At 42.3% G+C, this 57,671-nt stretch carries 50 protein-coding genes, 6 tRNA genes, 1 other RNA gene and 1 pseudogene (1 of these 58 running past the window's edge); 30 read left to right on the plus strand and 28 right to left on the minus strand.

The features are described from left to right. A pseudogene (locus tag FTV25_RS04050) lies at window positions 1–111 on the plus strand (IS982 family transposase); the annotation flags it as partial. Window positions 112–123: 12 nt separating this feature from the next. On the opposite strand, the gene FTV25_RS04055 reads toward FTV25_RS04050, so the two are convergent. From FTV25_RS04055 to FTV25_RS04080, 6 genes are all read right to left on the minus strand, one after another. Then, complete coding sequence (locus FTV25_RS04055; protein ID WP_004782813.1) at window positions 124–351, minus strand: hypothetical protein; 228 nt, start codon at window positions 349–351, stop codon at window positions 124–126. Window positions 352–453: 102 nt separating this feature from the next. Next, window positions 454–669, minus strand: a complete 216-nt coding sequence (locus tag FTV25_RS04060) for a cold-shock protein (RefSeq protein ID WP_004782814.1) — start codon at window positions 667–669, stop codon at window positions 454–456. Between the two features lie 427 nt (window positions 670–1,096). Beyond that, on the minus strand, window positions 1,097–2,797 hold the full coding sequence (locus tag FTV25_RS04065) for an NAD-dependent malic enzyme (protein ID WP_180002330.1): 1,701 nt from the start codon (window positions 2,795–2,797) through the stop codon (window positions 1,097–1,099). 421 nt (window positions 2,798–3,218) lie between these two features. Then, window positions 3,219–3,309: transfer RNA gene (locus FTV25_RS04070), tRNA-Ser, on the minus strand. Window positions 3,310–3,396: 87 nt separating this feature from the next. Then, window positions 3,397–5,433 carry an NADPH-dependent 2,4-dienoyl-CoA reductase gene (locus FTV25_RS04075; protein ID WP_180002329.1) on the minus strand — a complete coding sequence of 679 codons (2,037 nt, stop codon included), beginning with the start codon at window positions 5,431–5,433 and terminating at the stop codon, window positions 3,397–3,399. A gap of 147 nt (window positions 5,434–5,580) precedes the next feature. Next, window positions 5,581–5,934 (minus strand): hypothetical protein, encoded by a 354-nt coding sequence (locus FTV25_RS04080; protein WP_004782834.1) that lies wholly within the window; start codon window positions 5,932–5,934, stop codon window positions 5,581–5,583. A gap of 245 nt (window positions 5,935–6,179) precedes the next feature. Here FTV25_RS04080 and argG point away from each other — a divergent pair, with 245 nt between their 5' ends. Then, window positions 6,180–7,523, plus strand: coding sequence for an argininosuccinate synthase (gene argG, locus FTV25_RS04085; protein WP_005234795.1), 1,344 nt, complete (start codon window positions 6,180–6,182; stop codon window positions 7,521–7,523). Window positions 7,524–7,580: 57 nt separating this feature from the next. Here the strand turns inward: argG and FTV25_RS04090 are convergent, their stop codons facing one another. Further along, window positions 7,581–8,852, minus strand: a complete 1,272-nt coding sequence (locus FTV25_RS04090; RefSeq protein ID WP_180002328.1) for a GGDEF domain-containing protein — start codon at window positions 8,850–8,852, stop codon at window positions 7,581–7,583. Between the two features lie 152 nt (window positions 8,853–9,004). On the opposite strand from FTV25_RS04090, the gene pyrC reads away from it, so the two are divergent. From pyrC to FTV25_RS04155, 13 genes are all read left to right on the plus strand, one after another. Then, window positions 9,005–10,039, plus strand: coding sequence for a dihydroorotase (gene pyrC, locus FTV25_RS04095; RefSeq protein ID WP_180002327.1), 1,035 nt, complete (start codon window positions 9,005–9,007; stop codon window positions 10,037–10,039). After that, window positions 10,024–10,683 (plus strand): ribonuclease T, encoded by a 660-nt coding sequence (rnt, locus tag FTV25_RS04100; RefSeq protein ID WP_034704922.1) that lies wholly within the window; start codon window positions 10,024–10,026, stop codon window positions 10,681–10,683. The genes pyrC and rnt overlap by 16 nt, the downstream gene beginning before the upstream one ends. A gap of 20 nt (window positions 10,684–10,703) precedes the next feature. Beyond that, window positions 10,704–10,779, plus strand: a tRNA-Glu gene (locus FTV25_RS04105). 161 nt (window positions 10,780–10,940) lie between these two features. Continuing rightward, entirely contained in the window at window positions 10,941–11,096 is a 156-nt protein-coding gene (locus FTV25_RS04110; protein ID WP_004782839.1) for a hypothetical protein, read from the plus strand. 132 nt (window positions 11,097–11,228) lie between these two features. Beyond that, entirely contained in the window at window positions 11,229–12,659 is a 1,431-nt protein-coding gene (locus FTV25_RS04115; RefSeq protein ID WP_180002326.1) for an amino acid permease, read from the plus strand. Between the two features lie 210 nt (window positions 12,660–12,869). Then, a tRNA-Glu gene (locus FTV25_RS04120) sits at window positions 12,870–12,945 on the plus strand. Between the two features lie 109 nt (window positions 12,946–13,054). Then, window positions 13,055–14,467, plus strand: coding sequence for an amino acid permease (locus FTV25_RS04125; RefSeq protein ID WP_180002325.1), 1,413 nt, complete (start codon window positions 13,055–13,057; stop codon window positions 14,465–14,467). Between the two features lie 84 nt (window positions 14,468–14,551). After that, window positions 14,552–15,445 (plus strand): alpha/beta fold hydrolase, encoded by an 894-nt coding sequence (locus FTV25_RS04130; protein WP_180002324.1) that lies wholly within the window; start codon window positions 14,552–14,554, stop codon window positions 15,443–15,445. 248 nt (window positions 15,446–15,693) lie between these two features. Next, the gene (locus FTV25_RS04135; protein ID WP_180002323.1) at window positions 15,694–16,605 is read left to right on the plus strand and encodes an alpha/beta hydrolase; all 912 of its coding nucleotides are present in this window, start codon (window positions 15,694–15,696) and stop codon (window positions 16,603–16,605) included. Window positions 16,606–16,736: 131 nt separating this feature from the next. Further along, window positions 16,737–16,812, plus strand: a tRNA-Glu gene (locus FTV25_RS04140). Between the two features lie 24 nt (window positions 16,813–16,836). Beyond that, window positions 16,837–16,912 (plus strand) — tRNA-Glu (locus FTV25_RS04145). Window positions 16,913–16,957: 45 nt separating this feature from the next. Beyond that, a tRNA-Glu gene (locus FTV25_RS04150) sits at window positions 16,958–17,033 on the plus strand. 314 nt (window positions 17,034–17,347) lie between these two features. After that, window positions 17,348–18,769 carry an iron-containing redox enzyme family protein gene (locus FTV25_RS04155; RefSeq protein ID WP_180002322.1) on the plus strand — a complete coding sequence of 474 codons (1,422 nt, stop codon included), beginning with the start codon at window positions 17,348–17,350 and terminating at the stop codon, window positions 18,767–18,769. Between the two features lie 66 nt (window positions 18,770–18,835). Here the strand turns inward: FTV25_RS04155 and FTV25_RS04160 are convergent, their stop codons facing one another. The 5 genes from FTV25_RS04160 to FTV25_RS04180 form a co-directional block, all read right to left on the minus strand. Continuing rightward, a complete protein-coding gene (locus tag FTV25_RS04160; protein ID WP_180002321.1) occupies window positions 18,836–20,080 on the minus strand; it encodes an NADH:flavin oxidoreductase/NADH oxidase family protein in 1,245 nt (414 codons plus the stop codon). A gap of 127 nt (window positions 20,081–20,207) precedes the next feature. Beyond that, a complete protein-coding gene (locus FTV25_RS04165) occupies window positions 20,208–21,218 on the minus strand; it encodes an ABC transporter permease (RefSeq protein WP_166138250.1) in 1,011 nt (336 codons plus the stop codon). Then, the gene (locus FTV25_RS04170) at window positions 21,218–22,261 is read right to left on the minus strand and encodes an ABC transporter permease subunit (protein ID WP_180002320.1); all 1,044 of its coding nucleotides are present in this window, start codon (window positions 22,259–22,261) and stop codon (window positions 21,218–21,220) included. The genes FTV25_RS04165 and FTV25_RS04170 overlap by 1 nt, the downstream gene beginning before the upstream one ends. A gap of 22 nt (window positions 22,262–22,283) precedes the next feature. Continuing rightward, window positions 22,284–24,116: an extracellular solute-binding protein gene (locus FTV25_RS04175; protein ID WP_180002319.1), complete on the minus strand. Its 1,833-nt coding sequence runs from the start codon at window positions 24,114–24,116 to the stop codon at window positions 22,284–22,286. Between the two features lie 16 nt (window positions 24,117–24,132). Further along, window positions 24,133–27,435: a LysM peptidoglycan-binding domain-containing protein gene (locus FTV25_RS04180; protein ID WP_180002318.1), complete on the minus strand. Its 3,303-nt coding sequence runs from the start codon at window positions 27,433–27,435 to the stop codon at window positions 24,133–24,135. A 208-nt stretch (window positions 27,436–27,643) separates the two neighbouring features. Between FTV25_RS04180 and dnaQ the strand changes: the two genes are divergently transcribed. The 3 genes from dnaQ to nudC all read left to right on the plus strand — a co-directional run bounded on the left by dnaQ (window position 27,644) and on the right by nudC (window position 31,567). Beyond that, complete coding sequence (gene dnaQ / locus FTV25_RS04185) at window positions 27,644–29,017, plus strand: DNA polymerase III subunit epsilon (protein ID WP_180002317.1); 1,374 nt, start codon at window positions 27,644–27,646, stop codon at window positions 29,015–29,017. Window positions 29,018–29,144: 127 nt separating this feature from the next. After that, window positions 29,145–30,788 carry a chemotaxis protein gene (locus FTV25_RS04190; protein WP_180002316.1) on the plus strand — a complete coding sequence of 548 codons (1,644 nt, stop codon included), beginning with the start codon at window positions 29,145–29,147 and terminating at the stop codon, window positions 30,786–30,788. Further along, window positions 30,788–31,567 carry an NAD(+) diphosphatase gene (gene nudC, locus FTV25_RS04195; protein ID WP_180002315.1) on the plus strand — a complete coding sequence of 260 codons (780 nt, stop codon included), beginning with the start codon at window positions 30,788–30,790 and terminating at the stop codon, window positions 31,565–31,567. The genes FTV25_RS04190 and nudC overlap by 1 nt, the downstream gene beginning before the upstream one ends. Window positions 31,568–31,636: 69 nt before the next feature. On the opposite strand, the gene FTV25_RS04200 is transcribed toward nudC, so the two are convergent. The 4 genes from FTV25_RS04200 to FTV25_RS04215 all read right to left on the minus strand — a co-directional run bounded on the left by FTV25_RS04200 (window position 31,637) and on the right by FTV25_RS04215 (window position 34,716). Then, the gene (locus FTV25_RS04200; protein ID WP_180002314.1) at window positions 31,637–32,515 is read right to left on the minus strand and encodes an alpha/beta hydrolase; all 879 of its coding nucleotides are present in this window, start codon (window positions 32,513–32,515) and stop codon (window positions 31,637–31,639) included. Then, window positions 32,505–33,197, minus strand: coding sequence for a BON domain-containing protein (locus tag FTV25_RS04205; RefSeq protein ID WP_159123345.1), 693 nt, complete (start codon window positions 33,195–33,197; stop codon window positions 32,505–32,507). Before FTV25_RS04205 ends, FTV25_RS04200 begins: the two co-directional genes overlap by 11 nt. A 136-nt stretch (window positions 33,198–33,333) precedes the next feature. Beyond that, window positions 33,334–33,747, minus strand: coding sequence for a YraN family protein (locus FTV25_RS04210; RefSeq protein ID WP_159123344.1), 414 nt, complete (start codon window positions 33,745–33,747; stop codon window positions 33,334–33,336). A gap of 9 nt (window positions 33,748–33,756) precedes the next feature. Beyond that, window positions 33,757–34,716: a penicillin-binding protein activator gene (locus FTV25_RS04215; protein ID WP_180002313.1), complete on the minus strand. Its 960-nt coding sequence runs from the start codon at window positions 34,714–34,716 to the stop codon at window positions 33,757–33,759. 10 nt (window positions 34,717–34,726) lie between these two features. On the opposite strand from FTV25_RS04215, the gene rsmI reads away from it, so the two are divergent. Further along, window positions 34,727–35,569: a 16S rRNA (cytidine(1402)-2'-O)-methyltransferase gene (gene rsmI, locus FTV25_RS04220; RefSeq protein ID WP_004782868.1), complete on the plus strand. Its 843-nt coding sequence runs from the start codon at window positions 34,727–34,729 to the stop codon at window positions 35,567–35,569. A 68-nt stretch (window positions 35,570–35,637) separates the two neighbouring features. On the opposite strand, the gene FTV25_RS04225 is transcribed toward rsmI, so the two are convergent. From FTV25_RS04225 to FTV25_RS04240, 4 genes are all read right to left on the minus strand, one after another. Further along, on the minus strand, window positions 35,638–35,889 hold the full coding sequence (locus tag FTV25_RS04225) for a hypothetical protein (RefSeq protein ID WP_004782870.1): 252 nt from the start codon (window positions 35,887–35,889) through the stop codon (window positions 35,638–35,640). A gap of 174 nt (window positions 35,890–36,063) precedes the next feature. Beyond that, complete coding sequence (locus tag FTV25_RS04230; protein WP_180002312.1) at window positions 36,064–37,311, minus strand: FAD-dependent monooxygenase; 1,248 nt, start codon at window positions 37,309–37,311, stop codon at window positions 36,064–36,066. Next, entirely contained in the window at window positions 37,308–38,516 is a 1,209-nt protein-coding gene (gene ubiH, locus FTV25_RS04235; RefSeq protein ID WP_180002311.1) for a 2-octaprenyl-6-methoxyphenyl hydroxylase, read from the minus strand. The genes FTV25_RS04230 and ubiH overlap by 4 nt, the downstream gene beginning before the upstream one ends. A 410-nt stretch (window positions 38,517–38,926) precedes the next feature. Next, a complete protein-coding gene (locus tag FTV25_RS04240; RefSeq protein ID WP_004782875.1) occupies window positions 38,927–39,367 on the minus strand; it encodes a BLUF domain-containing protein in 441 nt (146 codons plus the stop codon). A 1,201-nt stretch (window positions 39,368–40,568) separates the two neighbouring features. On the opposite strand from FTV25_RS04240, the gene FTV25_RS04245 reads away from it, so the two are divergent. Beyond that, a complete protein-coding gene (locus tag FTV25_RS04245) occupies window positions 40,569–41,612 on the plus strand; it encodes an acyltransferase (protein WP_257218911.1) in 1,044 nt (347 codons plus the stop codon). A 163-nt stretch (window positions 41,613–41,775) separates the two neighbouring features. Here FTV25_RS04245 and FTV25_RS04250 read toward each other — a convergent pair whose 3' ends face one another. The 3 genes from FTV25_RS04250 to FTV25_RS04260 all read right to left on the minus strand — a co-directional run bounded on the left by FTV25_RS04250 (window position 41,776) and on the right by FTV25_RS04260 (window position 44,532). Next, window positions 41,776–42,015 carry a DUF378 domain-containing protein gene (locus FTV25_RS04250; RefSeq protein WP_034703714.1) on the minus strand — a complete coding sequence of 80 codons (240 nt, stop codon included), beginning with the start codon at window positions 42,013–42,015 and terminating at the stop codon, window positions 41,776–41,778. 399 nt (window positions 42,016–42,414) lie between these two features. Beyond that, on the minus strand, window positions 42,415–43,749 hold the full coding sequence (gene pepP, locus FTV25_RS04255; protein WP_180002309.1) for a Xaa-Pro aminopeptidase: 1,335 nt from the start codon (window positions 43,747–43,749) through the stop codon (window positions 42,415–42,417). 150 nt (window positions 43,750–43,899) lie between these two features. Continuing rightward, window positions 43,900–44,532, minus strand: a complete 633-nt coding sequence (locus FTV25_RS04260; RefSeq protein ID WP_180002308.1) for a UPF0149 family protein — start codon at window positions 44,530–44,532, stop codon at window positions 43,900–43,902. A 65-nt stretch (window positions 44,533–44,597) separates the two neighbouring features. On the opposite strand from FTV25_RS04260, the gene FTV25_RS04265 reads away from it, so the two are divergent. The 5 genes from FTV25_RS04265 to lon all read left to right on the plus strand — a co-directional run bounded on the left by FTV25_RS04265 (window position 44,598) and on the right by lon (window position 49,166). Continuing rightward, window positions 44,598–45,155 carry a hypothetical protein gene (locus tag FTV25_RS04265; protein ID WP_004782884.1) on the plus strand — a complete coding sequence of 186 codons (558 nt, stop codon included), beginning with the start codon at window positions 44,598–44,600 and terminating at the stop codon, window positions 45,153–45,155. Further along, a complete protein-coding gene (locus FTV25_RS04270) occupies window positions 45,152–45,439 on the plus strand; it encodes a cell division protein ZapA (protein WP_005234746.1) in 288 nt (95 codons plus the stop codon). The genes FTV25_RS04265 and FTV25_RS04270 overlap by 4 nt, the downstream gene beginning before the upstream one ends. A gap of 97 nt (window positions 45,440–45,536) precedes the next feature. Beyond that, window positions 45,537–45,721, plus strand: a non-coding RNA gene (gene ssrS, locus FTV25_RS04275) — 6S RNA. A gap of 289 nt (window positions 45,722–46,010) precedes the next feature. After that, window positions 46,011–46,592 carry a 5-formyltetrahydrofolate cyclo-ligase gene (locus FTV25_RS04280; RefSeq protein WP_159123362.1) on the plus strand — a complete coding sequence of 194 codons (582 nt, stop codon included), beginning with the start codon at window positions 46,011–46,013 and terminating at the stop codon, window positions 46,590–46,592. 147 nt (window positions 46,593–46,739) lie between these two features. Continuing rightward, on the plus strand, window positions 46,740–49,166 hold the full coding sequence (gene lon / locus FTV25_RS04285; RefSeq protein WP_180002307.1) for an endopeptidase La: 2,427 nt from the start codon (window positions 46,740–46,742) through the stop codon (window positions 49,164–49,166). 65 nt (window positions 49,167–49,231) lie between these two features. On the opposite strand, the gene FTV25_RS04290 is transcribed toward lon, so the two are convergent. Beyond that, window positions 49,232–50,191, minus strand: a complete 960-nt coding sequence (locus tag FTV25_RS04290) for a M28 family peptidase (RefSeq protein WP_180002306.1) — start codon at window positions 50,189–50,191, stop codon at window positions 49,232–49,234. A 155-nt stretch (window positions 50,192–50,346) separates the two neighbouring features. On the opposite strand from FTV25_RS04290, the gene rlmH reads away from it, so the two are divergent. The 3 genes from rlmH to FTV25_RS04305 all read left to right on the plus strand — a co-directional run bounded on the left by rlmH (window position 50,347) and on the right by FTV25_RS04305 (window position 52,634). Next, the gene (rlmH, locus tag FTV25_RS04295; protein WP_180002305.1) at window positions 50,347–50,829 is read left to right on the plus strand and encodes a 23S rRNA (pseudouridine(1915)-N(3))-methyltransferase RlmH; all 483 of its coding nucleotides are present in this window, start codon (window positions 50,347–50,349) and stop codon (window positions 50,827–50,829) included. A gap of 106 nt (window positions 50,830–50,935) precedes the next feature. Beyond that, a complete protein-coding gene (locus FTV25_RS04300; RefSeq protein WP_004782897.1) occupies window positions 50,936–51,712 on the plus strand; it encodes a dioxygenase in 777 nt (258 codons plus the stop codon). Window positions 51,713–51,851: 139 nt separating this feature from the next. Continuing rightward, complete coding sequence (locus FTV25_RS04305; RefSeq protein WP_180002304.1) at window positions 51,852–52,634, plus strand: META and DUF4377 domain-containing protein; 783 nt, start codon at window positions 51,852–51,854, stop codon at window positions 52,632–52,634. Between the two features lie 70 nt (window positions 52,635–52,704). On the opposite strand, the gene gdhA is transcribed toward FTV25_RS04305, so the two are convergent. Then, entirely contained in the window at window positions 52,705–54,048 is a 1,344-nt protein-coding gene (gene gdhA, locus FTV25_RS04310; RefSeq protein WP_180002303.1) for an NADP-specific glutamate dehydrogenase, read from the minus strand. 347 nt (window positions 54,049–54,395) lie between these two features. Here gdhA and FTV25_RS04315 point away from each other — a divergent pair, with 347 nt between their 5' ends. Then, window positions 54,396–55,187, plus strand: coding sequence for an RnfABCDGE type electron transport complex subunit B (locus tag FTV25_RS04315; RefSeq protein ID WP_159123332.1), 792 nt, complete (start codon window positions 54,396–54,398; stop codon window positions 55,185–55,187). 4 nt (window positions 55,188–55,191) lie between these two features. Continuing rightward, on the plus strand, window positions 55,192–55,905 hold the full coding sequence (nth, locus tag FTV25_RS04320; protein WP_180002302.1) for an endonuclease III: 714 nt from the start codon (window positions 55,192–55,194) through the stop codon (window positions 55,903–55,905). A gap of 34 nt (window positions 55,906–55,939) precedes the next feature. Here the strand turns inward: nth and FTV25_RS04325 are convergent, their stop codons facing one another. From FTV25_RS04325 to FTV25_RS04335, 3 genes are all read right to left on the minus strand, one after another. Then, window positions 55,940–56,149: a hypothetical protein gene (locus FTV25_RS04325; RefSeq protein ID WP_180002301.1), complete on the minus strand. Its 210-nt coding sequence runs from the start codon at window positions 56,147–56,149 to the stop codon at window positions 55,940–55,942. A gap of 82 nt (window positions 56,150–56,231) precedes the next feature. Then, entirely contained in the window at window positions 56,232–56,891 is a 660-nt protein-coding gene (gene adk / locus FTV25_RS04330) for an adenylate kinase (RefSeq protein WP_180002300.1), read from the minus strand. Between the two features lie 82 nt (window positions 56,892–56,973). Further along, window positions 56,974–57,671: the 3' portion of a membrane protein gene (locus FTV25_RS04335; protein ID WP_034170491.1), read on the minus strand. Its footprint extends 619 nt past the window's final position; 698 of the gene's 1,317 nt are visible here — the last part of the coding sequence; its start codon lies off the right edge, out of view; it ends in the stop codon at window positions 56,974–56,976.

A 57,671-nucleotide genomic window follows, 5' to 3' on the forward strand; every position in this document is an offset into this window, starting at 1 on the left:
AAAGCACGTAGTGTTCATGGATTTCTAGGAGGGATTTACGCGTCCTTGTGTGCATATCAACTGATCCATAAAAATAAGCCAACAATTCAAATTATGAAGTCATCGGCTTAAGCAGGATTCGGGTTAAATAACTTTATGATTTAATTTAAATAATTGATTTAAAGATGTATAAAATGTACGACCGTCTAGATTCAGGTCAACTTCGATTCCTGATTGAAGCAGTACTCTTTTACCTACTTCAATTTCCTTAAAACCTTGACGTGTATTTTGCATTTTATTCAAGGGAATCAAAGAAACAATAATTTCTGTACCATTTTTAGATTTTGCAATTAATTCATTAATTTTTAACAACTTGTATCCTATTTTTATACTTCTTCCAATCTGGAAAAAGCTTTTTAACTTTTATTTCAAACAATAAAAAAGCACTGATGCGTGCTTTTTTATTCTACAGACTTATAGCGCAGTAATATTTACAGCATTTGGGCCTTTTTGACCTTGAACTACGCTGAATTCAACTTGCTGACCTTCCATTAAGGTTTTAAAACCTGAACTAGCAATTTCACTGAAATGAGCAAAAACATCTGGACCAGATTCTTGTTGAATAAAACCGAAACCTTTAGTTTCGTTGAACCACTTTACAGTACCTTTAACAATATTTGAGTTTGACATAATAAAACCTACTAATTTTTAATAATTTTTAGTCATCTGAATGACCAGTTGTAACTTTGAAAATAATAAAGAATGGAACTTAAAATCTGGATAAAACGAAGGATTATGAATAAAACGACGATACTTAAGGAAGATTTTTTGCAACAAGACTTTTTTCTAGTTAAGGCCAGTATACAGGAAGATTTAAAATAATCAAGTTTTCTTATATATATATTTAATTACTTTATAAATATTATTTTATTATTTACAGAATTTTCATTATATTTTATTTAATTTCAACGACTTGATAAAATAAATCCATATTGCTTGAGTGAGTTAAACTTTTACATTTTAGTGTACTTTCGTTTCCTGCAAACAAAGAAGCAGAGAAATAACAATGTCATCGCTCTGCTTTACTTAATTTTAAACTGCCCTTTCCCTAATAATATTAAAAGGTCACACGCTTATATTCCCGGTATTCCGGTATCCAGAAATTCGCATCTATGGCTTTCTGCAGCACCTCAGAACCAACTTTTGGAGCGACGCCATCCTCAACCGCAGCTTGTGCAACCCTTAGAGCAATAATCTTGGAAATATGCTGAATCTGATCCAGATCTGGCAACAAATTGGCGGTTGGGTCTTGAAGTTTTGGAGAGCATTCTGCTAAGGCATTACTTGATGCCATCAGCATATTATCCGTGACTCGTGTAGCGCCTGAAGCAATCACGCCTAGTCCAATTCCCGGGAAAATATAAGAGTTATTACATTGGGAAATAGTATAAATGTGTTCCTGATAATTAACGGGTGCAAATGGGCTACCTGTAGCAATCAGGGCTTTTCCATTGGTCCATTGAATAATATCGGCTGGAACAGCTTCTACGCGAGAAGTAGGATTCGATAAAGGAAAGATGATCGGATGTTCACAATTTTCAGCCATGGTCGTGATTACTTCTTTACTAAATAATCCCGGCTGTCCAGATACCCCAATCAGTACTGTGGGTTTTGCATATTTGATGACATCCAATAGAGAAATAATCTCTTCGGCATTTCCCCATTCAGCAATATTTTCTGGTTCTTGAGCCAGTTTTCTCTGGAAATTTAATAGGTTTGGCTGGTTTTGAGTAATAAGGCCGAAGCGATCCACCATAAAAACCCGCTTACGCGCTTCAGCATCAGTCAGGCCTTCTGCCACCATTTTTGCCACAATCTGTTCAGCGATCCCACAACCGGCTGAACCTGCTCCCAAGAAAGCAATGGTCTGATCTTTTAATTGTTTGTTTGACGCATAGGAAGCCGCAATCAAACTGCCTACTGCCACAGCTGCCGTACCCTGAATATCGTCATTGAAGCAACATATTCGATCTCGATATTTTTCCAGTAAAGGCATGGCATTGTGCTGGGCAAAATCTTCAAATTGAATCAGCGCATCGGGCCATCTTTGCTGAATTGCCTGTATCACCATTTCGACAAATTCATAATATTCATCACCGGTGATACGAGGCTGACGCCATCCCATATAAATCGGATCATTCAACAGCTGCTCGTTGTTCGTGCCTACATCTAAGGTAATTGGTAAGGTATAGGCCGGACTAATGCCTCCGCAGGCCGTATATAAAGCCAGCTTTCCAATCGGAATACCCATTCCGCCAATGCCTTGATCACCTAAACCAAGAATGCGCTCTCCATCCGTAATCACAATCACTTTGACATTTCTTCGATTCACGTTATGCAGGATGTGCTCAATATGATCCCGATCTGGATAAGAAATAAAAACCCCGCGATGACGGCGATAAATCTCGGAAAAATGCTGACATGCTTCTCCTACCGTTGGCGTATAGATGATCGGCATCATTTCGCTTAAGTGATTTTCGATCAAATGATAGAAAAGCGTCTCGTTGGTGTCCTGGATGTTACGTAGGTAAATATGCTTATTGATTGCATCATTGAATGAGCAGTATTGCTGATACGAACGCTGACTTTGCTCCTCAATCGATTCGATCGCTTGGGGCAAAAGTCCATGTAAATTAAAATGAATACGTTCTTCTACAGAGAAAGCTGAGCCTTTATTCAGCAATGGGAGTTCAAGTAATGCAGTGCCTGCGTAGGGAATATAAAGTGGACGTTTAGGATTCAGAGGTTCAGTTGCCATTTTTAACTCGCACTTTAAGATTCGACATAAATAAAAGCCGAAAAGAACAAAAAATTATCCTACTATCCTAGTCGACTTTGCCTTGTTTCAGTCATTCAGCGAATTAATAATGAAAAATGTTCTATTTAATAAACTGATAACAGCAATAAAATAAGCTTTAGATTTTTATATCCTCTTATCAGATAAAAATTTGGATCATACTTTTTTATTTAGGCTTAAGCTAATTGCCTGAGATTAAATTTTAGAAATTAAAGCTATATGCATTCGTTTTTATTCATTCATTTTTTAATAAGAAAATATCTTAGAAATTAGATCAATTAGCTTGTTATCTATCTGCTTTATCTAAAAAATCAGACAATTTCCCACTCAATAAAACTTAGGCAATAAAAAACCCCGATCAATGATCGGGGTTTTCCGTATCTGGCGGAAGCGGTGAGATTCGAACTCACGGAGGGGTATAAGCCCTCGTCGGTTTTCAAGACCGGTGCATTAAACCGCTCTGCCACGCTTCCATGTGCGCAATAATACGGAGCTTTTAGGTGACTGACAAGTGAAAATTACAGTGAATCTCATCAACTGCATATAGTTTCATCAAATCCTTACAATTTTGCTGCCAATTCTGCCCCTTCACGAATTGCACGCTTGGCATCCAGCTCAGCAGCCAGCTTTGCTCCACCAATAATATGGTAATTCGCTAGAGTCTTTTGATCCTCTGAAGGCATAACATCTTTGACTGACTCCTGACCAGCACAAACGACGACCGTATCTACACGCAGCAATTGATCATGCCCATCCACTTCAATCCACAAACCTTCATCCGTAATCGATTTGTAGTGCACACCGCGTAACATGCGCACGCCATGTTTTTTTAATTGGGCACGATGAACCCAGCCCGTGGTTTTACCTAAGCCTGCTCCTAAAGCAGTAGTTTTACGCTGTAATAGATAAATTTCACGTACAGGTGGCTCGACTTCTGCTGGCTGCAGTCCGCCTTCACTTACATAATTTGCATGCAGATCTACACCCCATTCCCGTTTCCATTCATCTACAGGTTGCGGTTGTGGCTGATGCGGTGGCTTTAATAAAAATTCTGATACATCAAAACCAATTCCACCGGCACCAATGACAGCGACACGATCTCCTACTGGTGCGCCGCGCAATACTTCAGCATAAGACAGGACTTGAGGTGCATCACTACCGGTAATTTTCAATTCACGCGGAACAACGCCCGTAGCCACAATGACTTCATCAAAACCTTCGCGTTCCAGTTGCTCCCGATTCACTCGAGTATTTAAACGGACATCTACCCCGGTTTTTTCCAGTTGTACTTTGAAATAGCGAATGGTTTCATGGAATTCTTCTTTGCCTGGAATTACTTTGGCCAGATTAAATTGCCCCCCCACTTCATTAGTGGCTTCAAATAAAGTCACATCATGACCGCGGCTAGCTGCGACTGTAGCTGCGGATAAACCTGCCACTCCACCACCTACCACGGCGATGCCTTTAGGTTTTTTGGTTTTGACATAAACCAGTTCGGTTTCATAGCCGGCACGTGGATTCACCAGACAGGTAGCGCGCTTATTTTTAAAGGTATGATCCAGACAGGCCTGGTTACAGGCGATACAGGTATTAATTTCATCAACACGATTGGTTGCTGTCTTATTTACCCAGAATGCATCTGCCAACAACGGGCGTGCCATTTGCACCATATCTGCCTGACCCGATGCCAAAATCGCTTCAGCCGTTTCTGGCATATTGATCCGGTTCGATGCAATAACTGGAACAGCAACATGCTTTTTGACTTCTGCGGTGTAATCTACAAATGCAGCACGAGGAACAGAAGTGACAATTGTCGGAATACGCGCTTCATGCCAGCCAATACCTGTATTCAGCAAAGTTATTCCAGCCTTCTCTAATGCTTTAGCGACGGTAATCACTTCCTGCATGGTATTTCCATCGTGTACCAAATCTAGCAAGGACAAACGGAAACAGATAATAAATCTTTCACCAATTTCAGCACGAATCGCTTTAACAATTTCCACTGCAAAACGCATGCGGTTTTCAGTTTCTCCGCCCCAGCGATCAGTACGCTGATTGACATGACGGCTTAAAAACTGGTTAATCAAATACCCTTCAGAGCCCATGATTTCCACGCCGTCATAACCCGCTTTTTTAGCCAGTTTTGCAGTTTTAACATAGTCCTGAATCGTATCCAGAATCTGGTTTTCAGACATCTGACGTGGTTTAAAAGGTGAAATTGGCGATTTGATCGGACTGGCAGATACCACAAAAGGCTGATAGCCATAACGTCCGGCATGCAAAATCTGCAACAGAATCTTGGCCCCATGCTTATGCACGGCATGCGTAACCAGTCGATGCGGTGCAACATCGCCCAAGGTATTCATGGTTCCGCCAGCAGGCAATAACCAGCCCTGACGGTTAGGTGAAATCCCGCCAGTAATCAGGAGACCCACACCACCTTTGGCACGTTCACCAAAATAAGCGGCCAGTTTAGGATAATTATAAAAACGATCTTCCAAGCCCGTATGCATTGATCCCATCACCACACGGTTTTTAATCGTGGTGAAACCCAGATGTAATGGTTTTAAAATATTTGCATAGCGCGTCGTTGTCATAAAATATCCCTGATTCTTATTTGGCTAAAAGCTTAAATCTTATCAATGTACTTTAACTGATTTTCAGAGGTTTTTTATGACTATCAGGTCCGCTTTCTCAGGCACAAATACCAATTGTGATATTCATGCCGTACCTGAGTGATGGATTTATTGCTGCCATTGATTTTTACTGGATTTCCATAACGCAATTACTCCGAGTACTGTACCAATAGGAAAACTGAGCAGCATAAGGATCGCCATAATTCTGGACAAGGTGCGTCCTGAACCATTGCCCTGTTTGACCTTGAGACAGGCCTGAATATTCAAAACAATCAGCACAGCCAAAAGCAGCAACACAATACCCAGACTCAACATGGAAATCGTCGACTGCTGATATTCCAGATATAAAAATGCAACCGTACTAAAAACCAGCAAACCGGCATAGATTCCATGCACAATCGATAAGGTTTCATTTTTGGCAGCCGGTTGCAGATTAGGCAAAGGAGGAATATTCGGGCTCATGAGGGCTATCCTGAAGATGTTTTTTCTTAATGATGTTATTGAACCTTCCCAGATTTTCCTATTTTTTAAGCGTTTGTCAAAAATACGGTAATTTTATGATTATCTAAGCCTATTGAATCAAGATTTTGAAACGAGTTTTTCTTTTCTAAAGCAAACCTAAATAAAATAATGATACAATTGACGCAATATGTGTTTTTTCAGGCCACCACTTCTGGCGTGCCTATTTCATATCATTAGGATGAACAATGTCTGATAATGCAACTATCTTGCAGAATGTCCCAGTAGGCAAAAAAGTTGGTATTGCCTTTTCTGGCGGTCTAGATACTTCTGCAGCTCTTTTGTGGATGAAACAAAAAGGCGCTGAACCTTATGCTTATACAGCAAACTTGGGTCAGCCAGACGAAGACGATTACGATGCGATTCCAAAAAAAGCTGAAGCTTATGGCGCAGTAAAAGCACGTTTGATCGACTGCCGTTTACAGCTTGCATTAGAAGGTATTGCTGCAATTCAATGTGGCGCGTTCCACATTTCTACAGGTGGTGTTCCATACTTCAACACGACTCCTCTTGGCCGTGCAGTGACAGGTACCATGCTGGTAACTGCAATGAAAGAAGATGACGTGAACATCTGGGGTGACGGTTCTACTTATAAAGGTAACGACATCGAGCGTTTTTACCGCTACGGTCTGTTGACTAACCCTAACCTGAAAATCTACAAACCTTGGTTAGACCAGACTTTCATTGACGAACTAGGCGGCCGTGCAGAAATGTCACAGTTCCTGATCGACAATGGCTTTGACTACAAAATGTCAAAAGAGAAAGCTTACTCAACTGACTCAAATATGTTGGGTGCGACTCACGAAGCCAAAGATCTTGAATACCTGAATGCCGGTATCAAAATCGTTGATCCAATCATGGGCGTTGCATTCTGGAAAGAAGAAGTTGAAATCAAACCTGAAGAAGTATCGATTACTTTTGAAGAAGGTTTCCCTGTTGCAATCAATGGTCAACGTATCGAAGATCCGGTTGAGTTCATTCTTGAAGCGAACCGTATTGGTGGCCGTCATGGTCTAGGTATGTCGGATCAGATCGAAAACCGTATCATCGAAGCGAAATCTCGTGGTATCTACGAAGCTCCGGGTATGGCCCTTCTTCACATCGCTTATGAACGTCTGGTCACTGGTATTCATAACGAAGACACCATCGAACAATACCGTATCAACGGTCTTCGTTTGGGTCGTCTTCTGTACCAAGGTCGCTGGTTCGATTCTCAAGCATTGATGCTTCGTGAAACTGCACAGCGTTGGGTAGCTAAAGCTATCACTGGTACTGTGACTTTAGAACTGCGTCGTGGTAATGACTACACCATCATGAACACTGAATCTCCTAACCTCACTTATGAAGCTGAGCGTTTGACTATGGAGAAAGGTGATTCTATGTTCTCTCCAGCGGATCGTATCGGTCAGTTGACTATGCGTAATCTGGACATCACAGATACACGTGCAAAACTGGGTATCTATACAGATTCTGGCTTACTTGCAGTAGGTACAGGTTCTGCAGTACCTCAGTTAAAAGACAAAAACAAATAAGTTTGTTTTAACGTCAAAAAAAACCGCTCATCTGAGCGGTTTTTTTATGGATTCGATTTAGGTATTCACGCTGTTCGGGTTTGCGGTGCGGATCGACTGATAATAAATCTGATTCCGTCCTAGCTGTTTGGCTCGATACAACGCCTGATCGGCAATTCCCAATAAGACATCCTTATCAATAAAGTCTTCACCACGATACACAGTGATGCCCAAACTGATGGTGATGTGATCAGCCACACCAGATTTCTCATGCGGAATTTCCAGACGCTCAATCGCATTAAAAATATTAGAAGCCACTGCATAAGCACCATGAGCATCAGTTTCTGGAAGCAGTACCACAAACTCTTCACCACCATAACGGGCCACGAAATCCATATGCCGGATCGCATTTTTAATAGTAAAGGCAATACTGGAAATGACATCGTCCCCTTTTTGATGTCCATAAAAATCGTTATAGTTTTTAAAATGATCCACATCGATAAATAAAATCGCCAAAGCATGCTGATTACGGCGAGAACGTTCAAAGAAGATATCCAGTGTTTCATCGAAAGTTCGTCGATTAGAGATTTTGGTCAGCTCATCATGCTGGCTTAAATGCAATAATTCTGTGGTATGAATCCGCTGAATTTTCTCACTGATTCTGGCCCGCATGGTGTATAGAAAAATCATTCGCTCACGGGCAAAAAGCATATAACTAATCACACATCCCAATAGGCTACTGCCAATTAGAATCCGCCCCAAGACCAGCGCATTAAATTCGATCGATAACACGGATAACAGCCAGACCGTACAAAGTGCAGCAAACAACCCCGTGATTAACATCTGTAAAGGTTTTACTCCGGTCAGAATATAACCCAGAATGTAGATAATAGTGATGATCGCCATCGACTGATGTTGCAAGCTTACTGTTTGAATGGACATGGTCAGATAAGAGGTCGAGACTATCATCCAGAACATTAGCAGCATGGAAGCCTGCGGAAAAAAGTGTTTGATTTTAGGCAGACAGGAGAAGAAATAAAAAGCAAGTAAAGCGAGACTACCATTGATCAGCCCCAGCATGCAGCGCACAAAATCTTGCACGAAATATTGTGAATCGATAATCCAGTAGTCGGTCGGAATCATGACCAGCAGAAAAATAAAATAGGTCAGTACACCTGCCCAGACATACTTTTCGACATGTTTACGTGCCCGCTCCAGGTTTTTGCTCCAGAACTCCTGTTCCAGATTCTGAGGGAAAACCGAGCCTACACGCTGACTTTGCCGTGTGATTAATTCTTCTATTTTTTCTTTTTCATCTTGCAATTTTGCTAGATTGTACTTGTATTCCATTGCCAAGTATTTATGTAATTTTTTTATTAATTTTAAAATATCATACTTTTATAAATTAATTTATAGATATCCCTTATTTTGTATATATTTCTCGTTACCATTTTAGGCATAGATGCATTATCATTTGTTTTATTTCTCCGATTGAATTCGCCTTGAATACGATTACCCTTCTCCAGCCAGACGACTGGCATGCCCACCTGCGTGATGGTCACGCTCTGCAACGCACCGTTCCTGATCTAGCCAAACAGTTTTCCCGCGCCATCTGTATGCCGAACCTTGTTCCACCGGTTAAAACTGTGGAAGAAGCATTAAGCTACCGTGAACGTATTATAGCGCATGTTCCTGAAGGTAGCGATTTTGATCCACGCATGGTGCTGTATTTCACAGATAATACCTCTCCAAGTGAAGTCAAAAAGATTAAAGATTCTGAGCATGTCAATGCTATTAAACTTTACCCTGCTGGCGCAACCACCAACTCGGATAGCGGTGTAAGCGACATTCGTAAAGTATATTCAGTCATTGAACAGCTTGAAGAGCATCAGGTGCCTTTATTGCTGCACGGTGAAGTGACGCATAATCATGTCGATATTTTTGACCGTGAAAAACGTTTCCTTGATGAAGTCTTAGCACCATTACTAAAACAGTTCCCGAAACTGAAACTGGTTCTGGAACACATTACTACCAGCGAGGCAGCTAATTTCGTACTGGAACAGGATCGTAATGTGGCTGCGACTATTACCCCACAGCATTTACTGTTTAACCGTAATGATATGCTGGTTGGTGGGATCAAGCCGCACTTCTATTGTCTGCCAATTTTAAAACGTCAGACGCATCAGCAAACGTTGCTTGAAGTGGCAACGAGCGGTAATCCTAAATTTTTCTTAGGCACCGACAGTGCACCGCACTCAAAAAATGCCAAAGAAAATGCGTGTGGCTGCGCAGGATGCTATAGTGCTCCGACTGCAATTGAGTTATATGCTCAGGCCTTTGATCAAGTAGGTAAAATCGACCGCCTAGAAGGTTTTGCCAGCCACTTTGGTGCAGATTTCTACGGCCTCCCACGTAATACCAAAACCATTACGCTGGTCAAAGAAGATCAAGTTATTCCTGAAAGTCTAGACTACTTGGATGGTGAACAAATCGTTCCGCTATATGCAGGAAAAACCATTCAATGGAGAAAAATGTGACAAATGAAACTCTTCCAGTCATTGGTCAGCGTTTCCGTGGATTTTTGCCTGTTGTTGTCGATGTTGAAACAGCAGGCTTTAATGCACAGACTGATGCCTTGTTAGAAATTGCGGCCATTCCTATTGTTTATAATGAAGATGGCCAGTTTGTGCCCGGTGAAGCTTACCACGCACATATCAATCCTTTCGAAGGTGCCAACCTGGATCGCCGCTCTTTGGAATTTATCGGGATTGACCCGTCAAATCCGATGCGGATCGCAATGGCTGAAGATGAAAAAACCGCGTTAAAACGTATTTTTAAATCGGTCAATGAAGTGCGTCGTCAGCAAAATTGTACGCATGCCGTTTTGGTCGGTCACAATGCGCATTTTGATTTGGGCTTTGTACAGGCAGCAATTGCCCGTACCGGAACCAAAAACCAGAATCCGTTTCACAGTTTTTCTGTGTTTGATACCGTGACTTTAAGTGCGGTGATGTTTGGTCAAACGGTTCTGGCTAAATCTTGTATTCAGGCCGGTATTGAGTTTGATGGCAAAGAAGCACACTCTGCGTTATACGATACGCAAAAGACTGCGGAACTGTTTTGCTATATTTTAAACAAACTCGCACCTCACCTGCTTGACACTTTGGTGGCGGATCAATAAGATACCGCCATCTTCTAAACGTCCCTATCGTCTAGAGGCCTAGGACATCGCCCTTTCACGGCGGTAACCGGGGTTCGAATCCCCGTAGGGACGCCATCTTATTTATCCCCTTCTTCTTTCATTTTTTCCAAGAAAACTCTTTTTCTTATTATTGCTTTCAATACTATTGTTATAAATTTCGCATGACTGAGTTTGGTGCCCTTTCTCGTTTGCTTAGGCTATAATCAAGTTGATGTTAGGTTTTGATCAATTTTCCCATGCTAAAGAAAATCCTGCTTGTTTTACTTATTCTGGCACCTTCAGCGCTTTATATTTATGTGATCAGTCGCGATGATAAAACTGCTGAGAACCGAGCAGAAACTACGCCTGCTGAAAAAACACCGACTGAGCAATACCAGACTCCCGATCACTAGTTTTTAAGAGGCTTTGCAAATATTTATTTTTTAAATTAAAAGAAGAACTTTATGAGGAAATTCCAATTTATGTGATATTTCACATAATTAAAACTAAAATACTTTTTTTAAATCTCTCCTTTTAATTGAGCTATGCAATCTCCCTCTCCACCTTCACAGCATTCGTCTGTTGAGGGTCAAACTCCGTCGTTAAAACGTGCCATGGGCACACGTCATCTGATCATGCTTTCCCTTGGTGGCGCAATTGGTACCGGCCTGTTTATGGGTTCCGGTGAAGTGATTTCACAAGCTGGACCTTTGGGCGCAGTACTTGCCTATATTATTGGTGGCTTGATTGCCTATATGGTAATGCTCTGTCTTGGTGAACTGGCCGTACATTTACCCGTGTCTGGTTCCTTTGGTGCCTTTGCAACCCATTATATTGGACCGGGTACAGGCTATATGGTGTCCTGGATGTACTGGCTGGGCTGGTCAGCCACCTTGGGTACCGAATTTACTGCCGCTGCGATTCTGATGCAGGAATGGTTTCCCCAAACTTCGATCTGGTTATGGACATTGATCTTTGCTGCAGGTGTACTGCTCTCCAATTTAAGCTCAACCCGTACCTTTGCCGAATCAGAATTCTGGCTATCACTGGTTAAAGTTGCGACTGTACTGATTTTCATTATTCTGGGCTTTGGCTGTATCTTTGGCTTTATTCCATTTCAAGGTTATGAATCTGCGCCACTGTTCAATAATTTGACTGAACATGGCTGGCTGCCAAATGGTTTAATTCCGTTATTCACCACATTACTAATCGTGAACTTTGCCTTCAATGGTACCGAGATGATCGGGATCGCAGCCGGTGAAACCGAGAATCCAGAAAAGAATGTCCCTAAAGCAATTCATGCTGCGGTATGGCGTCTAATAATTTTCTTTGTCGGTACCATCATCGTCATCAGTTCCTTGCTAACTTATACTGATGCCGGTTTACAGGTCGGTGGTCATGGGGGCTTAAGCAGCAGTCCGTTTGTATCCGTGTTTACCCAGATGGGTATTCCTTATGCCGAAGATTTCATCCGTTTCGTAATTATCACTGCACTGCTGTCGACTGCAAACTCTGGCCTTTATGCAGCTTCACGTATGATGTGGGCATTGTCTTCACAAAACCAGTTACCGCGACTATTTGCCAAAGTCAGCAAATCCGGCGTGCCTTATGTAGCAGTTTGGGTCACCATGATTGGCGGCTTGCCTGGTCTGCTCTCTGAACAATTTGGTGCAGATGTCATCTTTAAAAACCTGATGGGCGTGGCCGCTTTTACCATGGTGATTGTCTGGATGAGTATCTGCTGGAGCCAGTTTAATTTCCGTCGCCAATGGCTGAAGTCTGGTCATAGCGTCTCTGAACTAAAATTCCGTACACCTTGGTTCCCCTTAGTTCCCACTCTAGGTTTTGTAACTTGTACTGCAACCGGTCTGAGTATGGCAGCTGACCCTGAAATGCTCTCTGGTTTTATTGGCTGTTTATTGTTTATGGCTGCATGTTATGCAAGTTATTACTGGCTTTATCATCAAAAAGCTTAAGTTCTAAACTTTTGAACTGAAATAATTTCTTTAATAAACCCAATTCCGATTGGGTTTATTTTTTCATATCAGGTAAATCCGTTCAGAAAATAATATCTTAATAAAATAAAGTTTTTGTTTTGCCTAATGTTTAAACTGTTAAATACATTTTAGTAAAAACTCTTTTGACAAAGTCCGGCTTAGTCCTTAATATAGCCATCACCTCGCAACGTCCCTATCGTCTAGAGGCCTAGGACATCGCCCTTTCACGGCGGTAACCGGGGTTCGAATCCCCGTAGGGACGCCATTATCTGATCGCTCACGATCAAGTCTTATACATAATCCATATTAATACGTTGCAGATTTGTAGTTTTTCACTACAATAACCCGCTTCATTCTTTTATTTTTTGACTCCTATGCACTCATCTCCGAATGATGCTACGCATCAGGGCAATTCTGCGCCTTTAAAACGCGCTATGAGTACTCGACATCTGGTCATGATTTCGCTTGGTGGCGCAATCGGAACAGGCCTATTTTTAGGGTCGGGTGAAGTCATTGCACAAACGGGGCCTGTAGGTGCCATTCTTGCTTATCTCCTTGGCGGGATCATCGCTTACATGGTTATGCTATGTCTGGGTGAACTTGCCGTTCATATGCCCGAATCGGGCTCATTTGGCGCCTATGCCAAACGCTATATTGGACCAGGGACTGGCTACACCATTACCTGGCTATACTGGCTGACCTGGTCAGTAACTCTGGGAACTGAATTTACCGCTGCAGCCTTATTAATGCAGGAATGGTTCCCAGATAGCTCCATGTGGATGTGGACATTGATTTTTGGTGCTTTCGTATTCGCACTGAATATGATTTCCACTCGCTGGTTTGCAGAGTCCGAGTTCTGGCTGGCACTGGTGAAAGTCATTACTGTCGTAACCTTTATCCTGCTTGGCCTACTCGCTATTTTTGGTGTAGTAAGCTACCAAGGACAGGAAACTGCTCCGCTATTCAGTAACCTGACAGCTCAAGGCTGGTTCCCAGAAGGTCTGTTCCCAATCTTCACCACCATGCTGATTGTAAACTTTGCTTTCTCTGGAACTGAATTGATTGGTGTGGCTGCGGGTGAAACAAAAGATCCGGCCAAAAATGTACCGAAAGCGATTAATACTGCAATTTTCCGCTTACTGATTTTCTTTGTAGGTACGATTATTGTGGTAACTTCCCTTCTTCCGCATCAGGAAGCAGGTCTGGCAGCTGAAGGTGTCAGTAGCAGTCCATTCGTGACAGTATTCCAGCATATCGGTATTCCTTATGCTGAAGATATTATCCGCTTTGTGATTATCACAGCATTACTATCTGCTGCTAACTCAGGTCTATTTGCTGCATCCCGTATGATGTGGTCATTGTCTTACAGTAAACAGTTACCAGCGGTATTTTCACGCCTAAATGCGCGTGGTGTACCTTATATTGCAGTCATTGTCACCATGATTGGCGGTATGCCTGGTTTGCTGTCTGAACAGTTCGCACCGGAAACTATCTTCACTAACTTGCTAGGTATTGCAGCATTTACCATGGTAGTGGTCTGGATGAGCATCTGTCTCAGCATGTTCAACTTCCGCCGTGAATGGTACAAACAGGGTAAAACAGCGAAGGATCTTGATTTTGCTGCGCCATTATTCCCGATCGTACCGATTCTGGGTTTTCTGTTTTGTCTGATTACCTGTATCAGTATGGTGTTTGATCCGAGCATGCGTATCAGTTTCTTTGGCTGTCTGGTATTTATTGCACTGTGCTATGCCAGCTACTACAAGTTCTATCACAAAAATGCTTAAACATTAAAATGACTAAAAGAGCAGCTTCGGCTGCTCTTTTTTATTTATACTGAAAATGTTCTAGGCAGCCAGCGTGGTGTGTCGATGAAAATTATTTATATTCATGGCATGAATAAGCAGAAATTTAGCTCTGCGTCCCTGCGTCAACGTTGGCTGAGTTTGCTAAAACATGGTCTGGAACAGTCGCATCAACAAACACGTTTTGCCTACCTCAAACGGCATATCCGTATCCCTTTTTATGGCGACTTACTGTCACGTCATCATTTACATAATGTGCTAAATGCCAGTACATTGATGCCGCAAGACTGGCCTCGCTTTCCTTTCCAGTCTCCAGTTAAATCCCAGCCACCACCACCCCATCTCAATCAATATTCACCTGAAATTTGTGAAATTCCCGAGCTAAAGGTTGAGGATGCCATGACCTTTAACCAGAAGCTGCAGTTTATTAGTACATTAAGCCGGAATACTCTATTACGGGATTTTGTGATCTTACTGAATCATTTCCCTCGCCTGCATGATACGCTGATCAAAAAATTTCTGATTGAAACCTATTCTTATCTGGCAAATTCCACATTCATGCAGCAGGTGCATCAGCGAATTGGCCAGCAACTGCATGGCGATAAACCCTGTATCCTGATGGCTCATTCTTTAGGAAGTGTGATTGCCTATCATTATCTGCTTTTGCACCCGGAACTGAATGTACAGCGTTTTATCAGCATGGGATCACCAATGGCTTTCCGGGTCATTCAGGAACATTTGCCCCAGCCTGTTCATCGGCCAAAAGCTATTAAAGGTGACTGGATTAATTTTTATTGCAGTGATGACTTTTTAACTGCCTTTCCATTATCAGAACCGCCTTTTCAGTTTCAGCCAGCGATTATTAATCAGGAGATTCGTACTTCAATTTATCATCCGCATGATATTGATGGCTATGTCCAGCATCCAGAAGTCATCGAAGCCCTGCTAGAATTACTCTAAAAAGCATCTTAATTTACAGATTTAATTTTACTATTTCCTTTGCATTATTTTTCTGCTGAGTAAAATTCTTTATTCATACCTACTCATTTTGTGGTTTATTTATGACTCTTTTATAAATATACATATGTCTGTTAATTATTGTTTTATCAAAGATAATTTACACATTAACACCACAAAAAGCGCTGCTTTTGCTACGTTAATATTTTCTATACTGTAAATATAATTCTATCGAACTCAGTGGGGTGTCGATGAAAGTTATTTTTATTCATGGAATGAATCAGCAACATCATAGCGCTGCCTCCATCCGGCAGCGCTGGCTACATATACTTCAAAAAGGGATGCGCAAACATCAACAAGATGCCAGATTTAGTTATTTAAAACGTCACATTCGTATTCCATTTTATGGCGATCTGCTTTCACGTTATAACGTCCGCAATATTCTAGAAGCCGGCACCCTGATGCCACAGGAATGGCCTAGCTTTCCTTTTCGTAAGCCTGCTCAGCCTCAGCTTCCAGCCCCTGTTCCACGTCCTGGTTGGCGTAGGCCCACAATTACCGATTTCGCCCAACCCAGTTCAAGTGACACCATGGATTTCAGGCAGAAATTCAATTATTTTACCGCCCTCGGCAGGAATGTGGCGCTTCGGGATTTTGCCTTATTACTCAATTATTTTCCCACTCTGCATCGCACTCTGTTGCAGAGATTTCTGATTGAAACTTATCTTTATCTCGATAACCCTGATTTCATGAGGAAAGTGCATGAACGGATTGCCCGACAACTGAGTGGTCGCAAACCCTGCATTGTCATTGCCCATTCTTTAGGAAGTGTGATTGCCTATAATCATCTTATCCAGCACCCTGAACTGAATGTACAGCGTTTTATTACTTTAGGTTCACCATTAGCCTTTCAGGTGATTCAATCCAGCTTGGCACAGCCGGTGGTACGACCTAAGGCAATTAAAGGCGACTGGATCAATTTCTACTCAACGGATGATTATCTCACCGCCATTCCGCTTACCGAACCGCCATTCAAGTTTGAACCTGAAATCATCAATCATGGCATTCGTACGCATATTCACCGTCCACATGATATTACTGGCTATTTACTGCATCCGCAGGTTGTTGAAGCCATTCTGGAATTGCTTAAAAATCCGGCCTAAATCCTGCATTTTTCAAGTATTCTGCTAATATTGTTTTAAATTTATGCACTCAAAAGAAAATTTCCAAAAAACTCTGGAAAAGCGTTTGACACCCCCCTGTTTTCACCCTAATATACGCCCACCTCTGAAACGTCCCTATCGTCTAGAGGCCTAGGACATCGCCCTTTCACGGCGGTAACCGGGGTTCGAATCCCCGTAGGGACGCCAATTTCAGAAGTAATATTTTATTAAGTCCCTATCGTCTAGAGGCCTAGGACATCGCCCTTTCACGGCGGTAACCGGGGTTCGAATCCCCGTAGGGACGCCATTACTTCAAATCCAAAGTTCTGGTTTAAAATATCACTTCTACACTGTCCCTATCGTCTAGAGGCCTAGGACATCGCCCTTTCACGGCGGTAACCGGGGTTCGAATCCCCGTAGGGACGCCATATTCGAGATAGTTAATTTAATTAACTTCTCATAAAAAAGCCCAAGCATGATGACTTGGGCTTTTTTATTATTTGTTTTTTTGCTTGTTCCTTCATTCCTGTTTTTAACGTTTGATCAAATTGTCTCGATTGCAATTTTATTTGTTTATAAATAATTCATTCAAAAATCTTATTCTTTTACATTTCTCTTCAACTCGTTATCCATTCATTTTCATTTACAGCAATCGCACTATAAATCCGAACAAAAAATCAACACCGGTGGTATAAGCATGCCGTTAAGGTAGAAAGCATAATATATCTGCAAGGATCAGATTATGTTCGTCAGTACAAAGTTAAGTTCGCCTGAATCATCTATTAAAAATCATAATCATCAATTTAATAACTTTAAAGATTGGGTCAACTTCTTTCAAGATCAACAGATTTCGACGGCAGTAAAGACCGAACAGGCTGAGAACTATTTAAGAGATTTAATCCAGCAAGTTGATGTGGCTGGGCTGGAATGGCTGGATCAACCCAGACATGTAGAGCAACATTTTCTGGAACAGCACCACCAAACCTGCGCAATCTTCCAGTCCTATGTAGAGCGGCGTAGACAGCAGCAAGGACGTGAATACTTCCCGACTGTGTCACATGCATTTGAGTTCCTGGCCAAAGTCGCACCTGTAAAACTGGTAGACGGCTCATGGCTGTATTCAACTGTGCAAAACTGGAACCGTCCGGAAACCAAAGACCTGATTTATATCTATCTGGAAGAACTAGGCATGGGTCATACCCGTGCCAATCATGTCACCATGTATCAGGATTTGCTGAATCATTATGAGCTGAACAGCTATGCTGAGCAACTGGATGCCAGCTATTATGAACAAGCAGCCGTGCAGCTGGCTTTGGCCTATGCGCCGCCAGAATATCTGCCGTTAGTAATTGGTTTCAATCTGGGTTATGAGCAGCTGCCCTTACACCTGTTAATTACCAATTATGAGCTGTCTGAACTCGGTATTGATCCACATTATTTCAATGTACACATTACCATTGATAATGCTCACAACGGTCATGCACAAAAATCGCTGCAAGCCTATTTTGATCAGTATGCACTCGCTGAAGATCCTGCCCAGTATCTAGACCTGATTAAAAAAGGTTATGTGCTGAATGACATTGGTAAAAGTTCTTCCCAGATCATCAAGCAACTGGATACTGAAAAACTGGCTTTGAAAGTATTTCAGAACAAAGCGCTGATTGGACAATATATCCATAACCAGAAATGCCAGTTTAGTGGCAAGACCATTAATGAGTGGTTATCCGATCCGGCACAGATTGCAGACTTCTTGAAAGTCATGATTGAAAAAGGCTGGATTGTAAAAGATGCACCTGTAGAACAAAGCCGGTTCTGGAAAATGATTGATGATCCAGATGGCAAAATGTTTGGTGTATTTAATGCGACTGAAAAACAGATTATTAAAGACTGGATTCAAGGTGAGACTTTTGCCGCTCGTCTGTCATCACGTAGCAGATCTCAAGTTCATAACCAGATGGAACCGGTATTGAACCGTATTGACCAGCAACAGATCCATCAGCTGAAAAGCCGTCTGAATCGCTGCGCTGCTGCCGAACAAAAGATTGATTTATTGATTCCTTACGTGGCACCGCATATGCATCATCAGGAAGTGGGCTTGTGGGCAACACGTCAGCTTTCTCAGTTGCTCTTCCCTTTTCAGACTCAAGCCATGACTTATTCTTAAAAAGGTCATTCATAAAAAAACAGGGCATTTTATATGCCCTGTTTTTGCTTCAATGCATTATACAAATTAAGCCGATTTACGTGAATTGATCTGACCTTTAATCACAGCTTTCACATTACCTTTTACGTAATTTAAAAATACCTTTAAAGGCGACAGTTTTGGATTTGGTCGATTACCTTTGGCAATTTCTTTAAATTGTGCGGCATACCAGATGATTTCCATAATCGCCATTTTATCGATCATTGGAATACCGGTTTTAATTTTCTCAACTGCATAACGTACATCCTGTCCAGCCACCAGACGGTTACCCAGATCAGGCTCGACCGCAAATGGACGTGCAATACCGACAAAATCACATGCGCCGCTGTCAAGGGCTGCATTCATACCCACTGCGGTACGGAAGCCCCCCGTCACCATTAAATAACAATTAACTTCCTGACGGATCTTTTCGGCAAAATCGAGGAAATAGGCTTCGCGGGCAACCGTTGATGCTTTACGTTTCTCTGCTTTTACTCCGGCCATTGCAGGTGCTTCATAGGTTCCGCCAGAAACTTCAATCATATCGATCCCGACTGCATCCACCGCCTTAAAGACATAAATAACGTCTTCTTCACTAATGCCACCGCGCTGAAAGTCTGCCGAGTTTAATTTCACTGAAATGATAAAATTCTCTGAAGTTGCTGCACGCACTGCCTTATAAGCCTCTAGCAAGAATCGGCTGCGGTTTTCAATACTGCCACCCCACTGGTCTTGACGTTTATTGGTCAGGGGCGATAAAAACTGGCTAATTAGATAACCATGCGCCCCATGTAACTGCACGCCTTCAAATCCCGCCTTTTCGCAAATGGCAGCTGAAGTCGCAAAGCGCTGGATAATATCTAAAATTTCATCTTCACGCAGTTCACGTGGCGTACCGAAACTCATCGCCAGTGCCGGACTAAAAAGCACAGCTGAAGGCGCTACGGTTTCTTTATTCAAGCCTTTCGGGCACTGACGTCCAGGATGAGACAACTGTACCAGTTGCACCATGCCATGACGTTTGCCGACATTCGCCCAAGCTTTTAACTTTTCCAGATCACGTTCAGTTTCTACCACGACCACACCCGGTTCATTCTTGGCACGAAAATCCACCATGACATTACCCGTAATCGCACAGCCTAAACCGCCTTTGGCCCACGCCTCATACAACTTTAAATGGGCCTGATTGGGTTGGCCTGCATCATTGGCCAATGCCTCACTCATGGCACCTTTAATGATACGGTTTTTAAATTGGGTATTACGGATCTGGATGGAATCGGCCAATTGTGTCATGTACTTTCCTGAAATGTTTATCTTATTTTGTATGTGTTATAACCTAACTTGCCATAATTGACAATTCATATTGTCAAATGGATACAAATTTTATTTGTAGATATTAAGTCAGTCTTAAAAAATCATTTTAAATTTTGGGATCGAAAGCATCCCGGATGGCTTCACCGATATAGATGAGTAAAGACAAGACAATGGCTAAAGTCAGAAACCCGGATAAAGCCAACCACGGCGCATTGAGATTATTTTTACCCTGCAGTAATAATTCACCTAGAGAAGCGGTTTCGGGTGGCAAACCATAACCTAAAAAGTCCAGTGCAGTTAGTGCGCTAATATTGGCAGTCAGCATAAAAGGTAGTTGTGACAGGCTGGAACCCATCACATTGGGTAAAATATGCCTGAACATGATCCGGCCATGCCCTGCACCAATACTTTTCGCTGCCCAGACATATTCCAGATTTCTGGCCCGTAAAAATTCAGCGCGCACCATCGACACCAGTGTTGTCCAGCCAAAAAATAGCATGATCACAAATAGCCAGTAAATATTCGGACTAAACACACTGACCAGAATCATGACCATAAACAGCATCGGCAGGCTGCTCCAGACCTCAAGTGCACGTTGCCCGATCAGGTCAATCCAGCCACCATAATAGCCTTGAACTGCACCGACCAGCACACCTAATCCTGCCGACAGCAAAGTCAGTGCAAAGCCAAACAGCAAGGAAATACGCAAGCCATATAGAATCCGTGCCAGCACATCCCGTCCCTGATCATCTGTTCCTAGCCAATTTTGCCTGCTTGGAGGTGAAGGTACTGGAATATCGAGTGCCAAATTGGGTGTGTCATAGCCGAAGCGGATCACCGGCCAGATTGCCCAGCCTTTGGCATTAATCAGCTGCTGTACCGCAGGATCCTGATACTCGGCTTCAGTTTCAAAGACACCCCCAAAAGTCGTTTCAGGATATGACTTTATTACTGGCAGATAATAGGAGTCCTCATACTTGATCAGTAAAGGCTTATCGTTAGCGATCAGCTCAGCACCAAGTGACAAGATAAAAATAATGACAAAGGCAATGCAGCAGGCAAATCCGGTTTTATTATTTTTAAAACGTTGCAGGCTGGCGCGTAGCATTGGTGACATTATTTCAATCCTCGCGAATCGAAATGAATCCGGGGATCAATTACCCGATACAGCACATCACTGATCAAACGTAGCACCAAGCCCAATAAGGTAAAAATAAACAAGGTTCCAAAAATGACCGGATAATCCCGCTGCAGAATCGCTTCAAATCCCAGCATGCCCAAACCATCCAGATTAAAGATGATTTCAATAAACAGGTTCCCGACAAATAAAATACCGAGCAAAGCTTCTGGCAATCCAGCGATCAACACCAGCACTGCATTGCGCAGTACATGCCGATAGAGTACTGCCCTTTCCTGTAGTCCCTTCGCTTTTGCTGCCAGTACATAGTGTTTACTGAGTTCTTCCATAAAGGAAAATTTCACCAGATAAGTCAGCCGTGCAAAACCACCTAGCACCATGGCCAGTAGCGGCAAAGCCATATGCCAGAAATAATCCTGAATTTTTTCAAAGAAAGATAATTCATCAAAATTTTCCGAGCTTAACCCTTGTAAAGGAAACCATTGCAGATAGGAACCACCTGCAAAAAATACAATCAGCAAAATGGCAAAGATAAAGGCTGGAATGGCATAGCCCACAGCCAGCAGCAAAGACGTCGTTTGATCAAACAGGCTGCCATGCTTTTTGGCTTTCTGGATGCCAAGAGGAATAGAGACCAGATAAATGAGCAAGGTACTCCAGAAACCTAAAGACAGTGAAACTGGCAATTTTTCCCAGATCAGTTCAGTCACAGCTTGACCTTTAAAAAAACTCTGGCCTAAATCGAACTGGGCATAGCTTTTCAACATTTCCCAGAAACGTAAATGAACCGGTTGATCAAATCCATACTGAATTTTGATCTGCTCCAGCATTTCGGGCGTCAGGCCTTGCTGTCCCTGATACTGCAAGCCACCGATCGCCAAATTATTTGCATGCTGTGGCTGATAGATGGCCTGTTCCACTGGACCACCCGGCGCAAGCTGAATCACTACAAAATTGATCAGTAGAACCATCAATAATGTCGGAATCATAAGAAGCAAACGTTTGACGATATAAGTGCTCATGGCACTCCCCGAAGCTGGAAATCTAGCGATATTTTAAGTATGGTGCCACTTTTCTGGCTTTAGCTGCATCCACCCACCAGTAATCAATACCCGCAGAAAGCTTGGGCTTGATTTTAGGCTGCTGATACATATTCCAGTAAGCATACCAGTATTCACCCGTACCATAGGTCGGAATATGATAATAACCGGCTCGCAATAAACGGTCTAAAGCTCGGGTACTATAAATCAGCTGCTCACGACTTTGTGCCTGAACTACCTGATCAATCACCCGATCAATCACCGGATTTTGAATACCGGCATAATTATAATTGCCAGGCTGACGTGCCGCCTGACTGCCCCAAAACTGTTTCTGTTCCTGCCCCGGTGTCAGCGATTGCGGCATAGTATCCACAATCATATCAAACTGATAATTTCTTAGTCGCTCATAATACTGAGCCGTTTCCACCATCCGAATGTGAGCCTGAATTCCTAAACGTTTCAAATGGCGTAAATAAGGCATCAGATGACGCTGCTGTTCAGCCTGATGCAACAGAAATTCAATCTGTACAGGTTGACCTTGAGCAGTCACCAGTTTCCCCTGCTGATAACGGTAACCGGCATTCAATAAAATTTGTCGCGCCTGTAATAAATTTTTGCGGTTAAACCCGGAGGCATCTGATTGCGGATAATGCCAATCCTGTAATACCGCCTGACGTTGCACCGGATGCAATTTAGATAAATTTGGCTGTAATATTTCCAGCTCCTGAGCACTCGGCTTGCCTGTAGATGCCAGTTCACTATTACTAAAAAAGCTGTTCAGACGCTGATATTCTCCATGAAACAAGGCTTTATTTAGCCATTCAAAATCATAGGCCAGAGTTAAAGCTTGCCGGAAGCGGATATCAGCAAAGGGCTGACGTCGCGTATTAAAAATCAGGCTTTGGGTTGGAATCGGATTGTGATGGAGAAAACGATAGGTTTTGATTTGGCCTTGCTGTACCGCAGGAAACCGATAATCACTTACCCAGCGGTTGACCTGTTTTTCTTCATGCAGCGTAAACTGGCCAGATTTAAATGCCTCAAACTTGATTTCCGGACTACGGTAATAGCGATACTGTATGCGATCAAAATTATAACGGCCGCGATTGACCAGCAGGTCTTTACCCCAATAATGCGGATTACGTTTATAGGAAATACTGCGTCCTGCATCAATACGTTCAATCACATAGGGCCCAGAACCCAAGATCGGTTTCAGGTTAATGTCCTTAAAGTTGCGCTTTTGCCACTCCTGCTGAGAATAGATCGGCATTTGCGTCACAATCATCGCCATTTCCGGATTATGGCGAGATTTAAAACTAATCTTAACTTTTGAAGGTGACAGGACTTCGGTTTTTTTAATATCTGCCAGATACATCTGCAAGCCGAAATTAGACTGGGTCTGGTACAGATCAAAACTGTATTTCACATCCTTAGCCGTCACTGGCTGACCATTACTGAATCTGGCTTTAGGATTTAAATGGAAAATAATATAAGCGGTCTGCTTTGGGTCAAAACTGACTTTCTCCGCCAGCAAAGGATAATAGACGCCGGGTTCATCCAGGGATTTTGACATGAGGCTGTCAAAAATATAATTAACCCCTTCAGTGACATTCCCCTTACCATTCATACTGTTCAGATTATCAAAACTGCCATCGGCTGCTTGAATCAGGACACCACCTTTGGGCGCTTGCGGATTGGCATAAGGCAGAGATTTAGCCTGTGCATATTTGGGTACACTATGCAGTGCAATATAAGGCGTCGTAATGACTGCTGCCCCGCTGGAACTGATGATCCAGGGGGCAGCAAGAATCCATAAGATATGGACGGGATTAAACAATTTCACGATCCAGAAATTAGTTTGGAACCTTAATCACATCACCAATACGCAATTGAGTATTGGGTTCCAGTTCATTCATTTCTGCCAGTTCATTGGTTGCCATACCATAACGGGATGCCAGGCCGATCAAGGTATCGCCACGCTTTACCTTGTATTCAGTGACAAGTTTTGGAAGCTGAAGCGTTTGGCCCACACGTAAACCGGCACGTGGACTAAGATTGTTCAGGCTCGCCAGATCAGTAACGGGTACTCCTACACGATTGGCAATCGCAATCAGAGATTCCCCGGATTTTACCGTATAGGATTCTGTCGCCTTAGAAGATGCAGATTTTGTTGCGACTTTCAATGCTGGCTCTTTTTTGGCGATCTGAATATCTTCATTAATTTTTAAACGCTGTCCAATCCGCACATTGCTATTGGTATTCAAACCATTCAAGTCTGCCAGATAACGTAATTGCAGATGATATTGGCGGGCAATCGAGCTTAAGGTTTCACCAGATTTCACGATGTGAGTATCTGATTTAACATTCTTTTCCTGAGTCTCGGTGACCACTTCCTGCACAGGTTCAGGACTGCCAGATAATTTTAGATGCTGACCCACACGCAGATTGGCACTACGGGAAATATTGTTCAGGTTAGCAATTTGATCCATCGACAGATTATATTTTGCTGCAATCCCGGTCAGTGTATCACCCGATTGAACCGTATAACTGTCAGGAACCTGACTACCAGCTGGAATCTTGATGGTTTGACCAATGCGTAAGCCACTGTTTGCAGACAGGCCATTTAACGCAGCCAGTTCAGATACCGTCAATTTACTTTGATTGGCAATGCTGTACAGGGTTTCACCACGTTTGACCTGATAGTTTTCTGTTGGCGTATGATCAACCTTAACGTTCTCAAACTTCTGTTCGACTTTTTCGGTTTTCTTACTGCTCGCAGTCAGTTCTTCAACTTCATTAAGAGGAACATTAATCTTCTGTCCGACCATCAAACTGCTACCCGCAGTTAAACCCGGAGTTAGTGCAGCAAGTTCTGCATTCGACAATGCGTAGCGATCTGCAATCAATTTCAGATACTCACCACGTTTAACGGTATAGGACTTGGTCTGAACTTTGGCAGTTTCGGCTTTTTTACTGTCTTCAGCTTTCGCTTTGCTGGCACTTTCTTTCAGGGAAAGCTTTTGCCCAACAAATAAACCGCTGGTCGTACTCAGATCATTATAATCAGCCAACTGTTTAACGCTCAGGCCGAACTGGCTGGCAACGCTGGTCAAAGAATCATTGGCCTGAACCACATAGCTTTCCGGTTTCTCTTTAGCTTTCGGTGCTTCCTGCACGGGCTTGGCATCATAGAGATAAATTGTGGTGCCCACATATAATGTAGAGTTTGGATCAATCTGGTTCCATTTCGCGACATCACGCCAGTTCACGCCATTTTTGGCTGCAATCAATGCCAGATTATCACCCGGTAAAACCTTATAGGTACTGCGCTTACCTTTCGGTGCCACAACCACGACTTCTGAATCAGTTTTTACATAGTTTTTGCCCTGATTGAGTCGAGCTTCAACTGAATCTGCACTGGTGTTTACAGCGACTTCTTTCGGATATGAGAATCCTTTGGTCAGCTCCTTACCCTGCTGCTCGGCAATAGACTGACTGGTCTGAATTGCAGTCAGTTTGATCTTGCCATCATAAGGGTCAACAATTTCTGTGCCTGCAGGTGCCAGTGCTTTCAGCTCTTCAATGACCTGTGCCTGTTCAGCCGCAGTTGCTACAGGTTGTAAAAGCTCATCCACGGTTTTATTAATTTCTTCTGCTGACACCACTTTCTGGATTTGCTGACGTTCAGCTGCGGTAATTGGTGGTTCGACCTGGATAGGCTTCACCGAAGCAACTGGCGTCACAGCAACTGGAATACGTGGCGCACTTGGAATAGGCAATTCACTTTTTGCAGCAAATTCAGCAAGTGCTTCAGAACCACGTGGAGTACTGACCCGTTTAGTGGTTTGTGCAGTTAGATTAGGTGTCGTGGTGGTTGACACTGCTGCTGGTGCAGTCGTAGCTGGTTTAGGTGTTGTGGTCGCAGTTGGAGCTTTAGTTGCTGTTGCAGTCTTAGCAGTCGTAGTTGCAAGCACCGGTGGAGTCTGCTTGGCAGGTACGATGGTGGTACTGGTTGATGCTGGTGCTACAGTTGGCTTTGGAGTTACTGTAGTGGTCGTTTTAGGCGAGTTACTGACAGTACCTGCCCATAAGCCGCTTGAGCTCGACTGCAGTTTTTTCAGTTTTTCATCTATCGATGGACTTAAGTCAGCCGGAATCAAAATACGGCGTGGACTTTCCGGATCAATACGGTCACCACGATGTCCCGGGTTAAGCTGATACAGTTCAGCACGACTTAAACCCGTAATCGCTGCGATCTCATTTAAATTGGCTGCACCCACAGTCACTTCACGGAAGTGAGGACGGTTGGCAATCGGTGGCAAACTCACGCCATAAGTACCCGGATTTTTCACAATCTGTGCAACTGCCAGGAAGCGCGGTACATAGTTCATGGTTTCCTGAGGCAGTTTCAAGGACCAGTAATCGGTAGGTAAACCTGCAGCCTTATTACGGTTAATCGCCTGCTGGATACGGCCTGGACCGGCATTATAAGAGGCCAAAGCCAATTCCCACGAACCAAACTGGTTATATAGGCTGCCTAGAAACTCATAAGCCGCACGGGTCGACTCAACGACATCACGACGGCCATCGTAAAGTGAGGTTTGTTTCAGACCATAAATACGGCCAGTACTCGGAATAAACTGCCATAAACCTGCCGCTGCTGCACTACTGGTCGCCGCCGGGTCATAAGAACTTTCAATAATCGGTAATAAAGCCAGTTCCGTAGGCATGCCACGACGCTCTGCTTCTTTCACCGTATAATATAAATAGCGTGATGCACGGGCACTCAGGCGGTCCAGATACGGCTGACGGGAAATAAACCAGCCACGCTGTGCATCAATACGCGGATTCCAGGTATTCAGATCCATCTTGAAACCCACGGTCATCCGTTTCCAGATATCACCATGCTTCAAAATCAGTAAGCGATCACCTTCAACCGCACGCATATCCGTTGCAGAAAGTAAATCTTCCAGCCCATCCAAACTGCTTGCATCTAGATATTGTGAGCCAACCTGCTTACTTGACGCTTTCTGGGTCGCACTTTGTGTAGAAGAACAGCCCGTCAGTCCCAAGGAAGCGAGAGCCGTTCCAAGTACAGAAAATTTTAAAAATGCTGGTAATGCGGGCTGCCACAAAATTGCGGTTGGTTTATACATAAAGAAATCCAAACAATTCGTATATAAATTTATTTTTTAGATATGCCATTGTAGTGAAGCATGTCGTGGACACAAGGCATTAATTTACCCCGATTTCACGTTAAATGTTACAAGAAATTAAAAAAACTGGTGCATCTAGACGCATCAAGCGTATTTGCGTTATACAATATCCGCTTCAGCAAGTTCTTTTTTGATCGGATTTTAATTTATGTCTCACACTATCACACTATATGTTGATGGCGCCTGTCGCGGCAACCCGGGTTTAGGCGGTTGGGGTGCGTACATAATTACCGAACAGAAGGAACACAAAATTTGCGGTGGCGAAGATCATACCACCAATAATCGCATGGAGCTGACCGCGGCGATCGAAGGCATCCAGTTCTGTCCGAAAGATGCCAAGCTGGTCATTTATACCGATTCCAATTATGTCAAACAAGGCATTACCGAATGGATTCATGGCTGGAAAAAGAAAAACTGGAAAGACGTTAAAAATCCGGATCTATGGCAAAAACTGGATGCCACCTGTCAAGGCCGCGATATTGAATGGCACTGGGTCAAAGGCCATGCCGGACATCCTGGCAATGAAATGGCCGATCAACTGGCCAACCAAGGCGCAGATGAAACCTTGAAAAAATCCAAATCAGTGACTGCAATAACTGAAAATAAAAAAAAATCTGAACCTGACTGGCTTCTAGACGACCCTTTCGGGCTGGATCTTGTCGATAGTGAAGAAGAACTCGAAGAGAGCATGGAAATGGCTGAAGAAGAAATGGAACAGACTGAAAATTTGGAAACAACTGAAAATACCGATGAGTCCGCTTCAGTCACTTCAGATTCAACCGAACTACATCCGCAAATTGTAATTACACCGCCGACCTTAGAGCTGCATGGCCCTCGTCAATTGATTCTGGATACTGAAACCACCGGTTTCTATTATCAGGATGGTGACCGGATCATTGAGGTAGGTGCGATTGAGATGATTAACCGGAAACTTACCGGCAGCTCAATCCATATTTATATCAATCCGAAAAAACCGGTTGGCGATTCGGTGAATGTACACGGTATTACCGACGAGTTCCTGCAAGACAAGCCGCTGTTTGAAGAAATCTCACAGGTACTGTTTGACTATCTGCAAGGTGCCGAAATTATTGCGCATAACGCGACCTTCGATATGAACTTCCTGGATATGGAGTTCAAGCGGGCAGGCTTTGTCGCGCTTTCTGAAGTTTGTGAAGTGACCGATACCCTGGCAATGGCCAAATCCAAGCATCCGGGACAGAAAAACTCCCTGGATGCCCTCGTGCGTCGTTATGAAATTCCACAGCGTGACCGTACCTTCCACGGTGCCTTGCTCGATGCGGAAATTCTGTCCGATGTTTATCTGGCCATGACCGGTGGACAGGTCTCTTTTGATATGGATGCCCTGTCACATACCGAAGAACAAGGCGGCAGTTCAGGCAGTGTAAAAATTGAAATTGAATTGCCTGTGATTCTTCCATCAGATGAAGAACTTGCCGAACATGAGAAATGGGTCAAACAATTTGAAGAAAAGCATGGAACGCCTTGCCTTTTTGCAAAATAAAATCTAAATTTCAAGCAGTAATTTCGCTTTTAAAATACAGTTCTTCAGTTATAGTAATTCCAAAGAGGCCCCGTCCGATAAAGCGGGGCTCATATATATGATAATACTCAAGGAAAGGTGCAGATCCATGTCTTACCAAACCTCTATACATTTTGATCCAACAGCTTTACTGATAATAAAAAATGAGGTTGATAACTCGATCAAGTTAGTCGAATCAGCAGTAAGCACCTTGGTAGAAGATCAAACTTTACCTTTTGGCATTGACGATGCATTAAATCAGTTCGAACAATGTGCACAGGTACTGGCACTGATTGATATGCCGAATCTGGCACAAATTGCAGAATATTCAGCAGAACTGATGCGCAAGATTATGGGGAGTCCGGCGCAGGTTAACACTCAGGATGTGATCGCATTGAGTGAAGGCACCACCATGCTGAAACGCTATATCGAATTTATCTGCTTGCGTGAAGTGAAAATTCCACAGTTCCTGCTCGATACCCTGAACCGTCTGGAACTTGCGCTTGGTAAACCATTAACCACTGAAGGTCAGCATATTGAACCTTTGCTTGATCTGATTACCCCAGACTTCCAGTTACCCCAAGTACCAGGTCTGGAAAAATCCAAATATGTGCAACGCCTGTATAAGCTGTCACTTAACAAACTGCTGAAACAGGAAGAAAGCGAGATGGACCTGCAAGCGATCAAACTGGTCGGTACTTATCTGGCAGGTCTTTCAGCAAATCATCCAAGCAAGCAATACTGGCATCTGGTGCATGTTGCTTTTGATAATATTGATCACCTGCTCATCAATGAACCACGTTTACGTACTTTAATCAGTATTGAACGCAACATGGCGCAGTACTTTAGTTCAGCCGACAGCTTCAAAGCCTCTCTGTCCGATCTGGCAAATGTATTAAGCTTATGTATTAGTCAGGAAGATGCAACTGCACAGCAAATCCGTAGCCAGCTGAATATTGGTGATGATCTACTGACAGATATGCAACTTCAGGTGTTCAGCCGTCACCTATATGGTCCGGACTTCGAAACCATGCATACCATTAGCGAACTGGTGACTGCGGAAATGACCCAGATCCGCAATGATATCGAATATAACTATCAGCACATGACACCTGAAAAAACTCAGGAACTCCAGACTCAGCTGAATAGCTTGGCCAATATCTTCAAGGTTCTGAATCTGAATGAAGCCTATCATGACTTAAACCGTCAGGCAGCTTCACTCAGCCAGGCAGATATTCTGAAAGATGAGTCTTTTGCCCAGCAGTTGATGAATGTGATTCTATCCGCGATGAACTCGATTGGTGTATTGGAACGCCATCATACTTCGAGCCGCTTGCAGCTACGTGTGAATAACATGAATATCTCACTGGATCGTCTGGATGAAGCACACAATGCTTTGTTAAATGAAACTAAAGCATTGATTGAATTGTCTAGCCAGATTCTGACTGATTATCTACAAGATCAAGATCTAACCAAACTCGAACCTGTACCCATCCAGTTCTGTGAAATTGGCGGTGCCATGCTGTTCCTGAATGCTGAACATGTGAAAGCTGCATTCAATACAACTGCCCTGTTCATTAAAAACCGTATTGAACAGTCGGTTGCATTAACACCAGCAGAAATTCATCATGCGCTGGATGCATTGGCTAGTGCCGATATGATGATCGACAACTTAAAGAACAAACAGCCTGTATTACAGTCTATGTTTAAGGTAGCATTAGACAGTAGTGAGAAACTGAAAATCGTTGCCTAATGTCTAAAAAATTATCACTTGCTTATATTTTCCAGCAGCAACAGCTGCTGGTCGATCAACACTTTCAACTGCCTCAAGTTGAAGCTCTGGCAAGCGATTTGCTGCTGAATCCGGGTGATCAGGTGATTGCCCGTGATCTTCTTCCAGATGAGCCAATTCCTGAAGGGTTGCAACTGGTTCCAATCCGTCAATTATTACAGTTCTGGAATGTTCAGCAATTTGAACAGGCCAGCCGTGCTGTGCAACTACTGGAATGGCGCCGGAATCACAAGTTCTGTAGCCACTGTGGCACCCCGACTGAAGCCCATGCTGTTGAATATGCCATGGTTTGCCCAGCTTGCCATTATCGTCAGTATCCAAGGGTGCAACCTTGTGTGATTACTGTGATTACCCGCGGTGAAGATGAAATTTTGCTGGCTAAAAATGCACGTAATACCAAAAGCCAGATGTATGGTCTGATTGCCGGATTTGTCGAAGTTGGGGAAACGCTTGAAGAAGCGGTACGTCGCGAGACGCTGGAAGAAGTCGGCTTGAAATTGAAAAATATCCAGTATCTGGCCAGTCAGCCGTGGCCCTTCCCGAGTAACCTGATGATTGCCTTCAAAGCAGAATATACTGGCGGTGAGCTGCAATTGCAGAAAGAAGAAATTAGCGACGCGAAATTCTTTAAATTTGATCAGCTGCCGGAAATTCCATTTAAAGGCAGTATTGCCCATGCCATGATCATGCATGTGACTCAAGGTACACCGGTCGCAGATGATACCCGTAAATGGCTCTAAGGTTTTCAATTAAAAAAGCCCGGTTTTTATACCGGGCTTTTTTATGGGAATTACCACGATCACAGATCTTCACTTGAAAGCATCTTCTAGCGCCCACATCACACGCGGCTTGGTTTCAAAGAACCGGCTAAACAAACTGGACAATGAACCGATCATCGTAATATGACCCAGTTTCGGAATGGTAATCAGCTCACTATGATTGCCATGGTCTTTTAAAACCCAGTCCAGATCCTGACTGTTGAAATGACCGACAATATTGTCCCGCTCTGCCATGAACAGATAATGTTTGGTGGAGGTATTTTCCACAAAATAATATGGCATGACCTGCTGATACGGAATCGACTGGTCAAAAGCATCGGCACAGATCGGATCATCTTTATAGTCAAAATGATAAGGACCTGCCAGTCCAATAATGGCGCGGATCTGTTCCCGCTCAATCATGGCCTTTTGTGGATGGTATAGCGCTGACATGACATTAAATGCCCCGGCTGAATGCCCCATCAAGACCAGATTTTCCGTAGAAACATTTAACTGGTCTGCATGCTGCTGCAAATGATTTAGCAATAAATGCAGGTCATTAATATAAATCGGGAAAATATGTTCAGGCGCTAGATGATAATTCATCACCACCACATCATAACCTTCTTTGGCAAAGGCCTCGCCGATGAAGTGGTAATCCTTTTTATCACCATGCAGCCAGGCACCACCATGGACAAAGATAATCAGGGGGCGATGTGCTAATGGCTGATGGCTTAAAAACAGATCAAAACGTTGACGGGCTTTTAAGCCATAGGCTAACTGGGTTTCAACACTATAACCCTGTTTGGGGGTTAACCGGTTCAGCGCATAACTGCCAAAATCATAGATCCGGAAATCTTTATAACGTTGTTGGACTTCAAGGATCTGATCTGACAGCTGCGTTTTAAATTGACTGACCTTATGGAACATCGGTCGGTTCAACTGTATCAGGATCGATGGCGACTGGAGTCTGTTCAACACCCGACTGTGCATAAGATGCAGGCGCTGCAAAATTCTGGTTAGTACTATAACCAGAGCGCTGATCCACGTTGTCGATGAGCGTGACAATTTTCGTGATATTCCCCACTTGTTGCAGCACCTGATTCAGGTCATCGATTTCAGCACTGTTCAGACGTCCCATCACATACAGTACACCATCTTCAGTATGCACATGCACTTTGCTGTCAGACACCACCGGTGCTTTCATAATCAAACCACGGGTATTCGCCGTCACGGCGGTATCCTGCATGATCGTAGTGTAGCTGCTCTGGTTACCCACAGTGATAAAGTTATGCACCGCTCTGACATCACTCATGGATTTGACATTATCTTCTGCCAATTGCTTGAGATGCGCATCCGGCACCTGCCCGGTCAACAGGACATTACCATGGAAGCTTTCAATATTGACCCTTGACTGTTTAAAACGTGAATCCAGTTTATAAAGATTAATTTTTGCAGTACGTACAATAGAAGAATCGATAAATACCTGTCCTAGCGTCCGAGCTCCATTTTCGGTACCTACAGGAGCCGTACCAGTACCGCTAGAAATAAAGCTGGCACAACCCGATAAACTTGCGACACACAGCATTGTTATTGCAATACGCTTAACCACTCAGCAAGACTCCTTAATTTTAATCAGTCTTATTTCAATATAATAATCTGGTTTTTCAAGGTCAGATATTCTTCATCATACTTGAACTTTCCCATGATGCTGCAAATTTTATCTACCGCATCAGATCTTATTTTATTCAAAGATTAATAAACTCTTGATCAAAAGTAAAAGCATTTTCAAACCAGTGCAGATCATAAGGGTATTGAGAAAAATCATGCTGTATGGTTTTTGCAAAATACCGATTAAAATCAAAACAAATCACATCAAAACGATAGTAATAATGTGCAAACTGTGGATTTTTTTGAATAAAACATACAGCCGTTTGTAGGACTTTTCGTTGCTTGGCAGAGGAAACAGATTCATAAGCCAATGCATAACCCGTTTTAGCTCGTGCTTTTACTTCGACAAAGACCAGTTCCTGCTCACGCTGCATGACCAGATCAAGTTCACCATAGCGGCTATGCCAGTTTCTGGCAATGAGCTGAAAGTCTTGTTGTTGCATCAGTTGCGCAGCTTGTTGTTCTGCCCATACACCTAATTGTTTCTGCATCGCTGACTCTTATAGTGCCTTGAGACCTTTGGCACTCTGCTGAAAACAGGATGGTGTACGTTGTATGCCCTGATCCGATACCCGAATCATTCCAGTACGACCCTGGAATTCAATATTGCGTATTTTTTTATTGTTTAAATAATACTGGGTGATTTGCCAGGCATCGCCACCAAAAGCAATCAAGCGCTGATAGGACATATTCACTGGTGCCTGTTGATGAGCCTGCATCACATCAGGCCAGTTAGCAAAATAAAGTACCGGCACATCGCAGAACTTGATGCCTCGTGGCGGAACATGCTGTTCATTAATTGCATTTGCGACTGTATAAATCCGTTTATGTCCCAAACCATGTAAGGATTCCAGCCAGTCCGCATTGCCGAGCAATAGGATCCCCTGCTTGCTCTTCAGAAAAAATGGCGGCTTCTGGATCATTTCCAGTTGCAGCTCACTCTGACTAAGTAGTGACATTAGCAAGAGTTCATGTTCTGACTCACTGCCCGGTTGACGCAGCACAAACAGTTGCTGAATCCCATCTAGCGCAATCTGCTTCTGTAAAGCAGCCGCATCTTCTTTTTTCGACAGACTAAATTGCCAGATATTTGGGGCCGTGAGGCTAGTTTCATTCAAACTCAGTGTACGAATCTTGGGTTTAGACTGCACCAGCTGCTCTACATCCTGACGTGCCAAAGGACCAATCACCATTTGTGTCTTTTTACTGACATGCTGTTTGAGTAGCTGAGAGATTTTTTTCTGATCTGAATTGATCCATTTCAATGGTACTTTCTGTCCCGAAGCCTTATATGCACTGAGAAATCCTTGCTTGATACTCGAAGCGGCTCGCGCCAAGGGGCCGGTTTCAGGTAGAATAATCAGCACTTCCGCTTGTACGCTGCTGACGCAGGCCAGTAACCCCAAGCCCAGAATTTTGTTTTGAATCTTCCATTTTTTATTATTCGATTTATTCCACATGGAGAAACCTATGAGTGCTCAGTTATTTGTTGTTGCGACTCCAATCGGGCACTTAGATGATATTAGTTATCGTGCAATTAATGTATTGAAATCGGTGAGTCTTATTGCAGCTGAGGATACACGAACTTCTGCACAATTACTTAAACACTTTAATATTCAAACACCTTTGACAGCCTGTCATGAACATAATGAAAGCAACAAGATTGATCAGTTGATTCAACGCCTGCTCAATGGTGAAGATATGGCATTGATCAGTGATGCAGGCACGCCACTGATTAGCGATCCAGGATTCAAGTTTGTCCGTGCTGCGCAAGAACATAATATTCATGTGGTTCCTGTACCGGGTGCATGTGCTGCAATTGCCGCTTTAAGCGCAGTAGGTTTACCGAGTGACCGTTTCAGCTTTGAAGGCTTTTTACCGTCTAAACAAAGCCAACGACTCTTGACTCTGGAAAAACTGAAAGATGAAACCCAAACCTTAATTTTCTATGAAGCGCCCCACCGCATTTTGGAATGTGTTAAAGATCTGGCAGTAGTATTCGGTGCAGAACGTCCTGTCGGTTTTGCCCGTGAAATTACCAAGACCTTTGAAACTATCAAGAAAATGACACTGGGTGAATTAGTCGAATTTGTTGCCAATGACCATAACCAGCAAAAAGGTGAAATCGTACTGGTCATTGGCGGTTCTATCGAAGAAAAAGATCTGGATCAGGAAAAACTGGATAAATTGTTACTGCGTTTATTACAAGACCTGTCTGTCAAAGCAGCTTCACAGCTGGCTGCTGATTTGACTGGAATCAAGAAAAAAATTGCCTATCAACGTGCTTTGGAACTAACCTCTGCCAACGATTAATTTTTCTTTACCCATAAAAAACACCACAATCAATGTGGTGTTTTTTTATTTACTAATATTGAGTGCAATTATTCTCTTGCAACGGATTCATCAGCTGGAACTTCAGTAATACGGCCACCGCTTGCCAGGAAAGCCGCAATTTCATCTTCAAGTGCCTGACGTTTTTTCTGCTTAGCAGTTACAGTTAAAGTTTCAGCTTCTAATACGTCTGTATCATTCACAACTTCTTCGCTACTTGCAGCACCTTTTTCTGCTGCTTTTGCTTCATCGTCGTCGATTACAGGATCTTCTACATCATCATAATCATTTACGTCTGTCATTTTGCTCTCCCCACAAATGGCTTCGCTTTTATCTATTAAACCAAGCTTTAAATTAACTGAAATTTAGCAATCTCTTTGGTCTTCGCCTAGCCCTAATTTTCAAAAAATCGTATCTTTTTTAAACAAAATGGTTACTCTTTATAGATGTTTGTTTAAAAAATTTACATTCGGCCGCTAGGCTGAATAACGTGTATCTTTGAGTAAGCTTAAACCATTCGCCTGAGCCATAAATGCATCTTTCAGAACTTTCTGTTGCTCGACCTGTTTCAGCCCGAAATTACGTGCCCACACCACTGGGAAAAGCTCTGTAGTTTCCACCCAGCTAATCGCCGACATGCTATGCATCATCGCATCATTCTGGCCTTTACGGCGATGCTCATAACGTTTCAAGGTCTGTTCATGGGCCCACACTCCACGCGCTTTGTCATGCAGCAACACGTCACAGAGTACGGCAGCATCCAGACAGCCGATATTAACCCCTTGTCCAGCGAGCGGATGAATCACATGCGCAGCGTCACCAATTAGTGCCAAGCCATCTTGTACATACTGCTGTGCAGCACGAGCTTTGAGTGGGAATTTAGCTCGTGCTGTCGCTTCCAGCACTTCACCCAGCATATGATAGCTTTCACGGGTCAATAGTTGAGTGAAGTCAGCATCTGATAGCGCTGCATACTCATCGGCATAATCATCAGGTAATGTCCAGACTATGGATTGCCAGTGGCCTTGCTCTTCTTCTTTAAGACTCGCCATTGGCAGATAAGCCAAAGGACCAGTTTCCAGAAAAATCTGACGGGCCACATGCTGATGTGGCTGGGCTGTTCTAATTGCGCAGCTGATTCCGGCCTGTTTATAGTCCAGTACATCGATATCGATAAAGGCTTGCTCGCGCACAAAGGAGTTCGCGCCATCTGCGCCAATGACCAACTTAGTTTTGAGCTGGGTGCCATCTGCCAGATGAATGATCCAAACATCTACTCCACGTTCAACCCGGTTAACTTTGACCTGTGTGCGGTAATCTTGCACCTCTTCAAGCATCTTTTGCTGGATGGCCAGATTCAGAATACTCGGTTCCACCATTGAGCCTAGCGCCTGCTCTACAGAAGGTGTTCTTTCTGAAGAATGACCAAAGTTAATTTCACCATAGCCATTTTTATTCCAGACCTGCATTCCAGTATATGGCTGCTGGCGTGCAAGTTTTTCCCACACACCTACGGTTTTTAATAAATGAATAGTCGCCTGACTTAGCGCCAAAACCCGCGGATTGGCTACACTTAAAGTTTTGTCTGCATCCAGAATAGGCGCAGCATCCAGAACAGTCGCTTGCACACCACCTTGAGCAAGTAATAAAGCGGTCAAGCCACCTACTAGTCCACCACCAACAATGACAACATCTAATACATCAGAACTTGGATTCAGACTCATGCTTTTAACCCCATGGCATAGTTAGCGACCAGTGGCTTGATACCAGGAATGGTATCAAAAGCAATCAGTCCGGTATTACGGATCAGTTTCAAGAATGGATTCTGGTTACTAAATCCACGTACGACTGAATCACAGAACTTAATCACTCTTTGCTGGTCATTCAAACGGGATTTTTCATAATCCTGTAATACTGCTGCATCACCTAAGTCTGCACCTTGTGACTGCTGTTCTTTCAGGTAGCGCACCAATACATGCGCATCTCGCATACACAGGTTAAAACCCTGACCCGCTACTGGATGAATTGTATGTGCAGCATTACCCATCAAGACCACGCGGCCCACAGCCTGTTTTTCTGCTAATACTTGGGACAATGGAAAACTGAAGCGCTTACCTGTTTTCTGGAATTTACCGGCACGATCGCCATAGGTTTCTTGTAAGGCGTTCAGGAAATGCTGGTCATTTTCTTCACCCAGCCATTCTCCTTCCGTTCCTTTTTTCACAGGCCAGACTACAGAACGACGATATTCACCTGGAAGTGGTAATAAGGCTAATGGGCCTAAGTGGCTAAACCGTTCAAAGCCGACATGATTATGTGGCTTAGAAGTTTGAACGGTAGTGACAATGGCGACCTGATCATAGTCATGTTCTGAAGCCCCAATACCGAGCGCTTTACGACAGAAAGAATCACACCCATCAGCAGCAATCACCACTTTGGATTGAAGTTTCAATAAAGCATCACCACGTTGTGCTTCAAGATAAGCAAACTCAGCATCTTGAGTCAGAGAGCTGACCTGAACCCCATCAATCAGTTCAATGAGTGGTTCTTTTTTGACTTGAGTTAATAGCACACGACCTAGCCAGGCATTTTCAATCACTTGGCCAAAGCTTTCGACTTTTTCCTGTTCTGCAATTAAGCGCGCCTTACCAAAACTGCCCTGCTCAGTGATATTCACTTCAAGAATCGGCGTTGCATGTTCCTGCAAGGCATCCCAAAGCCCAAGTTCCTGATAAATCTGTACACTACGGCGTGACAAGGCACTATTACGTGCATCAAAGCTGGAATGATAGGGTGCAAGGTTTACATCATCATAATCTGGATATTTGATCGCTTCCAAAAGTTTGACTGCAATATTGGTTTTGGCCAACATCAGCGCGAGACTCAAGCCGACCATACCACCACCGACAATGATGACTTCTTGTTGCATGCTGTAATCCTTTCAATGGCGTACCTATATATAGATACTTATAATCATGATGAATTTTATATTAGCCTAAAAAATTTCTTTTTTATAATAAATTAGGTTGCGGTTTCGAAGCGAAGTCTGCTTGTGGTTAATTTATAGCTCACATCAACGTCCTACTTAAATTTTTCAAAATACAGAAGTATCATCTGCCTGATAAAAAGCAGAAGAATTTTGGCACTGATTGTTAGGTTTAAAAGCTTGGCTTGGTATGAAATGATGAAGATGGGATCTGGATATAATTTTTTGAATTAACAATATTTATGTTTTTGAATTTATATAATATTTTTTATTTAACTTATTTAAAGTAAATACTCATTTTAAAAAATCATGCGATACGTAGCTTTAGCTTATATCGCATGATGATGTAAGGATTAACTTGCTTTCAATGTATAGGCATGGTCATTCAAACTTGCCAATATCTGTATAAATTGAGGAATGGTCTCGGCATTCAAGGTATAAGGATTGAATTCATCCAGATTATGTTCGGCAAAGAATCCAAGAATATCCTGATGGATATTGGCATATTTCATATGCCAGTCTGAGAAGAGACGGTCATTCACATCTTCAAAATACAGAACTTCACAATTTTTATGTCGAGGATCTTTCAAGATTTTTTTATAGAACAGATCTTCAATCTTGTTCCTATCTCCTTCCAGACATTGAACAAAGTAACCATTTCCATAATACAGAGCCCCAAAAATCGCATTACGTGAATTGAAATTCAACGCTTCTGTCAGAATATTGAATAGATCATTCATTGGATCTTCGCAGTCATACAACTTACTAACATATAAAAGTCTTGCGTCGCTCATTGTCTACCTCAATATTTTAGATTATGTACATTACTCAATATTTTTATGTTTAATATATATAACTGATTTTATAAAAATTTTCTATGATCAGATACAAAATAATTTATCGAATAGTAAAATAACTTGAAAAATAAAATAAATTTTTATATAAATTCAGCTACTTGCTTTTAACACGCATTTTCCAAATATTTCTATATTAAAAAGCTTCAAAATTTTGCTATTTGAGATCTGCCATCAAGTATCAGTTTTTTACTTTCTAAATGCTCATGTAATTTGAGCACCAGTTATCTTTGCCAGAACATCAGCAAGCCAGCAAAAATGTAAATCAGCGATTTGTTCTCAATCAATAGTGCAAGTGCTACGAATACGATAGCAAAGATGAAGGAACGGATTAAAGTCGCGATGTTTAATTTAGAAACGACAGTCTAAGTCGAGCTCAAGCAACTTATTAAGTATGTACTTTCTTACACCTCTCTTCTTATAATATTTTTAAAAGGTAATTGTTTTTAATTTCTAAATGATACAAAAACATGCTTATTTAATAATCAATCTTGTACTCTTTGACTTACAGCTATTCAAGTTCTTTACCCCTATTTTAGTTAAATGAATTTTCATATGATGATTACATCAGGAACAGGGAGTTCCACATAAGAATAACAATAGATAAGCACAAGGACAGTAAGGTACGACAGGAGTTATACCAAGCTAACCAATACGAAAAACCCCGGCAGGATGCCGGGGTTTTTTATTATTTAATGATTAAAAATTTGAAGATGATACTGAAGTTTCTAAACAGAAATCTTAGCAATCACTACTACCTATATCTTTCATCTACTTATAGAAAATTCCCAAATTTTGGTGTGAAGTTAATAATGTATACGTGATCTTTGAATTAATTCATCAATGGTTTCTGGAATTTCTTTTATTAAGCTGAGTACTTTTACTTTTTATTAAAATTTTGAAACATATTTTAAGCCGGTTAATAAATAATAATAATTAATAAAAAATTCATTTTTTACCAGTTTCTAAACTCTAGTGAATATTTGAGTTCCCTTAAAAATACGGCTACTTTTATATAAAACCAACCGTAATGATTTTAGATTAAATAATTAGTAATATTCACGGTCTTTCACTAGGTATATTTGTTAGACAAACATTGAGTATGGTAGTTTAAATTAAATACTTTAATAAAATAATAACTATGCTTTATTCAGTGCAATTTCTTAGGGGGATTGCTGCCTTAATGGTAGTTATAAGCCATACCTCCTTTAAAGGACAACAATACAATGTTGATACGCTTCAGTGGTATCACATAGGCGGTTCTGGTGTTGATTTATTTTTCATAATCTCTGGCTTTATTATGTGTTATACAACATATAATAAAAAAGTTAATTTTCTAAATTTCATGAGAAACCGATTCATCCGAATCATTCCTCTTTATTGGGTTCTCAGTTTTTTTGCTTTAATTGTATTTCTGATTTCTCCAAATCTTATAAATTCATCCGGTGGTGAAACTGGAATTTTCGAATCCTTCTTCTTAATTCCGAATGGCAGTAAATTTTTAATTAATAATGGATGGACCTTAAGCTATGAATTTTATTATTATTTTATATTTTCATTTTTCCTAATTTTTTTATTAAAAGACTTATATAAATATCTTTTCATCATTCTATATTTTTCAGTTGTGGTGGCTATAGGTTTAATACTCCAACCAAAATCTGAATTTCTGATGTTTTTAACCCATAACCTTCTGCTTGAATTCGCTTTAGGCGTTCTGGCATTTATCATTATAAAAAATACTAGTCTTTCCCGATTAATGTCTTTATTTATGATTCTTGTCGGGGCTTCCCTACTAGCCTATCAAAACTTTTATAAATTACCTGATTTCATCACCTTGAGATCATTAAAAATCGGGATCCCAATGTTTTTCATTTTTGTTGGATGTGTAGCTTTAGAGGACTTAATCACAGGAACAAAATCACTGATTTTAAGATTTTTTAATCATCTTGGAGATTCATCTTACTCTTTATATTTGATTCATCCTTTTACTTTAAGCCCAGTTGCTATGGTTTTAAACAAACTCAATATATTAAACCCTTACCTATTTAGCTCTATACTTATTACCTCTTCGATCTTGGCAGGCTCTATTACGTATCTAGTTTTAGAAAAAAGGTTAATTAAATTAGGCAAAGAACCATTTAACTTCTTTAGGTATTTTTATCCGGTCGATAGAAAAAACTTATAGATATTTTTTGATCTCTTTAGGCATTATCAAAAATTTAAATACTAAAAACGGAGCTTAAGCTCCGTTTCTGTTAAATGTCCTTTATATCTTTTAGATTAACTAATCTGTTATAGAAATCAGTTAATTAAAAAAATATAAATGACTTCAATTAACTTTTAGTCAGTTAACGTACTACTCGAGCTTGAGACTCATGATGTACATCACGTCGACCCAATTTTGTACCAGTATAGATCAGATACAAGGCAGACAAACCAACCAATACATAAATAATTCGAGATAGTGCACTCATTTCACCAAAGATGGCAGCGACTAAATCAAAGTTAAACGCACCAACCAGACCCCAGTTGATGCCACCAATAATCGCTAAAGCATAAGCAATCCAGTCAAGCGTATTTAGTCTCATCATTTTTCTCCTGCTCTTCTTTGAGTTTATTTAAGGAACAGGTCAAGTATGAGAATGAAATCGGAATTAATATGTTGCTTTGATGCTAAAAACTCAATTGCTATGTTGAATTCCTGTCATCTTATAATTCTCAATTTTAACAAAGTTAATTTTATTTGAATAAGTCGCGATTAACGTAAGTAAAAGTCTTTCATGTTTCTCGACAGTATCTTTGTTTTATGTAGCCATTGGATAATTTATTCCCTAAGAAATTATTTCATTTTTTCTTAAAATTTTATAAATACTCATTTTAATATCAATATATTAGAAAAATTAATTTCCTTAATGAGTCAATTTTTAGCTTTTTCCTATGATAATAAAAAAGCCGATGAGATCACCGGCTTTTTTTATATCTTTTATTTAAGCAGCACGTGCTTTGGCCATTAAGGCTTCAATATCTTCCACGGTTTTCACAACTTTTGCAGTTAAAACCAACGGGCCATTTTTGGTAGCAACTACATCATCTTCAATCCGGATTCCGATACCACGCCATTTAACATCTACAGTTTCATCATCTGGCGCAATATAAAGACCCGGCTCAACTGTCACGACCATACCTTCTTCATATGCACGCCATTCACCGTTGGCTTTATAAGTACCTACATCATGTACATCCATACCGAGCCAATGTCCAGTACCGTGCATATAGAACTGGCGGAAACTTTCCGTCTGGATAATTTCTTCAAGATCTCCCTGCATAATCCCCAGATCAAGTAAACCTTGAACCAGAATGCGAACCGCCACATTATGCGGCTCTTTATAAGAATTCCCGATTTGAACAGCATTGATGGCAGCAATCTGTGCATCCAGTACGACATTATATAAAGCTTTTTGTTCTGGGCTAAATTTACCATTCACCGGAAAAGTACGGGTAATGTCCGAAGCATAAAACTGATATTCACAGGCAGCATCAATCAGAACCAGATCACCATCCTTCAGCTCTTTGTCATTTTCCACATAATGCAGAATACAGGCATTTTCACCGCCACCAACAATACTGTTGTAGGATGGTACACAGCCATTTTTACCAAAGACATAATTCAGTTCAGCTTCTAAAGCATATTCCATCATGCCTGGACGAACTTTCTGCATAGCCAGTGTATGCGCTTCTGCAGAAATATCTGATGCAAGCTGCATCAGTTCAATTTCATTTTCATCTTTATGCAAACGCATTTCATCAACGATACGATCCAGCTGCATGATCTGTGCCGGTGCAGAAGTACCACGGCGGCTTTCACCACTGGCTGTTGCGATCCATTTAGCTACACGTGCATCAAATTCGGCATTGTGTCCAATCCGGTAGAAAAGCTTGTCTTTGTTCTGAAGCTTGGTGAGGATTTCCTCATCCAGTAGATCAATCGCATAGGCTTCGTCTGCTTCATAATCATCAACGGCGCCATCCACTCCGGCCCGGTAGCCATTCCAGATTTCCATTTCACGATCACGTTCACGGCAGAACAGACTATAAGTATAGCCTTCTTCTTCAGTATCAAAAGTTTCAATTACTGCAACTGCTTCAGGCTCAGCAAATCCGGTCAGGTAAAAGAAACTGCTGTCCGCGCGGTATTTATAATCTGCATCGCGGTTACGCAGGGCGACCGGGCTGGTGGCAATAATCGCGATACTACGTAATCCCATTTCCCCTGCGAGGATGTCACGACGTTCCTGAAAATCGGCTTGAGTCAGTTTCTTCATTACACCTTACTTCTTATCAATTGCTACTGTTATTTAAAATTTGGTCCTGAAAACAGGTCAGATTAATTTACTATCATCATGAGAAGGATCAGCAAAAAATATGCCGGTTTTCAGAACCGTTTTTTAATTTGTGTTTAGAACCGCTTGAACTTAACTCGGACGTTTCGGCGAGAAAATTTCAACTACAGATTGCGCTTCAGTTGCAGAAGCTGGAGTAGGTGCTTTTTGCGTGAATTTCTGCAATAAAGGTGTTTCTTCAACTTCTAATTTCTTACGGCCGACGGACAGGCTTACCGGAATCAGACGAACAAACTCATACAGCTCCTGATAGCTTTCTTCGCCTTCGGCATCGTCATCAGAATCTTCAAACTCGACTGCTGCAACATCTTGTAAATGTTCAATCAGTTCCATTTCATCATTGCGGATATGCCCTGAAGCCAGACCGAAACCAAGCACTACGCCTGCACACCAGTCAGCCAGTGCCTGAACGCGTTCAGCCAAGCTATGCTCATCATCTGGTAGTAATGGCAGATAATCCAGCTCATCTTCAGACAGCGCATGAAATATGTCTTCTGCCTCACCCGTTAACAATTCTAATGCTTCAGGGTTCAGTTCAGGAACATCTAGCGTTTCTAGAATCTGTACCCATTCATCATTTGAAGGTGCCTGAGTGACACAGACAATTCCGGTAAGCAAACCATGCAGTTCGCTTGGGCTAGAAATTTCTTCAATTGAGGAAAAATTGCGGTACCATTCTGACCAACCTGAAATATCGTCTTGCATTCGTTTATCCAATCTCTATACTGCTTTATATATTACCTTTGTTTGCAACACTGTGCGACCTCGATATGTTAGAAGAATTACAGCGTCTACAAGTGCATATTGGCGTTTTAAAAACGCGACTTGCACAACTTGAAAGTGAGAATACCAGTTTACGGGAGAAGCAAGAGGCTTCAAGCGTGCAACATGAAACTCAAATTGAACAAAAAAATAGCTTTATTGCGCAAAAACAACAAGAAATCCAGAATCTCAATCAGCAACTGACAGAATCACGTAACCAGTTTCAGCATTTAAACCAGGATGCTACAGCACTGGCAGATCGTTATAGCCGTCTGGAAAAAAGTTGTACTGATCTAAAGAACCGTTTTCAGGAAATTCTGGCTGAACGCAATGAGTTACGCGTGCTGAAAGAAAAGTTATTGCTGGAACAGCGTCATGCCCAGCAGGAAATTCAGCGGCTGAATCAGGAATCTGAACGTCTTACCCAGAAAAATGAAAATGCCAAAGCTAAAGTTGAAGCCATTATTCAACGTCTGGCGATTTTGGGAACAGCCCAAGATCAAAATGCACAGGAAATTCAGCAATTGGCCCATCCTACTGAAGTGACTGAGGAAGCTTCATCATGAGTGAACAAATCGCAATCGACTTAAAGGTATTGGGTCACAGTTTCCGTCTGGCCTCCACTGCGGATCAGCAGGATGAACTACAACGTGCAGCGCAATTACTCAATGAAAAATACGATGAATTTCGCCGTAAAGCACCCCGTATGGAACCAAGTAAACTGATCATTATGGTGGCACTGGAACTGATGCAGGAAGTATTGACGATGAATAAATCCCTACAACAATATGCGCACTGCGAACGTTTGTTACAAACTATTTTGGAAGAAGTTGAAGAACTAACTGAATAATCGAGTTTTTTGTTTAAACTTCGGTCGTTCGACTAAACTGTTTACAGTTCATGAACAGCATAGAGTTGCCACATCAGCATTATCGTTTATACTTAGTCTAACTCTGAGATGTTCGCCAGCGGGTCAGATTCCCCTGAGCCGATATTTAAATCTTAGGATTGAGTTCTGCATATTTAGAGTGTATGCCCATCCGGTATGGGAAACCCAGCAAGTATGCGTCTCGTCCACCTTGAACTTTAGGGTTCAAGGGTAATGACATGCAGCGGCATCCTCGGAGTGCTTCTATTTTTCTTAAAATATTTCATCATTTATCTTCTTTTCTAAAGCTCAAATTTATTATATTTTTCTTGGTTTAGCGTCCTATACCCGTATCTTTTTTCGTCTTTTAAAAAGTTGACTAGATCTAATTACAGATCAATCAATTAATGATTCGTGTTTTATTATTTTTAAAATTTAATCAAAAATTCATACAGATGCCTATAATACTCGTTATGTTGCTACCCTCTATTTAAGTTATGGCATTTTATTAATCTAATGCCTTAAAATCCTGAAGACCATATTTATGACGACGATGAATCTTTCCGAACTTCGCAAACAGCTACGTAAACAGCGCCGTCAACTCTCTCGATTTACCCAGAAACAGACTCAACAACGTATCCTGAATATGATTCGGACTTTGCCAGAATTTCATGCAAGCAAATCTGTGGGGGTTTATCTGGATGCTTTCGGTGAGGTTCGGACTCAGGCACTGATTGAATACTGCTTTAAGCACCATAAACGGGTTTATCTCCCCAATATTTGCAATATGAACCAGCAACTCACTTGGGTAGAAATCAGCCAGAATCAATATCGTTCCCAGCGTTTTGCTCATCATCGGTTGGGAATGCGTGAGCCCATGGCTACACGTGGTCTGCATGTCTCAAAACTGGATCTTTTAGTTATGCCACTATTAGCCTGTGATCAATATGGCACCCGAATTGGTATGGGTGGTGGCTATTATGATCGTACGCTGGCAACAGCACCGCACCGTCCTTTTCGTCTGGGGTTAGCACATGACTTTCAGCTGATACCACAGCCTTTAACCCGAGAAGTTTGGGACCAGCCTCTAGATGCCCTGCTTACGCCTACACTTTTACAACGTTTTAAGCGTTAAACAATGTATTTCCAAATACATAAGTACTTTAAAATCACATAATTAGTCATTTTTTATACAATTTAGTCGCTATAGCCCTTGTAATTTTTAAATTACCCATCACTATTAAAAACATGGCAACACCGTTGTCACTCATTAGGAGTGCCCATGTCTGAAATTATTATGAATCAAGAAACCTTAGAGCCTCAGGTTCCAAGTGTATTACCACTTTTGGCGCTACGTGATGTGGTGGTGTACCCACACATGCAAATTGCGCTATTTGTCGGTCGTGAAAAATCGATCAATGCAGTTGATGTGGCTCGTAACAGTGACAATCTAGTATTTGTAGTTGCGCAAAAAGATTCGCTTACAGAAGAAATTGATCACGACAACTTATATCAATACGGTACTGTCGCGAAGATTGTGCAAGTTGTGAATCACGAAAATGATGAAAACTGTATTAAAGTCCTGATTGAAGGACTGTATCGTGCCAAGCTCAAAACCATCATTGATGAAAATGAGTATTTGACTGCTGAGCATGAACTTAGTCCAATGACTGTATCAGTCGATGAAACAACTCAAGCTACGCGCTTGCAGGAGCTGCGTGCCCTGTTCGCTCAGTATGCTGAAGCAAAACTTCGTAATGCTCGTGAGCTGATTGCAGCTGCGAATAAAATCGAAGACTTGTTGCAATTGTTATTCTTCGTAGCGACCCGTGTTCCTTTGAATATCGAAGTGAAACAGAAATTCCTGGAATACGACGAGTTCGATGCACATTTAACTGAGTTGATGACTTATTTATTGCAACAGTCTGAAGAACAGCAGATCGAACAGACTTTGCATGACTCTGTTAAACGCCAGATGGAAAAAAACCAGCGTGAATACTTTCTGAATGAAAAAATGAAAGTCATTCAGCGCGAGCTTTCCGATATGAATGGCGGTGCGGAAGATGACGTTGCGGAAATCGAAAAACGTCTGGCTGAAGCTGATCTGCCTGAGCATGTGCGCAAAAAAGCAGAATCTGAGTTCCGTAAACTCAAAGCAATGCAACCGGCCTCTAGCGAAGCTGCAGTAGTTCGTAACTATCTGGAAGTGATTCTGGATACCCCATGGAACAAAGCCAGCAAAGTTAGCATTAACCTGAATAAAGCGCAGGAAATCCTGGATGCCGATCACTATGGTCTGGACGATGTCAAAGACCGTATTGTGGAATATCTGGCGGTTCAGTCTCGCGTGAAAAAATTACGCGGTCCAATCCTGTGTCTGGTTGGTCCTCCAGGTGTAGGTAAAACTTCCTTGGGTGAATCGATTGCCAAAGCGACTGGTCGTGAGTTTGTCCGTATGGCCCTAGGTGGTGTACGTGACGAAGCAGAAATTCGTGGTCACCGTCGTACCTACATTGGTGCGATGCCAGGTAAGATCGTGCAGTCATTGACCAAAGTTGGCGTGAAAAACCCGCTGTTCTTGCTCGATGAGATCGACAAGATGGCTCAAGACTACCGTGGTGATCCAGCTTCTGCAATGCTTGAAGTACTTGACCCATCACAGAACAGCAAGTTCAACGATCACTATCTTGATCTGGACCTTGATCTGTCAGAAGTGATGTTCATCTGTACTGCCAACAGCATGAATATTCCTGAGGCCCTGCTGGACCGTATGGAAGTGATTCGTCTGCCTGGTTATACCGAAGAAGAGAAAGTTAACATTGCTGATCGTTACCTTGTTCCTAAAGCAATTAAGAACAATGGTTTACGTGCTAAAGAGTTGACTGTGCATGAGGAAGCGATTCGTGACATCGTGCGTCGTTATACTCGCGAAGCCGGTGTTCGTAATCTTGAACGTGAAGTGTCTAAAATTGCACGTAAGGTAGTGAAAGAAGCGGTTAGCAAGAAAGCTAAGAATCTTCAGGTTGAAGTGAATGCGGGTAATCTTCCAGACTACTTGGGTCCACATAAATTTGACTACGGCATGGCGGAAGAAGAAGCTCAAATCGGCCGCGTAAACGGCTTGGCTTGGACTTCAGTGGGTGGTGAGTTACTGACTATTGAAGTTGCAGCAGTACCTGGTAAAGGTAAATTCATTACCACCGGTTCACTTGGTGATGTAATGAAAGAATCGATTACCGCTGCCATGACTGTCGTTCGTACCCGTGCGGCTGAGCTAGGTATCGAAGCGTCTCGCTTTGAAGAAACTGATGTGCACGTGCATTTACCAGAAGGTGCGACTCCGAAAGATGGTCCATCTGCAGGTTTGGCACTGACCACTGCTCTAGTTTCTGCATTCACCGGTATTGCGATTCGTCCAGATATTGCGATGACAGGTGAAACCAGCTTAAGTGGCCGTGCAATGCGTATCGGTGGCCTGAAAGAGAAACTGCTTGCTGCGCACCGTGGTGGCATTAAACTGGTGTTCATTCCACAGGAAAACGTTCGCGACCTTGCGGAAATTCCTGAAAATGTAAAAGAAGGCTTAGAAATCAAAGCTGTGAAATCGATTGATGAGATTTTACCTCTGGCTTTGATCGATATGCCGAAAGCACTGGTGAAACCACCAATTGTGAAAGCAAGTGAAGAAGCTAAAGCTGCACGTCATTAAGACCTAAAGGCTTTGAAAAACACCCTGCTCTGGCAGGGTGTTTTTGTATTTAGGCGAGGATAATTTTAAAGACGAATCACCATATCGACCAAGCCATTCACGACCTGAGCCATCTTGGTCAGATCCAGTTTATCTAAGGTATCCTGCTCGGCATTGTAGTAAGGATTACGATAATGCGCTGTGTCTGTAATCAGCATAGTTGAATAGTTAAACTTGGCATAATTCAGATAACCAGAAAAATTCATGTCCTGAGCGAATGCCGGACTGACAAAACGCTGACAGTCCAGACGCTTGAAACGTTGCATGGACGCACAGTAATCTCCTGTCAAACCGGCCGATGCCAAATGTCCAATCGCAGCAATAAAGTTTCCATGTCGGGGATAGATCCATTTCAATCCTGTCGGATAGGTCTGCACCAGATTTTCATCATAATAACCAATAGAATCCAGAATAATGACACCTTTCACTTTTTGTTTCTGGGCCTTTAATGCTTTGGCATGTAGATAGCTTCCCATATGTTCAGTCTTGAAATAGGGTGGCTCCTCCAGTGTATAGAAAGCAAACTCGATATTATGTTTGAGTTTTGACTTTTGTAAGGCCAATAATCGAGCTGTTTCCAGTACCCCTGCTACACCGGAAGCATTGTTATCTGCTCCATACAGATCACTAAAGACATCATAATGCGCACCAATAACCAGTTTGGTTTTGGCTTTGGCATTCAGTTGACACACCACATTTCTATAGCTTAGGCTATTTACAATATAGTTTTGAAATTGGCAAGGAATGCCAAGCAGACGCATCTGTTCCTTGAGCCATGCTGAGACCCGGTTTAATTCACTGGTATTTTTAAAATTCCGGTATTCATCTACACTGATAATCTGTTTGATAAACAGTTCCAGATATTCTGGCTGTGCCTGTTTGGAGGAAAAATTTGCAGGCGCAGCAAAGCTCATGCCTGAACTGGTTAAACCGAGAATAATTAGTAGAAAAGTACAATATCTTTTAATAATGAAACTGGTCCGCATTTCTTATTATCCATTCCTTTATTATCAAGCGGATACTTGAATCATGTATATTAAAGCAACATTAAATTCATGATTTCAATTTCAATTTGTTTCCCTAGCTCAACTTCGTGTTGTTTGATCGTTATAATGAAGTATCTAATTATTGATCCAGTTCTATGAAAATCCGTATCTTAACCATCGGCCAGAAAATGCCGGCTTGGGTGCTGACAGGCTTTGAAGACTATTTCAAACGTATCCAGCCTTTTGTACAGACTCAGGTGGTTGAATTGCCCATGGCGAAACGGGGCAAAAACGATTCTGAAGCCGATATTCTGAAATACCGGAATGTTGAAGGTGACAGTATTTTAAATGCCTTAAAACAGAATGAAGTCCTGATTGCACTAGAAGTCGGTGGCCGTGAGTTTAGTACGGAAAAACTGGCTGAAACCATGAAAGGCTGGATGCTGGAAGGTCATGATATTGCCTTGGCGATTGGTGGGCCAGATGGCCATTCTGAAGCAGTCCGAAAAGCAGCAGCCTGGCATTGGTCCCTGTCTAAACTCACCTTGCCACATCCGCTAGTCCGTGTAATGCTGATTGAACAACTGTATCGCGCCATGAGCATCAACCATAATCATCCTTATCACCGTGCAGGCTGATCTGTTGATGCGTTCTGATTATGCAACGTTTTGTTGAACAATCCCCCCTGCCTTTGCTTCTCTTTTTATTGCATGATTAAAACATTGAATTAATGTGGTTTGACTTATGAACTTACAGACTTTGCCCGGCTTATTTATTTCTCATGGTTCCCCTATGCTCGCGCTCAATCCTGAGCAGGTTGGCCCGGCATTGCACCGTTTAAGCCTGAATCTGCCACGTCCAACTGCCATTATTGTTATGTCGGCACATTGGGAAAGTGAAGCTCTGGAAGTCAATACAGGTATTCGTCCTGAAACCTGGCATGACTTCCGTGGCTTTCCACCTGAGTTATATGAGTTACGCTACCCTGCTCCCGGCAATCCAGAGCTGGCTGAGCAAGTCTTGGGCTTATTGGCCAATGCCGGGTTCTCTGCACATGCCAACAGCACCCGTCCACGTGATCATGGCGTCTGGATGCCGCTCTTACATATGTATCCAGAAGCAGACATCCCGGTGGTTGAAATTTCTTTACCAATGTCGATGAGTGCAGAAGAGATTTACAAGATTGGCCAGACGTTGGCGCCACTTCGTGAGCAGCAGGTTTTTCTGATCGGGTCAGGGAGCATTACCCATAATTTGCGTGAATTGTCCTGGCAGGGAAATAGCGATGAAGTTCCGGAATGGGCATCGACCTTCCGTAACTATGTGGCCAATAAATTAACCCATAGCGATTTTGATGCCGTTCTGGACTGGCAGTCTATTCCTCAGTTAAAACGTAATCACCCAACGCTGGAACACTTTGCTCCACTGTTCTTTGCCATGGGCACTGGAAACCGTTTCAGTATCGTGCATAGCAGCTTTACGATGGGCGCTTTGGGAATGGATATTTACCGTTTTGACTGACAGTAAACTTCAACCATTTAACATCCGACTTTTTAATTTGGATACATTTTGTTAGCAAAAGCTACGTTTTGTATCCATATTTTTTGTTAATCTCTTGATTATAATCACGTTGAAACTTTAGCACATAGAATATAAACCAATGAAATTCAGTATTTTTGCGCTTGCCCTATTCCCTTTGGCTTTAACTGCATGTCAATCTTCTCATCTTCCTGCCGCTTCAGGAGATACAGCTATTTCTACTCTATCCACCACATTAAAAACGCCTACACAAATTTTACCCGCTTATACCTGGGAACTTGATCGTGGGCTGCAACGCCCGATTGTTCTGAGCTTTGATCAGCAAGGCAGACTGAGTGTAGCTTCTGGCTGTAATGGCCTTGGCACGAGCTGGACTGTTAAAGATAATACCCTGAGTACTGGTGACATGATGGGTACCATGATGGCGTGTGATGCACCATTAATGGAACAGGAACGTTTTATCAGCCAGCTTCTGCAAAAGCGTGATATTCCGTTTAGTCTGGATCTAAGTGATGCCAATCAGCCAAAACTGAGTATTACTACAGCTGATGGTCAAAAATATGTCTTTACCGGAAAAATGACACCGGAAACCAAATACCAAGGTCAGGCAGAAACCATTTTCCTGGAAGTTTCGCCACAGACTAAAGCCTGTACGGGTGTAGCTCAGCAAACCTGCTTACAGGTGAAAGAAATCAAATATGATGAAAAAGGTTTAAAGACTCAAGTAGATAAAGACTGGACTTTATTTTACGATCAGATTGAAGGTTTTCAGCATACACCGAATGAGCGTCAGATTATTCGGGTAAAACGTTATGAAATCAAAAATCCGGCAGCTGACCAGTCTAAATATGCCTATATATTCGACATGGCTGTAGAGCGTGAAACAGTCAAAGGCACTCTTTAAAGATAAAATCTGAACATAAAAAAACCGAGGCATTCACCTCGGTTTTTTTTAAGCTTAAACTAAGTCAGACTTAGAATACGCCTTGAGAAAGCATTGCATCAGCAACTTTTACGAAGCCAGCGATGTTTGCGCCGTCTACATAGTTTACAGTACCGTCTTCTTTAGTACCGTATTTCACACAGTTGCGGTGAATTTCTTTCATGATCGCGTGCAGACGCTCGTCAACTTCTTCGAAAGTCCAGCCTAAACGCAATGCGTTTTGAGACATTTCAAGACCAGAAGTTGCTACACCACCGGCGTTAGATGCTTTACCTGGAGCATAAAGGATTTTCGCTTCAATGAATTTCTCAACTGCTTCAAGTGTAGAAGGCATGTTCGCGCCTTCAGCAACACAGATTACGCCGTTTGCAAGAAGCGCTGCTGCATCATTCGCATCAAGTTCGTTTTGAGTCGCACATGGAAGCGCGATATCACATTTGATACCCCAAGGACGTTGACCTTCAAGGTATTCAAAACCGTGTTTAGACGCGAATTCAGAGATACGACCACGTTTAACGTTTTTCAGTTCCATTACTTCAGCAAGAAGTTCTTCAGTGAAACCGTCTTTAACGTGAACAGTACCTGCAGAGTCAGATAGAGAAACAACTTTAGCACCCAGGAACATTGCTTTTTCAGCAGCGTACTGCGCAACGTTACCAGAACCAGAGATAGTTACCACTTTATCTTTGAAGCTTTCGCCACGAGTTTTCAGCATCTCTTCAGCGAAATACACTGTACCGTAACCAGTTGCTTCTGGACGAGCCAGAGAACCACCGAAAGTCAGGCCTTTACCAGTGAATACACATGAAGTGTCATTGCTGAGTTTTTTCATCATACCAGCCATGTAACCAACTTCACGGCCACCCACACCGATATCACCCGCTGGGATATCTGTATTAGAACCAAGATGACGATAAAGCTCGATGATTAACGCTTGGCAGAAACGCATGATTTCGCCTTCTGATTTGCCTTTAGGGTCAAAATCAGAACCGCCTTTACCACCGCCCATAGGCAATGTAGTCAGGGCATTTTTGAAAGTTTGCTCGAAACCGAGGAATTTCAAAATAGAAAGGTTCACTGACGGGTGGAAACGCATACCACCTTTGAATGGACCAATCGCTGAGTTGTACTGTACGCGGAACGCACGGTTAACCTGTGTTTGACCTTGGTCATCTACCCAAGCAACACGGAACTGGATCGCACGCTCAGGTTCAACTAGACGTTCTAGTAAACCATGTGCTGCGTATTGTGGATTCTTTTCAATGAATGGCCACAAACTGGTCATCACTTCTTCTACAGCTTGAAGAAATTCGGGTTGATGTGCATCACGTGATTTTACGTAATCTAGGAACTCATTAAGTGTGTTGTATTTCAACGCTTAATCCTCAGCAGAAAATGGATCAAAATTGGTCAAATTTACAATCAATGTTAAATTTTGGCGCAAAATATTAAATATCTTTTGTAACTAATCTACAATACTTTTTTTAAAAATAGTTTAAATTTAATTTGATAACAATTATTTATATTGATTATGAATATTTTTTCTGTGTGCTTAAATGCCAATTGAATCAATGCTTAATTGTTAATTTATGCCTGATAATAATGCACAAAGTGACCTTTAATCGTGCATAACTTAGTTCCTTAAAAACATGTTAAAATTGTTAAATTGACATATTTTGTTTCATTCACTCTAAGGCTCAGTCCGAGCAGCCTAGGTTATTCATGAATTCGCAGATCTCTCTAGTCCAGTCTATTGATGCTTTATTGCCCCAAACCCAGTGCGGTTTATGTGGTCATCGTGATGGCTGCTTGCCCTATGCTCAATCCATTGCTGAGGGCGAAGATGCCAATAAATGTGTACCGGGTGGACAGCCCGTCGCTGATGCTCTGGCAACATTGTTAAATCGTTCTAAACTGCCCGCTGAAGAAAGTGTCTGGCCCATTCAGACGGATGGTCGTCCTCAGCGCATGAAAGCCATCATTCGTGAAGATGAATGTATTGGTTGTACCAAATGCATCAGTGCCTGTCCGGTCGATGCGATTATTGGCTCAGGCAAATTGATGCATACCGTGCTCACTGACTTGTGTACCGGCTGTGAACTCTGCATTTCGCCTTGCCCGGTAGACTGTATTGATCTGGTCGAAGATCTTCAGCCTTTGCCAACTGAAGCTCAGCGTATTGCTGAACAGGATGACTTGCGTAAACGTTACTATGCGCATATTCAACGCGAAGAAAAACGTCGCATTGACCGTAAGGGCCCTGTCGTTCGTGCCGAGATTAATACTGCCCTATTTGCCCAGTTCTCTGCTCAGGTCGATCAGGTTCCAGCCATTGAAATCGTGAAAAAACCAGCAGATGAAGTGGTTACACTTGATGCCAAAACCACGATTGAACTTGCAAAATTACGTACACAAATCAAAAAGTTAGAAAAACAGCTTTCGGTCCGTGAGGATGCACGCAAACGTCTGCAACTTGAAGAGCTGATGCAGCAATTACAGGCTTTACAGGGATAAGATCATGACTACAGTAACAGCTAAGCCTGTAAAAAACATGACTAAAAAACAGATTCAGACTTTCTTTGAGCGCCTGCGTGAACAGCGCCCCAATCCGAAAACCGAACTAAATTATTCCAGCCCATTTGAATTACTGGTTGCAGTGACCTTGTCTGCCCAAGCTACGGATGTAAGCGTCAATAAAGCCACGGATAAACTGTTTCCGGTCGCCAATACACCGGAAGCCATTTATGCACTCGGTGTGGAGGGGCTGAAGGAATATATCAAAACGATTGGCCTGTATAATTCCAAAGCTGTGAACGTCATTAAAGCCTGTGAAATGTTAATCAAGAAGCATAACAGCGTAGTACCGGACAATCGTGCAGATCTGGAAGCTTTACCGGGTGTAGGACGCAAAACGGCGAATGTGGTACTAAATACCGCCTTTGGCCAGCCCACCATGGCTGTAGACACGCATATCTTTCGTGTTGGTAACCGTACCGGGTTGGCGGTGGGTAAAAACGTGCTTGAGGTCGAGCATCGTCTGGTCAAAGTGATTCCAAAAGAATTTATTATTGATTCACATCACTGGCTGATTTTACATGGTCGCTATTGCTGCATTGCACGTAAACCGAAGTGTCACGAGTGTGTAGTCGCCGATGTCTGTAACTGGCCAGACCGTTTTGAATTTGGCGCAGGTCGCGCAATTCCGGTGAAAAATATTGAAGCTGAACGCTAGGTTCAGCTTTTTAATTTAAGTACTCGAAAAGTTTTTATTTTTTATTTTGCTCAGCCTGTTCTTGCTTGCGCTTTTGCTCAAGCTCTGCCTGTAATTTAGGATGCAGCTGACGCTCAGGCACCTTACCCGCATTTTCAGCACGTTCTTCCTGGCGTACTTTTTTTAACATCTTAAAGCTCACATAGAACAGCGCAAACAGTACTGCCAGAAATACAATCATCAATCCCAATACAGCACATTTCACAGCAGATCCTTTTGAACAACGCAATAAAAAGAGCCCTAATATGACTTAGGGCTCTTTGAAAGTCAAAATGATCGGAAACCGATTATTTTGCTTGATCCAGAATCGTGAAAAGATCTTTTTGAACTTCTTCGATTGGACGTAGACCATTTAACTTGTCATAAGTCGGTGCATTTTCGCCTGAAGCTGCACGGCCTTGATAGAAGCCAACCAGCTGTTCAGTTTCAGTGTGGTATGAACCTAAACGGCGACGAATAGTTTCTTCCTGGTCATCTGGACGTTGTACCAGATCTTCACCAGTTTCATCATCTTTACCTTCCACTTTTGGCGGGTTGTAAACGATGTGATAAACGCGACCAGACGCCGGGTGTTGACGACGACCAGATAGACGTTGAACGATTTCTTCATCCGGCACATCAATTTCAATTACATGATCAATTGCAATGCCTTCTTTTTCCAGCGCTTCAGCTTGAGGAATCGTACGTGGGAAACCATCAAAGATGCAGCCATTTGCACAGTCAGGTTGTGCAATACGCTCTTTGACCAGACCAATGATTAATTCATCAGAAACCAAACCGCCATTGTCCATGACGCTTTTAGCTTGTAGACCTAATTCAGTTCCTTCACGAATTGCAGCACGGAGCATATCACCGGTTGAAATTTGTGGGATATTGTAGCGCTTACAGATCAACTGAGCTTGTGTACCTTTACCTGCTCCAGGTGGTCCGAGTAAGATAATGCGCATATATAAACATCCTCATTTTTTAACTATGTATAAGATACCCAGCTTCACACGACCAAAACGTGTGCTGCTCTTTGGCATCTAATTATAAGAAAGCCACAAACAAATGGATTAAACCCGCAACAAAACCGGTAACTCCCCCCAGGACAATCAAGATCCATTCATCTTCCTGAAAAGCAGGACGTAATAGATTCTGAAACTCGTTAGGCGTCAAATCACGTATGCGGTCTCTAAACATTTGATAGATCTTCTGTGCACGGCTCGCATTAAACGCAGGGTCGCTTACAGGCACCATCGTAATTTCAATCGAGCGATCGATCAAGTCTGTCTTGAGTTTTGCATACTCTTTTGGTCCTAAAGACAACTGTAAAGAGGTCCGAACCAGCGGTGTTTCCATAATTTCGTTAATATGACGTTTGACAATACGGCGGGTTTTATCTTTTTTACCACCATACATCATTTCTGTCATGATTGATTTTAGCGTAATCAGATCTTCTGTGACCACACTTGCAAATACGTCAGAAACTTCCTCCTGACGTTTCATAAATGCGCCTTGTATGTTATAGGTGCCAATTCTTGGAATTACCGGCTTAATCCAAGGGAATCTATGATCGGCTGTACGCTTAAAGAATTGCGGGTATTTAATATAATGCGGTTCTACCGGATTAAACACCATCCAGATCGCAATCCAGTTAGTCAGGAAGCCCCAGATAGCCGCCCAGAACGGTACGGTCCAGTGCCATGGCACTACAAACCAGACCACCATCTGGAACAGGCCAAAGA

It is taken from the genome of Acinetobacter sp. YH12249, assembly GCF_013417475.1.
GTDB lineage: Bacteria > Pseudomonadota > Gammaproteobacteria > Pseudomonadales > Moraxellaceae > Acinetobacter.

What these genes read in the sequence shown, in the direction of transcription:
- FTV25_RS04060 (WP_004782814.1), bottom strand. Translation starts at nt 669, where the DNA reads ATGTCAAACTCAAATATTGTTAAAGGTACTGTAAAGTGGTTCAACGAA.
- FTV25_RS04065 (WP_180002330.1), bottom strand. Translation starts at nt 2,797, where the DNA reads ATGGCAACTGAACCTCTGAATCCTAAACGTCCACTTTATATTCCCTAC.
- FTV25_RS04075 (WP_180002329.1), bottom strand. Translation starts at nt 5,433, where the DNA reads ATGACAACGACGCGCTATGCAAATATTTTAAAACCATTACATCTGGGT.
- FTV25_RS04080 (WP_004782834.1), bottom strand. Translation starts at nt 5,934, where the DNA reads ATGAGCCCGAATATTCCTCCTTTGCCTAATCTGCAACCGGCTGCCAAA.
- argG (WP_005234795.1), top strand. Translation starts at nt 6,180, where the DNA reads ATGTCTGATAATGCAACTATCTTGCAGAATGTCCCAGTAGGCAAAAAA.
- FTV25_RS04090 (WP_180002328.1), bottom strand. Translation starts at nt 8,852, where the DNA reads ATGGAATACAAGTACAATCTAGCAAAATTGCAAGATGAAAAAGAAAAA.
- rnt (WP_034704922.1), top strand. Translation starts at nt 10,024, where the DNA reads ATGGAGAAAAATGTGACAAATGAAACTCTTCCAGTCATTGGTCAGCGT.
- FTV25_RS04110 (WP_004782839.1), top strand. Translation starts at nt 10,941, where the DNA reads ATGCTAAAGAAAATCCTGCTTGTTTTACTTATTCTGGCACCTTCAGCG.
- FTV25_RS04115 (WP_180002326.1), top strand. Translation starts at nt 11,229, where the DNA reads ATGCAATCTCCCTCTCCACCTTCACAGCATTCGTCTGTTGAGGGTCAA.
- FTV25_RS04125 (WP_180002325.1), top strand. Translation starts at nt 13,055, where the DNA reads ATGCACTCATCTCCGAATGATGCTACGCATCAGGGCAATTCTGCGCCT.
- FTV25_RS04130 (WP_180002324.1), top strand. Translation starts at nt 14,552, where the DNA reads ATGAAAATTATTTATATTCATGGCATGAATAAGCAGAAATTTAGCTCT.
- FTV25_RS04135 (WP_180002323.1), top strand. Translation starts at nt 15,694, where the DNA reads ATGAAAGTTATTTTTATTCATGGAATGAATCAGCAACATCATAGCGCT.
- FTV25_RS04155 (WP_180002322.1), top strand. Translation starts at nt 17,348, where the DNA reads ATGTTCGTCAGTACAAAGTTAAGTTCGCCTGAATCATCTATTAAAAAT.
- FTV25_RS04160 (WP_180002321.1), bottom strand. Translation starts at nt 20,080, where the DNA reads ATGACACAATTGGCCGATTCCATCCAGATCCGTAATACCCAATTTAAA.
- FTV25_RS04165 (WP_166138250.1), bottom strand. Translation starts at nt 21,218, where the DNA reads ATGTCACCAATGCTACGCGCCAGCCTGCAACGTTTTAAAAATAATAAA.
- FTV25_RS04170 (WP_180002320.1), bottom strand. Translation starts at nt 22,261, where the DNA reads ATGAGCACTTATATCGTCAAACGTTTGCTTCTTATGATTCCGACATTA.
- FTV25_RS04180 (WP_180002318.1), bottom strand. Translation starts at nt 27,435, where the DNA reads ATGTATAAACCAACCGCAATTTTGTGGCAGCCCGCATTACCAGCATTT.
- dnaQ (WP_180002317.1), top strand. Translation starts at nt 27,644, where the DNA reads ATGTCTCACACTATCACACTATATGTTGATGGCGCCTGTCGCGGCAAC.
- FTV25_RS04190 (WP_180002316.1), top strand. Translation starts at nt 29,145, where the DNA reads ATGTCTTACCAAACCTCTATACATTTTGATCCAACAGCTTTACTGATA.
- nudC (WP_180002315.1), top strand. Translation starts at nt 30,788, where the DNA reads ATGTCTAAAAAATTATCACTTGCTTATATTTTCCAGCAGCAACAGCTG.
- FTV25_RS04200 (WP_180002314.1), bottom strand. Translation starts at nt 32,515, where the DNA reads ATGTTCCATAAGGTCAGTCAATTTAAAACGCAGCTGTCAGATCAGATC.
- FTV25_RS04210 (WP_159123344.1), bottom strand. Translation starts at nt 33,747, where the DNA reads ATGCAGAAACAATTAGGTGTATGGGCAGAACAACAAGCTGCGCAACTG.
- FTV25_RS04215 (WP_180002313.1), bottom strand. Translation starts at nt 34,716, where the DNA reads ATGTGGAATAAATCGAATAATAAAAAATGGAAGATTCAAAACAAAATT.
- rsmI (WP_004782868.1), top strand. Translation starts at nt 34,727, where the DNA reads ATGAGTGCTCAGTTATTTGTTGTTGCGACTCCAATCGGGCACTTAGAT.
- FTV25_RS04225 (WP_004782870.1), bottom strand. Translation starts at nt 35,889, where the DNA reads ATGACAGACGTAAATGATTATGATGATGTAGAAGATCCTGTAATCGAC.
- FTV25_RS04230 (WP_180002312.1), bottom strand. Translation starts at nt 37,311, where the DNA reads ATGAGTCTGAATCCAAGTTCTGATGTATTAGATGTTGTCATTGTTGGT.
- ubiH (WP_180002311.1), bottom strand. Translation starts at nt 38,516, where the DNA reads ATGCAACAAGAAGTCATCATTGTCGGTGGTGGTATGGTCGGCTTGAGT.
- FTV25_RS04240 (WP_004782875.1), bottom strand. Translation starts at nt 39,367, where the DNA reads ATGAGCGACGCAAGACTTTTATATGTTAGTAAGTTGTATGACTGCGAA.
- FTV25_RS04245 (WP_257218911.1), top strand. Translation starts at nt 40,569, where the DNA reads ATGCTTTATTCAGTGCAATTTCTTAGGGGGATTGCTGCCTTAATGGTA.
- FTV25_RS04250 (WP_034703714.1), bottom strand. Translation starts at nt 42,015, where the DNA reads ATGAGACTAAATACGCTTGACTGGATTGCTTATGCTTTAGCGATTATT.
- pepP (WP_180002309.1), bottom strand. Translation starts at nt 43,749, where the DNA reads ATGAAGAAACTGACTCAAGCCGATTTTCAGGAACGTCGTGACATCCTC.
- FTV25_RS04260 (WP_180002308.1), bottom strand. Translation starts at nt 44,532, where the DNA reads ATGCAAGACGATATTTCAGGTTGGTCAGAATGGTACCGCAATTTTTCC.
- FTV25_RS04265 (WP_004782884.1), top strand. Translation starts at nt 44,598, where the DNA reads ATGTTAGAAGAATTACAGCGTCTACAAGTGCATATTGGCGTTTTAAAA.
- FTV25_RS04270 (WP_005234746.1), top strand. Translation starts at nt 45,152, where the DNA reads ATGAGTGAACAAATCGCAATCGACTTAAAGGTATTGGGTCACAGTTTC.
- FTV25_RS04280 (WP_159123362.1), top strand. Translation starts at nt 46,011, where the DNA reads ATGAATCTTTCCGAACTTCGCAAACAGCTACGTAAACAGCGCCGTCAA.
- lon (WP_180002307.1), top strand. Translation starts at nt 46,740, where the DNA reads ATGTCTGAAATTATTATGAATCAAGAAACCTTAGAGCCTCAGGTTCCA.
- FTV25_RS04290 (WP_180002306.1), bottom strand. Translation starts at nt 50,191, where the DNA reads ATGCGGACCAGTTTCATTATTAAAAGATATTGTACTTTTCTACTAATT.
- rlmH (WP_180002305.1), top strand. Translation starts at nt 50,347, where the DNA reads ATGAAAATCCGTATCTTAACCATCGGCCAGAAAATGCCGGCTTGGGTG.
- FTV25_RS04300 (WP_004782897.1), top strand. Translation starts at nt 50,936, where the DNA reads ATGAACTTACAGACTTTGCCCGGCTTATTTATTTCTCATGGTTCCCCT.
- FTV25_RS04305 (WP_180002304.1), top strand. Translation starts at nt 51,852, where the DNA reads ATGAAATTCAGTATTTTTGCGCTTGCCCTATTCCCTTTGGCTTTAACT.
- FTV25_RS04315 (WP_159123332.1), top strand. Translation starts at nt 54,396, where the DNA reads ATGAATTCGCAGATCTCTCTAGTCCAGTCTATTGATGCTTTATTGCCC.
- nth (WP_180002302.1), top strand. Translation starts at nt 55,192, where the DNA reads ATGACTACAGTAACAGCTAAGCCTGTAAAAAACATGACTAAAAAACAG.
- adk (WP_180002300.1), bottom strand. Translation starts at nt 56,891, where the DNA reads ATGCGCATTATCTTACTCGGACCACCTGGAGCAGGTAAAGGTACACAA.